General features: G+C 47.0%; 45 protein-coding genes and 1 tRNA gene (1 of these 46 only partly in view). 22 read left to right on the top strand and 24 right to left on the bottom strand.

Going from position 1 to position 57,671, the window contains the following annotated elements; genetic code table 11:
- Positions 1-20: 20 nt before the first annotated feature.
- From C234_RS0104085 to C234_RS0104075, 3 genes are read right to left on the bottom strand one after another with little or no spacing between them, the layout of a single operon-like run.
- Positions 21-1,784: a RagB/SusD family nutrient uptake outer membrane protein gene (locus C234_RS0104085; RefSeq protein WP_027324735.1), complete on the bottom strand. Its 1,764-nt coding sequence runs from the start codon at positions 1,782-1,784 to the stop codon at positions 21-23.
- Between the two features lie 23 nt (positions 1,785-1,807).
- Complete coding sequence (locus C234_RS0104080; protein ID WP_027324734.1) at positions 1,808-4,957, bottom strand: SusC/RagA family TonB-linked outer membrane protein; 3,150 nt, start codon at positions 4,955-4,957, stop codon at positions 1,808-1,810.
- A gap of 15 nt (positions 4,958-4,972) precedes the next feature.
- Positions 4,973-7,537, bottom strand: a complete 2,565-nt coding sequence (locus tag C234_RS0104075; protein ID WP_027324733.1) for a zinc-dependent metalloprotease — start codon at positions 7,535-7,537, stop codon at positions 4,973-4,975.
- A 680-nt stretch (positions 7,538-8,217) separates the two neighbouring features.
- Here C234_RS0104075 and C234_RS0104070 point away from each other — a divergent pair.
- The 3 genes from C234_RS0104070 (at position 8,218) to C234_RS15795 (ending at position 10,549) form a co-directional block, all read left to right on the top strand.
- Positions 8,218-9,297: a helix-turn-helix domain-containing protein gene (locus tag C234_RS0104070; RefSeq protein WP_051290150.1), complete on the top strand. Its 1,080-nt coding sequence runs from the start codon at positions 8,218-8,220 to the stop codon at positions 9,295-9,297.
- Positions 9,298-9,408: 111 nt separating this feature from the next.
- On the top strand, positions 9,409-10,026 hold the full coding sequence (locus C234_RS15800) for a YiiX/YebB-like N1pC/P60 family cysteine hydrolase (protein ID WP_051290149.1): 618 nt from the start codon (positions 9,409-9,411) through the stop codon (positions 10,024-10,026).
- 112 nt (positions 10,027-10,138) lie between these two features.
- Positions 10,139-10,549 carry a DUF4878 domain-containing protein gene (locus C234_RS15795; RefSeq protein WP_051290148.1) on the top strand — a complete coding sequence of 137 codons (411 nt, stop codon included), beginning with the start codon at positions 10,139-10,141 and terminating at the stop codon, positions 10,547-10,549.
- A 150-nt stretch (positions 10,550-10,699) separates the two neighbouring features.
- Here the strand turns inward: C234_RS15795 and C234_RS16700 are convergent, their stop codons facing one another.
- Entirely contained in the window at positions 10,700-10,879 is a 180-nt protein-coding gene (locus C234_RS16700) for a polysaccharide deacetylase family protein (RefSeq protein WP_027324731.1), read from the bottom strand.
- Positions 10,880-11,430: 551 nt separating this feature from the next.
- Entirely contained in the window at positions 11,431-13,230 is a 1,800-nt protein-coding gene (typA, locus tag C234_RS0104050; RefSeq protein ID WP_027324730.1) for a translational GTPase TypA, read from the bottom strand.
- A 155-nt stretch (positions 13,231-13,385) separates the two neighbouring features.
- Here typA and rpsO point away from each other — a divergent pair, with 155 nt between their 5' ends.
- The 4 genes from rpsO to C234_RS0104030 all read left to right on the top strand — a co-directional run bounded on the left by rpsO (position 13,386) and on the right by C234_RS0104030 (position 16,758).
- Positions 13,386-13,655 (top strand): 30S ribosomal protein S15, encoded by a 270-nt coding sequence (gene rpsO / locus C234_RS0104045; RefSeq protein WP_027324729.1) that lies wholly within the window; start codon positions 13,386-13,388, stop codon positions 13,653-13,655.
- 111 nt (positions 13,656-13,766) lie between these two features.
- On the top strand, positions 13,767-14,348 hold the full coding sequence (locus C234_RS0104040) for an epoxyqueuosine reductase QueH (protein ID WP_027324728.1): 582 nt from the start codon (positions 13,767-13,769) through the stop codon (positions 14,346-14,348).
- 103 nt (positions 14,349-14,451) lie between these two features.
- Positions 14,452-15,027 carry a helix-turn-helix domain-containing protein gene (locus tag C234_RS0104035; protein ID WP_021646335.1) on the top strand — a complete coding sequence of 192 codons (576 nt, stop codon included), beginning with the start codon at positions 14,452-14,454 and terminating at the stop codon, positions 15,025-15,027.
- A gap of 81 nt (positions 15,028-15,108) precedes the next feature.
- Complete coding sequence (locus C234_RS0104030) at positions 15,109-16,758, top strand: AMP-binding protein (protein WP_027324727.1); 1,650 nt, start codon at positions 15,109-15,111, stop codon at positions 16,756-16,758.
- A 219-nt stretch (positions 16,759-16,977) separates the two neighbouring features.
- Here the strand turns inward: C234_RS0104030 and C234_RS0104025 are convergent, their stop codons facing one another.
- The 3 genes from C234_RS0104025 to C234_RS0104015 form a co-directional block, all read right to left on the bottom strand.
- Positions 16,978-17,760, bottom strand: coding sequence for a head GIN domain-containing protein (locus tag C234_RS0104025; RefSeq protein ID WP_027324726.1), 783 nt, complete (start codon positions 17,758-17,760; stop codon positions 16,978-16,980).
- A 237-nt stretch (positions 17,761-17,997) separates the two neighbouring features.
- Entirely contained in the window at positions 17,998-18,432 is a 435-nt protein-coding gene (locus tag C234_RS15790) for an META domain-containing protein (RefSeq protein ID WP_051290147.1), read from the bottom strand.
- 49 nt (positions 18,433-18,481) lie between these two features.
- On the bottom strand, positions 18,482-19,780 hold the full coding sequence (locus tag C234_RS0104015; protein ID WP_027324725.1) for a S28 family serine protease: 1,299 nt from the start codon (positions 19,778-19,780) through the stop codon (positions 18,482-18,484).
- A gap of 147 nt (positions 19,781-19,927) precedes the next feature.
- Here C234_RS0104015 and C234_RS0104010 point away from each other — a divergent pair, with 147 nt between their 5' ends.
- Entirely contained in the window at positions 19,928-20,626 is a 699-nt protein-coding gene (locus tag C234_RS0104010; protein WP_027324724.1) for a YgjP family zinc-dependent metalloprotease, read from the top strand.
- 57 nt (positions 20,627-20,683) lie between these two features.
- Here the strand turns inward: C234_RS0104010 and C234_RS0104005 are convergent, their stop codons facing one another.
- Positions 20,684-21,079, bottom strand: a complete 396-nt coding sequence (locus C234_RS0104005) for a hypothetical protein (RefSeq protein ID WP_027324723.1) — start codon at positions 21,077-21,079, stop codon at positions 20,684-20,686.
- Positions 21,080-21,252: 173 nt separating this feature from the next.
- Here C234_RS0104005 and rimP point away from each other — a divergent pair, with 173 nt between their 5' ends.
- The 12 genes from rimP (at position 21,253) to gpmI (ending at position 37,985) form a co-directional block, all read left to right on the top strand.
- Complete coding sequence (rimP, locus tag C234_RS0104000) at positions 21,253-21,720, top strand: ribosome assembly cofactor RimP (RefSeq protein ID WP_027324722.1); 468 nt, start codon at positions 21,253-21,255, stop codon at positions 21,718-21,720.
- Positions 21,721-21,722: 2 nt separating this feature from the next.
- On the top strand, positions 21,723-22,979 hold the full coding sequence (nusA, locus tag C234_RS0103995) for a transcription termination factor NusA (RefSeq protein ID WP_027324721.1): 1,257 nt from the start codon (positions 21,723-21,725) through the stop codon (positions 22,977-22,979).
- A 62-nt stretch (positions 22,980-23,041) separates the two neighbouring features.
- The gene (infB, locus tag C234_RS0103990) at positions 23,042-26,008 is read left to right on the top strand and encodes a translation initiation factor IF-2 (protein ID WP_027324720.1); all 2,967 of its coding nucleotides are present in this window, start codon (positions 23,042-23,044) and stop codon (positions 26,006-26,008) included.
- 168 nt (positions 26,009-26,176) lie between these two features.
- Positions 26,177-26,707, top strand: coding sequence for a CvpA family protein (locus C234_RS0103985; RefSeq protein ID WP_027324719.1), 531 nt, complete (start codon positions 26,177-26,179; stop codon positions 26,705-26,707).
- A complete protein-coding gene (gene sufB, locus C234_RS0103980; protein ID WP_027324718.1) occupies positions 26,685-28,139 on the top strand; it encodes a Fe-S cluster assembly protein SufB in 1,455 nt (484 codons plus the stop codon). Before C234_RS0103985 ends, sufB begins: the two co-directional genes overlap by 23 nt.
- 19 nt (positions 28,140-28,158) lie before the next feature.
- Complete coding sequence (locus C234_RS0103975) at positions 28,159-28,887, top strand: hypothetical protein (protein WP_027324717.1); 729 nt, start codon at positions 28,159-28,161, stop codon at positions 28,885-28,887.
- Positions 28,888-28,925: 38 nt separating this feature from the next.
- A complete protein-coding gene (gene sufC, locus C234_RS0103970; RefSeq protein WP_027324716.1) occupies positions 28,926-29,678 on the top strand; it encodes a Fe-S cluster assembly ATPase SufC in 753 nt (250 codons plus the stop codon).
- 2 nt (positions 29,679-29,680) lie between these two features.
- Positions 29,681-31,024, top strand: coding sequence for a Fe-S cluster assembly protein SufD (gene sufD / locus C234_RS0103965; protein ID WP_027324715.1), 1,344 nt, complete (start codon positions 29,681-29,683; stop codon positions 31,022-31,024).
- A gap of 48 nt (positions 31,025-31,072) precedes the next feature.
- Complete coding sequence (locus C234_RS0103960; protein WP_027324714.1) at positions 31,073-32,290, top strand: aminotransferase class V-fold PLP-dependent enzyme; 1,218 nt, start codon at positions 31,073-31,075, stop codon at positions 32,288-32,290.
- 934 nt (positions 32,291-33,224) lie between these two features.
- A complete protein-coding gene (locus tag C234_RS0103950) occupies positions 33,225-35,429 on the top strand; it encodes a sodium-translocating pyrophosphatase (RefSeq protein WP_027324713.1) in 2,205 nt (734 codons plus the stop codon).
- Positions 35,430-35,482: 53 nt separating this feature from the next.
- Entirely contained in the window at positions 35,483-36,085 is a 603-nt protein-coding gene (locus C234_RS0103945; protein ID WP_027324712.1) for a ribonuclease HII, read from the top strand.
- A gap of 382 nt (positions 36,086-36,467) precedes the next feature.
- Positions 36,468-37,985 (top strand): 2,3-bisphosphoglycerate-independent phosphoglycerate mutase, encoded by a 1,518-nt coding sequence (gene gpmI, locus C234_RS0103940; RefSeq protein ID WP_027324711.1) that lies wholly within the window; start codon positions 36,468-36,470, stop codon positions 37,983-37,985.
- 76 nt (positions 37,986-38,061) lie between these two features.
- Here the strand turns inward: gpmI and C234_RS0103935 are convergent, their stop codons facing one another.
- Complete coding sequence (locus C234_RS0103935) at positions 38,062-38,562, bottom strand: NADase-type glycan-binding domain-containing protein (RefSeq protein ID WP_027324710.1); 501 nt, start codon at positions 38,560-38,562, stop codon at positions 38,062-38,064.
- Positions 38,563-38,932: 370 nt separating this feature from the next.
- On the opposite strand from C234_RS0103935, the gene C234_RS0103925 reads away from it, so the two are divergent.
- The gene (locus C234_RS0103925; protein ID WP_027324709.1) at positions 38,933-39,514 is read left to right on the top strand and encodes a DUF3109 family protein; all 582 of its coding nucleotides are present in this window, start codon (positions 38,933-38,935) and stop codon (positions 39,512-39,514) included.
- A gap of 234 nt (positions 39,515-39,748) precedes the next feature.
- Here the strand turns inward: C234_RS0103925 and gyrB are convergent, their stop codons facing one another.
- From gyrB to C234_RS0103905, 3 genes are all read right to left on the bottom strand, one after another.
- The gene (gene gyrB / locus C234_RS0103920) at positions 39,749-41,707 is read right to left on the bottom strand and encodes a DNA topoisomerase (ATP-hydrolyzing) subunit B (protein ID WP_027324708.1); all 1,959 of its coding nucleotides are present in this window, start codon (positions 41,705-41,707) and stop codon (positions 39,749-39,751) included.
- A gap of 282 nt (positions 41,708-41,989) precedes the next feature.
- Positions 41,990-42,244, bottom strand: a complete 255-nt coding sequence (rpsT, locus tag C234_RS0103910; protein WP_027324707.1) for a 30S ribosomal protein S20 — start codon at positions 42,242-42,244, stop codon at positions 41,990-41,992.
- 43 nt (positions 42,245-42,287) lie between these two features.
- A tRNA-Glu gene (locus tag C234_RS0103905) sits at positions 42,288-42,359 on the bottom strand.
- 622 nt (positions 42,360-42,981) lie between these two features.
- Between C234_RS0103905 and recO the strand changes: the two genes are divergently transcribed.
- A complete protein-coding gene (recO, locus tag C234_RS0103890) occupies positions 42,982-43,710 on the top strand; it encodes a DNA repair protein RecO (protein WP_027324705.1) in 729 nt (242 codons plus the stop codon).
- A gap of 441 nt (positions 43,711-44,151) precedes the next feature.
- Here the strand turns inward: recO and C234_RS0103885 are convergent, their stop codons facing one another.
- The 11 genes from C234_RS0103885 to C234_RS0103835 all read right to left on the bottom strand — a co-directional run.
- Entirely contained in the window at positions 44,152-44,601 is a 450-nt protein-coding gene (locus tag C234_RS0103885; protein WP_027324704.1) for a GatB/YqeY domain-containing protein, read from the bottom strand.
- A gap of 16 nt (positions 44,602-44,617) precedes the next feature.
- Entirely contained in the window at positions 44,618-45,928 is a 1,311-nt protein-coding gene (gene ftsZ, locus C234_RS0103880) for a cell division protein FtsZ (RefSeq protein ID WP_027324703.1), read from the bottom strand.
- Between the two features lie 28 nt (positions 45,929-45,956).
- Positions 45,957-47,429, bottom strand: coding sequence for a cell division protein FtsA (gene ftsA / locus C234_RS0103875; RefSeq protein WP_027324702.1), 1,473 nt, complete (start codon positions 47,427-47,429; stop codon positions 45,957-45,959).
- A gap of 82 nt (positions 47,430-47,511) precedes the next feature.
- Complete coding sequence (locus C234_RS0103870) at positions 47,512-48,249, bottom strand: cell division protein FtsQ/DivIB (protein WP_021647394.1); 738 nt, start codon at positions 48,247-48,249, stop codon at positions 47,512-47,514.
- 105 nt (positions 48,250-48,354) lie between these two features.
- The gene (gene murC, locus C234_RS0103865) at positions 48,355-49,755 is read right to left on the bottom strand and encodes a UDP-N-acetylmuramate--L-alanine ligase (protein WP_027324701.1); all 1,401 of its coding nucleotides are present in this window, start codon (positions 49,753-49,755) and stop codon (positions 48,355-48,357) included.
- Between the two features lie 113 nt (positions 49,756-49,868).
- Entirely contained in the window at positions 49,869-51,038 is a 1,170-nt protein-coding gene (gene murG / locus C234_RS0103860) for an undecaprenyldiphospho-muramoylpentapeptide beta-N-acetylglucosaminyltransferase (protein ID WP_051290146.1), read from the bottom strand.
- Between the two features lie 42 nt (positions 51,039-51,080).
- The gene (locus C234_RS0103855; RefSeq protein ID WP_027324699.1) at positions 51,081-52,376 is read right to left on the bottom strand and encodes an FtsW/RodA/SpoVE family cell cycle protein; all 1,296 of its coding nucleotides are present in this window, start codon (positions 52,374-52,376) and stop codon (positions 51,081-51,083) included.
- Between the two features lie 25 nt (positions 52,377-52,401).
- On the bottom strand, positions 52,402-53,769 hold the full coding sequence (gene murD, locus C234_RS0103850) for a UDP-N-acetylmuramoyl-L-alanine--D-glutamate ligase (RefSeq protein ID WP_051290145.1): 1,368 nt from the start codon (positions 53,767-53,769) through the stop codon (positions 52,402-52,404).
- A 25-nt stretch (positions 53,770-53,794) separates the two neighbouring features.
- Positions 53,795-55,063 carry a phospho-N-acetylmuramoyl-pentapeptide-transferase gene (mraY, locus tag C234_RS0103845; RefSeq protein WP_027324697.1) on the bottom strand — a complete coding sequence of 423 codons (1,269 nt, stop codon included), beginning with the start codon at positions 55,061-55,063 and terminating at the stop codon, positions 53,795-53,797.
- 35 nt (positions 55,064-55,098) lie between these two features.
- Positions 55,099-56,550: a UDP-N-acetylmuramoyl-L-alanyl-D-glutamate--2,6-diaminopimelate ligase gene (locus C234_RS0103840; protein ID WP_027324696.1), complete on the bottom strand. Its 1,452-nt coding sequence runs from the start codon at positions 56,548-56,550 to the stop codon at positions 55,099-55,101.
- Between the two features lie 84 nt (positions 56,551-56,634).
- Positions 56,635-57,671, bottom strand: partial view of a penicillin-binding protein gene (locus C234_RS0103835; RefSeq protein ID WP_027324695.1) — the 3' portion only. The gene runs 1,090 nt beyond the window's last position; 1,037 of the gene's 2,127 nt are visible here — the last part of the coding sequence; its start codon lies beyond the right edge, outside the window; its stop codon occupies positions 56,635-56,637.

Genomic DNA, 57,671 nt, shown 5'->3' with positions numbered 1-57,671 from the left:
GTTTGTTTTGTCCGGCATCATTATTGGTTGCTGCCCCATTCCGGATTTTGAGGAATCTCGTGGTATTTTACCTCTGCCACAGGAATCGGATAATAATACTGGTGACTACTGAACGAACGCGTACTTTCAGGCTTTGCATTCATATTGGAAATGGTGTAAGTCGTTTCTTTACCCTCTTCTTTCACTATTTCCATTTTCTTTAACGGATTGCTTGAGCCATTCAATTTTTCTACTGCATTTCCCAGCCTGAAGAAATCCCAGTAAGTGGTTTCTTCAAAAGCCATCTCCACACGCCGTTCGTTCAAGATGTTTTCCAATGTAATTGCGTCTAATTTGTGCATGTGAGCGCGTGTACGTATCTCGTTAACCTTATCCAACGCAGCTTTTGTGCGACCTTGGTGGAAGTCTATTTCGGCATAGTCGAGCAAAAGTTCGGCATATCGCCAGATGATATAATTCTGCGAGCTTCCGTAAGTAGGGTCGTTGTCTATCACCTGTTTCGGATTCAGGAATTTGCGCATGTAGTAGCCTGTTTGCGTTACTCCGGCATTGCGGTCGGTGCCGTACTTCGTCAAGTCTGCGCCCGCTTCTTTTTTCCCGTTCTCCATCGTATAATGAAGCTCCATGACGTGTCCGTTATAAGTAGCTCCGTCGTACAGCACATTGGCATAGAAACGATAGTCTCTGTTCAGATACGGTTGTTTCGGATCGTATACTGCTCCGTCTCTCATGCCGTATTCGTCCACATGGTTTTGAGTCGGTGTATATGCGGCCGTGGTTCCTCCGAAGAAAGGCGATGCGGCTTCTCTATCCAACTTATGCCCAAAGCCCTTGTCAAAGTTTCCGTCATTGGAATGTTGGACTTCAAGTATCGATTCCTGACTGTTTTTCGTCAGGAAGATTTCATGATAACTTTTGACTATATCCTCTTGAGAAGTGCCGTCGACAGGCTTTAGCGAGTATCCGAGTTTCATCACCTCGTCATACGCATTGACGGCTTGAGTCATCATTTCGTTCGACCGGTCGGTGGTGAATCCGAGGTAATTGAGTTTCTGTTTCTGGAAAGCAACTCCCGAAGCCCAAAAATAAGTTTTTCCTTTTAGCATCAGAGCCGCTCCTTTGGTTACACGTCCCAACTCGCTCGGAGCATGTCTTTCTGCTAACAATTCGGCTGCCCGGTCGGCTTCTTTGGCGATGAACTCCACCATCTCTTCATAAGACGCTCTGGGGAACTTCTTGTTGTCGATCAGCGGGTCGTATGTGCGGTCTATCAGCAATACGCCGCCAAACTGGCGCAGCAGCAGGTAATAGTAATATCCTCGAAAGAAGTGTGCTTCGCCCAAAAGTCGTTGTTTCTGAGTGCCGTTGGCTATTTTGTGCTGATTCTCCAAAAGCCGGTTGATATTTTGTATTTGCATATAGCAATTGCTCCAATAATTGCCGGCACGCAAGGTTATCGTTCTTTCTACACCCTTTAGAATGTCTCCATAAACTGTACGAAACCAGTCCAATCTGCCAACACTCATTTGGTCGCCTAACCATGGATAATATGGGCGTGCTGCACCTGCAAAAAAGGATCCCGTAGGCATAAAGACAGCGAATCCACGGTTCATATTTCTGTACCAAGAAAGCGTGTATTCGTCTAAGAGAAGCGGACTTCTCCAAACCGTCTCTAACGATAGCTTGTCAATGGGTTCGTCGCGGAACAGTCCGTCGCATCCGCCGAATCCAACGGCTAAAATAAAGATTGCGGCGAGATTTAATATGTATTTTTTGATTTTCATAATAATTCTTCTAATTACAAATATTAAAAACCGATGTTAGCACTGATTCCGTAGGTGCGCTGGATGGGATATCCTCGCATAGATTCCGGATCCATGTGTTTCAGATTCGACCATGTAAAGAGGTTTCCCCCTTGCAGGGCGACACTCAAAGACGTAACTTTTAGTTTGCTCAGCACAGCAGCGGGAAAACTATATCCGATATTCAGCGATTTCAAACGGATAAAGTTGCAATTCTTTATCCAGAACGAAGATTTAAGCCGGTTGTTGTCTTTGCTATTGGCAAGTTTGATGCGCGGATAAGCTGCGTTTCGATTTTCTTCTGTCCAAGTCTCTGTGAGGTGATAATCCTGAAAACGTTGCAAGCTGCTATTTTCTAACGTATATGATTCGCTGATATATTTCTTATATCCTCCTACTCCTTGAAAGAGCGTATTGACAAAGAATCCTTTATATCTTACTCCCAGCCTTAAGCTTCCCGATATATCGGGAAAAGAAGCCGTTTTGAAAGCAACTTTGTCATTATCATCAAGCTTACCGTCGTCATTTCGGTCTTTGTATTTGATATCTCCGGGGCGTATGCTTTTGTTGTCATTCCCGTCTTGTTTCAGCTTATAGTTTGCTATTTCCTCTTCCGTCTGAAATAGTCCGATAGCTTCGTACATCCATGTATCGCCTGTACTATGTCCCACTCTGCGCAGATTTTCGAGTTGTGCCGATTCGTCTCCGTAATCCAGATATTTGTCTCTTCCCAATGAAAGAGTGAGTGCAGCATCATACTTCACTTTATCTATTGTGTTGCGATGCGAGAGCGTCATGTCCCATCCCCATGCTTTTACCTTTCCGAAATTCATGTACGGAACATTTCCACCCACTCCGGTAGAGGGAGGATATAGATAGGAGGGGGCGGAAGTCAGCATATTGGTTCTGTAGCGCAGGTAATACTCAAAAGTGAAGCCGAAGCGGTTGTCCCAAAAACCCAGGTCGACAGCCATATTGTAGTCGCGGCTCTTTTCCCATGAAAGTTCCTTATTGGGATAGCTGCCCGTAGCCATGATTATTCCCGGGCGAAGTGTTCCGCCTATGTCGTATCCTTCACGTGGAGAATACATGTAATTCATAAGATACGCATAATCGCTTATATCTCCATCGCGCCCCAAAATTCCGGTAGAAGCCCTGAGTTTGAGATTGGAGAGTACGTTTTGTCTCCAATTCTTAAAGAATGCTTCATTAGACAATACCCATGAAGCCGAAATTGTAGGAAAGAAGCCCCAGCGATGATCCGGGTGGAACCTGGCTGAGCCGTCGACACGGAAACTTGTTTCAACGAAATAACGGTTTCTGTATCCGTAAGTCGCTCTGCCTATCAGAGACGCGCGTTGGGTTTTATATTCATTTCCTGTGAGTTGCCCGTTGGGGGTAGTTCCTAAGACTTCTGGATAGATACCGGGCATGTCGGGGTTGGTACCATTCATGTTTCGGTTTGAATAATCTTGGTAATTGGCGATAAGAGTGCCTGAAACTTCGTGTTTCCCCGAAAAAGTGCGATTGTAATTGATCCCGGCTTCTATTAAAACATTATCTACAAACTGATCTTTTTGTTGAAGAGATATTTTCGCTTTTGGATAGATGGTTTTATCGTCCACGCTTATTTCTTCCGTTTTTTTATCCCATTTGTATAATGCGACGGGTTTATAGAAGTTTTTCTGGATCATGCTATTGTCGTCGACTGTGCCTTTCAGATAGACCGAAAGGCCTTTGACCCATGGAAGTTCATATTGAAGATTGGCAGTAATCGTATTCATCTTTGTTTGGCTTTTGGCATAGCCGCCCAACCCTCTGACAGAAATCAGCGGGTTACTGCTATCGATGCTTGCCAATTCACCGTTGGTCAATATTAAAGGTTGAACCGGAGAGAATCCATAAGCCGACTCCATGGTTGTATAGCTGGTGTTTTTGTTGGAGGAGCGGCTACCTGTCATATCGACCGAGAGAACCAGTCCTTTCAATAAAGTTGCGTCCAGTTTCATGGAGTAGTTGTACCGATCGCGTCCTACTCCGCTGTAAAGGCCCACTGTATTGGTATAAGCGCCGGAGATATAATATTTCAGGAAGTTATTGCCTCCCGATAAGGAGATCGCATGAGTGGTAGAGTGTCCTTGTTTCTTCAAATAGTCGAGCATATTCGAATCGGCGAATTCATTCGGGTGTGACTGTGTCCGGATCATCTCCAACTCTTCATTGGTGAAAGGCTCTGTGTTGGGCACACCTTCTACGGCTCTGTTGTAGAGTTTTGCAAACTCATAACTGTTTAAGAATTTAGGGAATTGCGTTCCTTTTTGAATGTTGAATTGTCCGCGGTAGTTGACCCTGATTTTGGAGTCGCCGGAGCCTCGTTTGGTTTTTACCAGAATGACACCGTTGGCTGCACGTACACCGTACACTGCTGCGGCTGCGGCATCTTTCAGGATAGAGATGCTTTCGATGTCATCAGGGTTTAAATCCGAAAGGCGTGCTTCTCCTCCGGAGGTGTTTTCCGAAAAGCGCGGAACTCCGTCAATGACCAATAACGGAGCATTTTGTGCTCCACTGACGGCACGGATGCGCATGGACGCCTCTTTGGCTGAGCTGGGGTCACCCGTTGAAGACATAACTTGAAGTCCGGCAACCTGTCCGCTCAATGCTTCGTCCAAGTTGGCGGTAGGCATCTGTAGTAAGTATTTCCGTTTGTGTGATTTGAAAGCTTCATTTATGTCCAAGTTGGCGGTAGGCATCTGTAGTAAGTCTTCCTTTTTAATGGTTTCTACCGAACTGGTTAGTGAAGATTTCTTTTGGGTTCCATAACCGATGATTACAATCTCATCCAGACTTTGTGCGTCTTCTTTCAGTTGAATCTGAACCATTCCCATTCCGGGAGCGACTTTGACCGTTTGTGACTTGTATCCGATAAAAGATACGATCAGCTCCTTGTGTTTGGAGGGTACGGATATGATGAAGTTGCCATCCATGTCCGTAATTACACCGGTCTGAGCTTCTTTCACCTTTATGTTGGCGCCGATAACCGGCTGTCCGGTTGCGTCAGTCACTTTTCCTTTCACCGAAAAGTCTTGTGCCGTTGCTGCTACCGAGAGCAGCAACGAAGCAAAGAATAATAATAGAGAGGTCACTCTTTTCATTCTTTCAGCCTGATTTTATAGTTTAAACAATTTGTCTATTTGCAGAATCTGATAATCGTAGAATTCTCTGGTTGCCTTGTGTGCAGTCGTTGCTTTCCGTTGTTTGTACAATTGGCTGATTCTTTTCAGCTGTCCTGTCATAAGCGGGCCTTGTACTTCTGCAGGGAGTGTCGGCAATCCGAAGTTGATACGGGTAAACGAATGGTCTTCATGCGAATGGCTGCAAGGAAGAGCCGGCTCGTCGGCAGCTTCCAACACTTCCTGATAGGCTGCCATAATGCTGATTCCCTTTTTCTCCGAAGCGTTTAGTCCGCTGTTCTTTATCAGTAAAGCAATGGCTGCCGACTGTAAGTTGAGATCTTCTTCCGTCAGCTGTTTCCCTTGAAGAGTCGGTTTGAATACCTCGTTCACCGCATCGTTCAGGTATTGTTCCAATGTATAATTCTTGGTCGGGTCAACCTTTTCGCCTTCAAGAATGCGGAAGAGCGAAGAAGAACTGAACAAGGCACCGATAACGGATTGTTGCAGTTTGTTGTTGATATTGCTGTCCAGCCCCAGTTTGGCAATCAAGGCTTGGGGAGTCAGCCAGCTGTTATAGGTGCGTGCCTGATTGACCAACCATACCAACGCGGCTTTTTGTGCTTGCTTGTCGACATAGTTTTTGGCATAGCCCTCTTCTCCCTGTCTGATTTCCCGGAAGCGTACTCCGCCGATATACGGCATTGCGTGGCGAAGGTGGCGGGCATACTGTTTGACCACTTCCTGATAGATGGTTTCTACATCGTTGTATGTATCCCCTTCGCGGTAAGTCCACTTCTCAAGATTCTTCATGATGATCTTCAGGTTGCTGATGGCATAATTCCCGGCTTTGATATGGTCGTTGCCCAAGTCTTCCGACTGCGCTGTCGGGTCGATGGTACCGAACACTTGTTGAGCGCCGAACTCATACATCCTGTCGTGTTGTTTTTCTTTGATCCATGCATTCAGCGTCGCTTTTTCCTCTTCCGGCGTTGCAGCGCCTTTTATCAAACGATACCCCCAATTGATGGCATAGATATCGTATACTCCCAAGACCGGAGGAGTCAGTCGTACTCCTTTCTCGAAGTCTCCGGGTTGGGCGATGAAGTTGTTTCGCGCATAGTCCATGATACTTGGCGTGGTTCCATACTTCTGAGTGAATGAGGGGTTGCGGAGCGAATCGACAGGAAACGAATAGCTGGCACCCATATTGTGCATCAATCCCAGCGTGTGCCCGATTTCGTGCGCAGCTACATAACGCATCGATTCGCTCATCAGCTCATCGTCGAACACGGCTTTTCGGGCTCTCGGGTCTACGGCTGCGGTTTGTGTGAACCGCCAGTTGTGAAGCAGTGAAACTACATTGTGATACCAGATTACATCTGCGGTTAATATTTCGCCTGTGCGCGGATCAACGTGGCTGGGCCCCATTGCATTGGCAATGCCCGTTACGGCATACTTCACACAGCTGTATCGCATATCGTCGGGGTCGAACGAAGGGTCGTTTTTCGGATAGTCCATTGCTTTGATTGCATTCTTGAACCCCGCCGCTTCAAAAGCGCTGTTCCAGTCTTCGATGCCTTGCTTCACTGTTGCTCTCCATTTCTGCGGAAAAGCCGTGTCTACATAAAACACGATCGGTTTGGCCGGTTCTACCAACTCACCGTTGAAATATTTCTCTTTGTCTTCTTCTCTGGGCTCAAGCCTCCAGCGATGAATGTATGACCGTTCTACGATTTTATCTTTATCCGAAGTAAAGTGCTTTTTCCCCGAGTTGAAAAAGCCGACGCGATTATCCTGCAATCTCACTTTCATCGGATTGTCGGGTAAAACGAACAGCGAACGATGCATCATGACCGTATAAGGCTGATTGAGCGGAGTCAGGTTGAAAGAAAGCATACTCTTGATTTCGATATTCTTGGGGAAAGTTTTCACTCCAGTGATGCCCGACGCGTCGGCAACAAAGCTTCCTTTCAAAGATTTCGGTCCGCCCAGCAGTTTGGCAACGGGACTGTCCGGCTTGATGGGGCTGATTGAGGTTTCGTTTCCGCCAAAGAAAGGAGTAACATCAATCAACACATTGTTCCCGTTCTTGCCTGCTATCTTGAAAGCTTTCAAAACAGGGTCCGCAAAGTTGCGACTGAAAGAAACGGCTATCGGGTCGGAAGGCGATACGGTATTGTCTTTCTGAACCAGATGCATATATACTTTATTGTTGTCCTTGCTAAACCGGATCAGTATCGGACGGGTAGCCATTTGTCCCGATACGAAGTCGTGCGTGTTGCTCGTTTCCGCAATGCGGTTGGCAAGGATATAATAGCGTGAAAAGACAGAGTCGGCCAGCTCGAAGTAGAGCTTGTTGTCTTTATTCAAATGTGTGGTAAACAAACCTTTGGCCGTGGTGGCGTCTTTGATGGCCTTTTTGTAATCCGCCATGCCTTCCGGCTCCTTCTTTTTTACGGCAAGCGTGTCTTGCGTTGTCTTTTTGTTTTTCTTTTTTGCGTACACTGTCTGGGTAGAAAGAGAACCCAGCAAGAATAAAACGATTAATGCTACTCTCATTTTGATATAATTAAGTTGTTAAGATAGTAAGAAATATGTTCAATTGATGTAGTAAGCCTCATTCAAACTGCTTGTTTGGTCAGTTTATATTCGAATCTCGACGAGCAAATATCGATACATATATTATTTGCTGTCGGGCATATTGCCAATGTATAATAAGATTAAAATCCGAAGGAGGCTTTGATTGGCGTGTTTACGGTTGTCTTATTGAGAAACAGCCAATAAATGTAAATTTTGCTACAGAGGTTTGCATTTGATGTGTCGTATAATTGGATTTCTTAAAAATATATTCGCAATAAATAACATTTGCAGTATTTATCCGCTAAGATATGTTTTAAATTGGGAAAAACTGTTTTATTTCAAACCTAAGTGAAGGCTTTTATATTTATTTTGCAAATCATTTGTGGCATGTTGCCCTAATCTTTTGTATTAATAGCCTTTTCTCCCTGTGATGGAGAAACGTTTTCTCTCTCTCTTTGTAAGGGTGAGTTCCACAGACGCCAGCGTTTGCAGAATTTTCATATTTCTTCGATTTACGGGAAAATATGGCAAGAAATTGGAAATAAAAGCGGGAAATCGATAATACCCTTTATCCTTTTTAGTTTAGTGGTGCAGAATCTGAAGGTTTTTATCTATATTTGCTTTTAGTCGGTATATATGAAAAACTCTCTTTATTTATTATGAATGCAATGCTGTTAGCCGAACGGTTGTTTTATTTTACTCATGGAATGAGTTTCTTGTTTTTTTTGTTTGCAAGCATTTACTTGTTGAAAGATAAGGATGCTTCCCGTTTGCGTAAAGTATTGGGTTATGTCGTTTTATTCTGGTTCTTTTTAGAAGTCAAAGATCTTTTCTTGTATTTATCGGAAGCCGTCAGGCATACTTATTTCTCCAATTTATTGGTGATGGTCGATATGTTGGCTGTCCCCGTATGCACATTTTATTTGTTTGAGCTTTTATCTCCCGGGTGGATGAATTGGAAAAGAGCGGTCGTTATTGAATTATTTCTGTTAGTCTGCATCGCAGGCTATGTTTTGACAGCTTCGGAGTTGTGGATGGAAGTGTTGAATTTCTATGTGATATTTTATTCTATCATAGTCATTTGGATACTTCGCGGGGCGGTAAATCGCTACAACAGATATATTCAGACCAATTATTCCAATACTGAGCGTATCAACGTGCGTTGGCTGCGTCAAGTCACCTTTTTTATGTTTCTCTGCTTGTCGGTATGGATGTATTCCTTAATAGCGAATTCGTGGTTCATCGATTCTCTGTATTATCTTTCTTCCATGCTCCTTTGGGGCTGTATCCTTTATTATAATAAACAGCAGGAAGTAATTGTGGCGGATGAATTTTTGCAGGCAGACAGCTTTTTTAATAAAGCCGTTCCGGAATCGTTGCCGGATAATTTTGTTTTGAGTGAAGGAGTAGTACAATCGTTGCAAAAAGCATTGTTACAGGATGAGCTGTTTCTGAATCCGAAACTGACGCTTACGGAACTTGCTACGGAGATAGGAACTAATCGGACTTATCTTTCTTTCTATTTAAATTCCTATCTTCATACCACTTTTTACGATTATATCAATCGTTATCGCATGGATAAGGTGCATCAGTTGTTGGCAACTGCGAATGAATCGTTGTCGATGAATGAAATTGCCGAATCTTCAGGCTTCAACTCTTTGTCGACGTTTCGTCGCGCTTTCGTAAAAGAGTTTGGAATGTCTTTTGCCGATTATCGTAAACAAAAAGCTCGATTTTGACGGATAATCTTCTTTTTTGTCCGAATGGAAACCTTTTTTTGAAAGAATGACAGCTTATTAATCATTTACTCTCTTATCTTTGTTTGCATAGAACCAGTACAACGTATAAACATGGATAGGGGATTTCTCATAAAATATGGTTATTTCTTATTTATTATCGGATGCCTGTTTTCATGCCATGAGTTGCCGTGCGATTGTTCCGTTTCTGAAGAACTGCTACACGAAGGGGATATTGTGTTCAGGAGAGGCACAGGTATGGCAAGCCGAATGGTTTTGGGGCTTGACCGGAAAGGCCGGTATTCTCATGTAGGTATTGTGGTGCGCCATCGGGATCGGTGGAAAGTGGTTCATGCCGTACCGGGCGAACCCGATGAAACAGGTGATGAAGATTTCGTGAAAATGGAAGAGCTCGGAGATTTCTTTGCGCCCGATAAAGCCGTGTCGGGTGCATTGATGCGTTTTCGTGCCGATTCGATTCTGGCCTGCAAGGCGGCTCTGAAAGCAATCGAAATTTATAACCGTCATACTCCTTTCGATCATTCCTATAATTTGAAAGATACTTCAAAAATGTACTGTACCGAATTAATTTGGTTTGTATACCGATGGGCCGGTATGGATGGGATGAAGCAACCTGACGTAGAACTGAATATCCCGGGATTATCGGGAACTTATCTGTTTCCTTCGGACGTGGCCGCTTTGGACGGACTGGTAGTGATTACTAACTATTAGTGTGGAAACAACAGAAAGTTTATCGCACCCTGAATGAAAAAACAATTGGAGAAACAAAACATAAATGTTGTTATTTATAACTTTTTACAAATCAATTTAAAATGTAATACTTATGAAGAAAGTGATTTATTGGGGATTGGCAATGATTTGCATGGCATGGGTCGTTGCTTGTGCTTCCGGTGGAAGTACTCCTTCGGATGCTGCCAGAAAATACGCGGGATACCTGCAATCGGGGAATTTTGAAAAATTCGTAGACGGTATATATTATGGAGATAAAGCATCTTCTGACGAGGTAAAAGAAGCCAAAAAGATGTTTCTGTCAGTATTGAAAGAAAAGGGGGCCAAGCAGATTGAAAAAAACGATGGCATTAAAAATATCGAGGTGCTTTCTGAAGAGATGGCCGAAGACGGACAATCTGCCATCGTGGAGTTGAAAACAACTTACGGTAATGGGAAAGAGAAAAAAGAAGAAATGAGTTTGGTGCGTGTCGGTAAAGATTGGAAGATGAAAATTAAAAAATAATATTCAATCTGCATCCGCACGATAGCTTTCGAGCAACTCATCGTTTCCCATCAAGAAAGGGGATGCGATGGGTTGCTCTCATTCTATTTTCGCCTCATCGGTTCGGAGATGTTTCGGTTGGGGGATAGTCCTTTTTATTCCTTAATAAGGTTATTTGCCGCTGTTGTAAACATGGTTGTTCTTGATTTGTTTGTTGGCAAACAGTTCATCAAGTGTTACAATGCGATACCCCTTTGCCTTGAGGTTGCGGATGACTGCGGGGATGGCTTCCACAGTCGTTTTGTGGATGTCGTGTCCCAAGATGATGGCATTCGGCGAGGCTTTCGACATTTCGCTTGCCGCGACTTCCTTTTCCCCGTCCGCCAGTCTCTGTTTTCTGTCATATACTGTATGCCGGTTTTGAAAACCAGTCGGTTAGACAAGCGTTCGCAACCGGTTCATACGCTTTGTTTTCACGCTGCGCATACGGACGGTTTTAAATCTGTTCCTTAATTCATGAGCATGCTGCTTCTGGGGAGGTTGGATATATGTAAACGGTGATTTCTCCCGCAGGCTGCCTCCGGTATCGGCAGGCTGTAAAGTTAACCCGCTTGCGAACAAGGCGGAAAGAGGTAGCCAAAGATGCTGAGGAGGGTGACGATATATAGTTTCATTAGTTTCCCTTATGGGAAACAAAAGTTTCCCCAGCGGGACACAAAAGTTTCCCCAGTGGGACACAAAAGTTTCCCCGGTGGGAAACTAAAGCTTCAATACGGGGAATCTGTGCTTCCTCGCCATCGGCAGAATGAGGCAAGCCCTGCTTCGGAGACATCGGACTGCGATTTCCGCAGAATGTCCCGTAAGCAGGGCTTGCCGTGGTGTCCGTATATGAGCGCTTCGGCCTACGATTTGTTGGCGCGCTTGCGCTCGATCTCGTCCAGAATTACCTTGCGCATACGCATTGCCTTCGGAGTAACCTCTACGTACTCGTCTTCCTTGATGTACTCCAGCGCCTCCTCGAGCGAGAACTGTACGGGAGGAATCAGGCGTGCCTTTTCGTCGGAGCCGGAGGCGCGCATGTTGGTCAGCTTCTTCGATTTGGTTACGTTGATCACCAGGTCGTTGTCGTGCGAGTGTTCGCCTACCACCTGACCGGCATACACGTCTTCCTGCGGGAAGATGAAGAACTTGCCCCGGTCTTGCAGCTTGTCGATGGCATACGCGAAAGCCGTTCCGCCCTCCATCGCAATCATCGAGCCGTTGGTGCGGCGTTCGATCTCCCCTTTGTACGGCTGATATTCTTTGAAGCGGTGGGCCATGATTGCCTCGCCTGCCGAGGCTGTCAGCACGTTGGTACGCAATCCGATGATGCCGCGCGAAGGCATGTCGAACTCGAGGTTGATTCGTTCGCCCGTATTCTCCATTTTCACCATTTCACCTTTGCGGCGGGTCACCATATCGATGATTTTGCTCGAATACTCTTCGGGCACGTTGATGGTGAGCTCTTCTATCGGCTCGCACTTCACGCCGTTTATTTCTTTGTAGATCACTTGCGGCTGTCCCACTTGCAGCTCGTATCCCTCGCGGCGCATGGTTTCGATGAGTACCGAGAGGTGAAGCACGCCGCGTCCCGATACAATCCATTTTCCGTCCTCTTCGCTCTTTTTCACGCGGAGCGCCAGATTCTTGTCGAGTTCCTTCGTAAGACGGTCGTGTATATGGCGTGAGGTGACGAACTTGCCGTCTTTGCCGAAGAACGGCGAATCGTTGATGGTGAACAGCATGCTCATCGTCGGCTCGTCGATGGCGATGGGCGGCAATGCCTCCGGACGCTCGAAATCGCATACGGTGTCGCCGATTTCGAACCCGTCGATACCTACCAGCGCGCACAAGTCGCCCGACGAAACCTCTGCCGTCTTCACCCGTCCCAAGCCTTCGAATACGTGAAGCTCTTTGATTTTGCTTTTAACGATGCTCCCGTCTCGCTTCACAAGCGATACGTTCATCCCCTCCTTCAGGGTGCCCCGATGCACGCGCCCGATGGCGATGCGTCCGGTGTACGAAGAGTAGTCGAGCGAAGTAATCAGCATTTGCGGAGTTCCTTCGAGCTTTTCGGGAGCAGGTATGTTTTCGATGATGCAGTCGAGCAGCGGAGCGATGCTATCCGTAGGCTTCTGCCAGTCGGTGCTCATCCAGTTGTTTTTTGCCGAACCGTAAATCACCGGGAAATCGAGCTGTTCTTCCGTAGCGTTGAGGCTGAACATCAGATCGAACACCATCTCGTACACCTCTTCCGGGCGACAGTTCGGCTTATCCACCTTATTTACCACCACAATAGGCTTTAATCCTATTTCCAAAGCCTTTTGCAGAACGAAACGCGTCTGCGGCATGGGCCCTTCGAAAGCGTCTACCAATAATATACATCCGTCGGCCATATTCAGCACGCGTTCTACTTCGCCGCCGAAGTCGCTGTGTCCCGGAGTGTCGATGATATTGATTTTAGTACCGTTGTAGCTGATGGATACATTTTTGGAGAGAATCGTTATCCCGCGTTCGCGTTCCAGATCGTTGTTGTCCAAAATAAGCTCGCCGCTGTTCTGATTGCTGCGGAACAGATTTCCGGCCAAAAGCATCTTGTCAACCAACGTTGTTTTCCCATGGTCCACATGGGCAATGATTGCAATGTTCCTAATATTTTGCATATAATACCTATTATTTGTCGGCAAAGGTACGAAAATAGGTGCATAAATAGTGCTATCGCTTTGTTTTTTTTGGATAAAACGTTGTAAGATATAAAGATAATACATATCTTTGCACGCTCAAAAGAATAATTTATCTATCAAACTTCTAAAAAATTATGTATTTAGACGCAGCTAAAAAGCAAGAAATCTTCGGAAAGTACGGAAAGTCTAACACTGATACTGGCTCGGCTGAGGCGCAGATAGCTTTGTTTTCATACCGTATTTCTCACCTGACTGAGCACATGAAGCTCAACAGAAAAGATTATAGTACAGAAAGAGCTTTGACAATGTTGGTAGGTAAGCGTCGTCGCTTACTCGATTACTTGAAGGCTAAAGATATCGAAAGATATCGTGCCATCATCAAAGAGCTTGGTTTGCGTAAGTAATTTTACTTACACTGAAAGGTTAAACGGAGGGTCTGCTGATTGGAAGCACACCCTCTTTTTTTATTTCCCCAAGTATTGGCGTTAATCATAAATATCCGTTAACTTTGCCGTATGAAGAAAAAGTTTCAGTTGGAAGTTCCCGGCGGAGCAACCCGCGTGCTGCTGCATACGTGTTGCGCCCCTTGCTCTTCGGCCATCATCGAATGCCTGATGCAAAACGGAATTACTCCGGTCATCTTCTACTTCAACCCCAACATCTATCCGGAAGAGGAATATATAATAAGGAAAGAAGAGTGCAGCCGCTATGCCCGCTCGCTGGGACTCGAAATAGTGGACGGAGACTACGACCACGAAGCATGGCGTTGCCGGATGAAAGGGATGGAGCAGGAGCCGGAACGGGGAGGACGCTGCCTGAGGTGCTTCAAGATGCGCCTGCTCGAAACCGCCCGCTATGCTCACGAGCATGGCTTCGGGGTCATTGCCACTACGCTTGCTTCGAGCCGTTGGAAAAGCCTCGAACAGATAGAAGAAGCAGGGCGCTATGCCTGCGAAAAGTATCCCGACGTCACTTATTGGAAACAAAACTGGCGAAAGGGCGGATTAAGCGAACGGCGTATCTCCATCATCAAGGAATATCAATTCTACAACCAGCAATATTGCGGTTGCGAATTCAGTATGCGAAAAGAAGAGTAACTGCATTTTTTAAGGACTATCATTGGGTCGGTATAAATATTTTGCTATTTTTGCGGTTAATATAATTATAATTTGTCAATATAGCACTTAAAATACTTTCAATATGGATGCAAGTAAGATTGTAGGAGAGAAGATCAAAGCCCTTCGTGAAGATAAATCGATCACGAGAGAAGAGCTGTCCGAGCGTTCCGGTCTGGCTGTCGAACAAATAAAGCGTATCGAAGAGAATATCGATATCCCGTCTCTGGCGCCGCTTATTAAAATTGCTCGTGTACTGGGTGTGCGGCTGGGTACTTTCCTCGACGATCAGGATGAAGTCGGTCCCGTGGTATGTCGCAAGAAAGAAGCCAAAGACGCAATCAGTTTTTCCAATAACGCCATCCACTCCCGCAAGCACATGGAGTATCATTCGCTCTCGAAATCGAAAGCCGACCGTCACATGGAACCTTTCATCATCGATGTGATGCCTATGAAAGATAGCGACTTCGTGCTTTCTTCGCACGAGGGCGAAGAATTCATCATGGTGATGGAGGGCACGATGGAGATAAGCTACGGGAAGGAAACCTATCTGTTGGAAGAAGGAGACAGCATCTATTACGATTCGATTGTTCCTCACCACGTACATGCTTACGAGGGAAAGGGAGCGAAGATACTGGCGGTTATTTACACGCCGGTGTGATGGCCGGCGGCGCGCTGTCTGTCGATTCAACGCTCGCCGCTCGTCTGTTTTGCTTATTGCTAACCACAAATTTCTTTTTTCATGCAACTATTCGAACGCACTCTCGGCCAGTGGCTTGAACACTGGGCCGAAGAGACTCCCGATCGGGAATACATCGTGTATTCCGATCGTAATCTTCGTTTTACTTGGAGCCGGTTCAACCTCCGCGTAGACGATATGGCGAAAGGACTTGTCGCTATCGGTGTGGAGCGGGGTACTCGCGTGGGTATCTGGGCGGCCAACGTTCCCGATTGGCTGACTTTGCTGTACGCCTGCGCCAAGATAGGGGCGGTTTGCGTCACGGTCAACACCAATTACAAACAATCGGAACTGGAATATCTTTGCCATCATTCCGACATGCACACGCTTTGCATCGTAAACGGCGAAAAGGACAGCGACTTCGTGGAGATGACGTACGCCATGCTCCCCGAACTCAAAACCTGTGAGCGCGGACATCTCAAGAGCGAGCGTTTTCCGCACATGCGCCACGTGGTTTATATCGGTCAGGAAAAGCATCGGGGAATGTTCAACACATCGGAGCTGCTGCTGTTGGGGAACAACGTTGCCGACGACCGCCTGAATGAATTGAAAGCGCGGGTGGACTGCCACGATGTGGTGAACATGCAGTACACATCGGGCACTACAGGTTTCCCGAAAGGGGTGATGCTGACTCATTATAATATAACGAACAACGGATACCTCACCGGCGAACACATGAAGTTTACCGCCGACGACAGGCTATGCTGTTGCGTTCCGCTATTTCATTGCTTCGGAGTGGTGCTCGCCACCATGAACTGCCTCACGCACGGCTGCATGCAAGTAATGGTAGAGCGGTTCGACCCGTTGCTTGTGCTGGCTTCCATCCATAAAGAGCGGTGTACGGCTCTCTACGGAGTGCCCACCATGTTTATCGCCGAGCTTCATCATCCCATGTTCGGCTTGTTCGACATGTCTTCCCTTCGCACCGGAATCATGGCGGGCGCTTTATGTCCGGTGGAGCTGATGAAGCAGGTGGAAGAAAAAATGTATATGAAAGTAACCAGCGTGTACGGACTTACGGAGGCGGCGCCCGGTATGACAGCTACCCGTATCGACGATTCGTTTGATGTGCGTTGCCATACGGTGGGGAGAGATTTTGAGTTTACCGAAGTGAAAGTGATCGATCCCGAAACGGGCAAGGAGTGTCCGCCGGGTATGCCGGGAGAAATGTGCAGCCGGGGATATAATACGATGAAAGGCTATTATAAAAATCCGGAGGCAACGGCGGAGGTGATTGATGAAAACGGCTTCCTCCATTCGGGCGATATCGGAATTAAAGATGCCGACGGCAATTACCGGATCACGGGGCGCATCAAAGACATGATTATCCGTGGCGGCGAGAATATCTATCCCCGCGAAATAGAAGAGTTTCTTTATAGGCTCGAAGGTATAAAAGACGTGCAGGTGGCAGGCATCCCTTCGCGGAAATACGGCGAAGCGGTAGGCGCGTTCATCATTCTGCATGAAGGGGTGGAGATGCATGAGAGCGATGTACGCGATTTTTGTCGGAACAAGATCGCTCGCTACAAGATTCCGAAATATGTGTTCTTCGTCAAAGAGTTTCCGATGACGGGAAGCGGGAAAATCCAGAAGTTCAAGTTGAAAGACTTGGGGCTTCAACTGTGCAAAGAGCAAGGCATAGAGATAGTCTGACCGGAAGACCGGTTGCTTTCTCCATCATTCCAGCGAGGTGATGATGTTGGGCTTGCGATAGTCTGACCGGAAGGCCGGTTGTTTTCTCCATCTTTGTTGCGCTGTTTTCCCAATAGAATCACTTAAATCTTACCCAAGCTTAGGGACGTTGCCCTATTCTTGGGTAAGTTTATGAAGACACACCATAATTATATATAAGAACGATAGGCTCAGGTCTTGTTACAGCTTTCGTATCTTTTTGCGTGGGGCGTCTATCTCTTTGGGATTGCCCTTGTAAGCCACGCTTCCGCTACCGGAAACGCGCGCTGTGAGTTTCTTGTCGGCATGACACTTTATATCGCCCGAACCGGAGACGCTAGCCGATGTGTTGACTGCCCGCAGACCGGAAGCTGAGATGTCTCCGGAACCTGCGATGCGGTATTTCGCTTCGCCCGTTTGTCCACTAAGAACCACATCGCCCGATCCGGCTATGCTCACAACGCATGTCTTGCTTTGTATCTTTTGCAGTTTGATATCGCCCGACCCTCTGACGGAGACGGTTATCGCTTCGCATTGAAAGCCTTCTCCTGCTATATCGCCCGATCCGTTGACGGTAACATCTATGTTTTTGTTTGTCTGTATGCCGTTGGCCAATTTGATGTCTCCCGAACCGTTGACGGTGATCTTGTTCAGTTCGGGTGAAGAAACCTTGACGATGAGCTTGCCCCTATTGATGATACGGGTATTTTTCTTGAATTTTACGGTCAGTGTGCCTTTGCTGGTATATGTTTCTAGCAACGGAACAATGTTGTCGGAGCCGTAAATTTCCACAGTGGTGGAAGCGGATTGTCTGTACACGATGTCGGCGCTTCCCAATAATTGAATGGCGTTGAAACGGTCTGCTTCCACTTTTTGGGTAACATAGTTTTTGCTGGCTACTACGCGCTTGGTTTGTGCATGAGCGATTGTGAACGATGTCAGCAGCAACACAGACATCATCAGGCTTAAGGAAAATGTTTTCATTTCGTTGGTTTTTATGAGTTTATAAGTATAAGGTTTACTAATTGCCTATCCATGCTATATTTATTAGACGTAGCTGATAGAGAAAAAGTTGCACTGCCTATATAACAAAAAATGCATTTGCCTAAAAAGATTGTTTTATTTAGGCAAACGCTGTTTCCTATTTAAGCAAGACTCTTTCCTTCGAGACAGAACAGAGCTTCTTTTTATGCGGTATGAACTTTTTTTATACAACCGTATTTATTCATGTGTTTTCTTCTTCAGCAGAATCACCGGATTGCCGCTTTTATCGGATAGAATAATTTCATCCTCTTCGTCTCCATGTCTGATTCGGCTTGCTTCCGAAAGCGCCTTCAGTACGTTTGTCTCCAATTCCATGTCAGGACATGCCATCATAGTGCCCGCTATTTCTTCCAATTCTATCTTGTCATTCTTATTCGATAGTCTGAAACCTCCCATAATACGGTTGCACCCGCTGTTTCCGTAAATCCTTTTTTCTTCTGTATCAAAACCGATAAAAGGTAACGGATTGGCCGACACTTCCTGTCTGTTTACCTCCACAATATTCCATTCGCCTTTTAATTCGGACATAGTTACTGTGTTTTTTGTATTCTTGCACGACGAGAGTAGCAAAAGGCTGAATACCAACCCGAACATCATTTTCTTATTTTTCATTGCTCTTTGTATTAATGTTTAATTTTTTTAAGATCATTGTTTCGTCTCTTTACAAGTATAGCCACTTGTTAATAAGGTTTATCGCTTTTTCTTTTTCTGCTTCGGGCAGTGTGCTGATACGCGCTTTGTGACTTCCACCGGGCTCTATAAACACGTGTATGTTGTTTTTCTTTTTCAACCAGGTTACTCCGGCTGCCGTCCACGGGTCGTTTTCGCCGTAAATAAATATCATTTTCGGATCATTCTTTTTCAAGAACCGGGTGATTTTCTTGCTTAGCGTCTTGTCGAAAGGTATCCCCTTCAACTCTTCAGGAAGCATCAGCCGATGCAGGTATCCTTTGCTCGACTTGATGGAAAGGTGCTTTTTGAATGGGCGGATATCGTAGCCGTAATACCCTAATTCGCGTGCAGCCTGTACAAAAAAAGGGGCGGCAGGGTTGTTTTTCATGAAATAATTGGGATTACTGATATCCAGCAGGTGGGTCAATATCTCGTCATCGGTAGCGTCCGGGGCAGGAATGTTTTCCACGGGAGTACCCCACTGCCAAAGCGCAAAGGCGTATTCCAACACCGAATAGTCGTATATCTCTTCGATGGAGGCGCGGAACTGATAACCTTTTTCCGTACAATATTGTTTGAAGAGAGGAAGTAGCGCGGGTTTTCGTTTCAGCGCTTCCATTTGGAAGTTCTCAACCAATTTGCGATTCTCGGGAGTGGATATCTTTCTGAGAAAAGGCTCGTGTCTTCCGTCTTCCGCCGCATAGCAAAGAGGAGCTACGTAAGGAACGGAGATGTCCACATCGTCGGGATAGAATGTACGGTATAGCAGAGTGGTTTGCCCTCCTTTGCTGATACCCGTCGCAATCCATTTACCCGGATAGATATTTTTGAAAGCGGAAGTAACGGCATGCAGATCGTCAGCAGAGTTTTCCGCTGTCAGGTATTGCCAGTCTTTGGGGTCGGGAGTGGATTTTGAAAAATAGCGATACTCCACGAATATCATATTGGCATTTAGCAACTTCGAGAGTTCTTCGCGGTATTTGGGGTGGAAAGCGTATTCCGCCGCATATCCTTCGGTCACAATTACCGTAGGACGGTCGAACCCGACATGAGCCACAATAACCCTTTGTCGGAAATTCCCTTTTTCCGGAGACTTGTGGTTCAAGGGTTGAGTGAAATAAGCTACATACTTTTCGGTAAATTTTTCAGATTCAAGAGGTTTGATTTCCGTTATGGCGGAAATCTCATTCAGCTTATCCAGCAGGGTTGTCTGCGCAGATAATGTTGCCGGTATGCCGATTAGCATGAGTATCAGACATACGGCATGGCAAGTACGTGGGATTTTCATGTTGCGATATCATTTGGTTTGTGGGCAAAGGTAGGTAAATCCTTTGAAAAAAATAGCTTTCTGATTTGTTTATCTCAGGCGGGTATATATCTTTGCATGGAATATTCTTTTTTACAGAATCGGTTCGTGATTCGCGGATAAATATACATGAATGCAGTTGTAGACGACAAAGAAATAGGACGCTTGATTATACGCACTCATCCGAGGGCGCGGAAAATTGTGTTCCGGACAAAGAGCGATGCTGTTTATGTTTCTGTTCCTCCGGGTATTTCTTTGAAAGAAATAAACCGGGCGGTGGAAGAGTTGCGCGGACGTTTGGTTATTGCCCGCAGGCAAATTTCCCGTCCTTCCATTGATCTGGATTATAAGATTGATACGTATTTCTTTCAGCTTTCTTTGGTTTCGGGCGATACGGATTGTTTTTTTGCCAATTTGAAGCCGGGGTATATGGAGATTGTCTGTCCCCGTGAAACCGACTTTGCGAACGAGAAACTGCAACATTGGCTGCGTAAGGTAATTGAAGAATCGTTGAAGAAGAATGCACGCAACATCCTTCCCCTGCGCTTAGACCGGCTCGCCCGACAAAACGGGCTGTCATACAGCAATGTGCGAATCGGTTCCAGTCGTGGGCGTTGGGGCAGTTGTTCGGCAAATAAGGGCATCAATCTTTCTTGCTTCCTGCTTCTTTTGCCCGTGCATCTTGTAGACTATGTGCTGCTTCATGAGCTTTGCCATACGCGTGAGATGAATCATGGCGATCGTTTTTGGCGGTTGCTCGATGAGTTGACGGAAGGCAAAGCTTTTTCTTTGCGTGAAGAATTGAAGCAATATCGAGCGGAGGTGTGACGATTGGCTATGGAGGTATGGTTGCGTGTCTCTTTACCCTGATAGCCATCAAGAAATTTACCGGGGCAATTGCTTGATACCGTCTTCATCTCTTTCAAAACGGTAAACGCCTCCTTTTTCGCTCAGGTCGAACGTGGAAACTTCGTCTGTCCGGTTGTCTACGATGAGCAGTGCGCTTTGTTCGGCAAACCGTCCGAACTTAATGGTGCATGGCTCATCGGTCATCTTGCGGCTGTCGATAAGGCTGTCGTTTACAAACAACGAAATCGAGTCTCCGGCAAATCCTTTGGTCAGGCTGATGGTATACGTTTCGGTAAAATGCAGTTCTGCTTGTTTGTCTCTTTGCAATCGAAGGCTCATATACACAAAGATTACCACGACAAAAATGACTGCGAAAGCCAGAATGCCGTTGCCTATCATAAACTGTTTATTCGTGTTGAGTCTGTGCGCCATAACCGCTATTTTTTAAGATTAGGGTGTAAAGATACGAATATCGGGGCGTTAAATCATACTTTTTTTATTTAATGTTTTGTAGTCGAATAGATTATTTATATCTTTGCAACCGAAAACGGATGAAAGGTGGAGGGGCAATTAAGCTCCTTTTTTTGTTCTTATATAGCAAATAAATGATAGAAAAGAAAACTGTATCTCAAATTGTTGAAGAATGGCTGGAGGGAAAAGATTACTTTCTGGTGGAAGTGACCGTAAGCCCTGATGATAAAATTGTGGTTGAGATTGACCATGCCGAAGGCGTTTGGATTGAAGACTGCGTAGAGCTTAGCCGTTACATCGAGTCGAAGTTGAACCGTGAAGAGGAGGATTATGAATTGGAAGTGGGTTCGGCCGGAATCGGACAGCCTTTCAAAGTGTTGCAGCAGTATTACATCCATGTCGGGCAGGAAGTGGAAGTCTTAACTAAGGACGGACGCAAACTGGCCGGAGTGCTGAAAGACGCCGATGAGGAAAAATTCACGCTGGGGGTTCAGAAGAAAGTGAAGCCTGAAGGAGCGAAGCGTCCAAAAATGGTGGAAGAAGATGAGACCTTTACTTACGAGCAAATAAAATACACTAAATACTTAATTAGTTTTAAATAGTTATGGCCAAAAAAGAAGAGACAATCAGCTTGATTGACACATTTTCGGAATTTAAAGAACTGAAGAATATCGATAGAACTACAATGGTGAGCGTGCTCGAAGAGTCGTTCCGTAGCGTAATCGCGAAAATGTTTGGCACCGATGAAAATTACGACGTAATCGTGAACCCGGATAAGGGGGATTTTGAAATATGGCGTAACCGTGAAGTTGTGGCGGATGAGGAATTGACGAATCCCAATATGCAAATTTCGCTTACCGAAGCGCGCGAAATCGATGCTTCGTACGAAGTGGGCGAGGAGGTGACTGACGAGGTTATCTTTGCCAAGTTCGGGCGTCGCGCCATCCTTAACCTTCGTCAGACGTTGGCTTCCAAAATTCTGGAATTGGAAAAGGACAGTCTGTATAATAAGTATATAGATAAGGTGGGAACCATCATCAATGCGGAAGTATACCAGATTTGGAAAAAGGAGATTTTGCTTTTGGATGATGAAGGCAATGAACTGTTACTCCCTAAAACCGAACAGATTCCAAGCGATTTTTACCGGAAAGGGGAAATGGCGCGTGCCGTAGTAGCGAGGGTGGATAATAAAAACAACAATCCGAAGATTATTCTGTCTCGTACTTCTCCGGTCTTTCTTCAACGGTTGTTCGAATTGGAAGTGCCCGAGATTAACGACGGGTTGATTACCATCAAGAAGATAGCCCGCATGCCCGGTGAACGTGCCAAAATAGCGGTGGAATCTTACGATGACAGAATAGATCCGGTAGGAGCCTGTGTCGGTGTAAAGGGCAGTCGTATTCACGGAATCGTTCGTGAGTTGCGTAATGAAAATATCGATGTGATTAACTATACCTCGAATATATCGTTGTTTATTCAACGCGCTTTGAGTCCGGCTAAAATATCTTCTATCCGTTTGAACGAAGAAGAAAGAAAGGCAGAAGTGTTTCTGAAGCCGGAAGAGGTGTCGCTTGCCATCGGTAAGGGCGGTTTGAACATTAAGTTGGCAAGTATGCTGACCGAGTATACTATCGACGTGTTCCGCGAACTGGATGAGAGCGTGCAGGATGAAGATATCTATCTCGATGAATTCAGAGATGAGATTGACGGATGGGTGATCGATGCTATCAAAGCAATCGGAATAGATACTGCGAAAGCGGTGTTGAACGCGCCTCGTGAGATGTTGATTGAAAAAACAGACCTGGAGGAAGAAACGGTAGACGAGGTTATTCGCATTTTGAAATCGGAGTTTGAGGAATAGTAATATTTACCGTTCAGTAAATAAATAACAATCCGGCTCCATTTAATTATTAAATTTAAGATATGACGATAAGGTTAAACAAAGTAACAAGGGATTTAAATGTGGGAATTTCAACGGTAGTTGAGTTCCTGCAGAAGAAAGGGTATTCCGTAGAGGCTAATCCTAATACCAAAATTAGTGAGGAGCAATACGCTATACTCGTCAAAGAGTTTAGCACAGATAAGAATCTTAGACTTGAATCGGAGCGTTTCATTCAGGAACGTCAGAATAAAGATCGCAATAAAGCCTCGGTATCGATTGAAGGTTTTGCAAAAGAACCGGAGAAACCGAAAGCAGACGATGTGATCAAGACTGTGGTTCCCGAAGATGTTCGTCCGAAGTTTAAACCTGTCGGAAAGATTGATTTAGACAATTTAGGAGGTCGGAAGATAGAAAAAGAGCCGGAAAAGAAAGAACAGCCGGAAGTTGGGCAACAGAGTGCAAAGGCTGAGGTGAAGAAAGAAGAAGTTGCAGAATCCGCGGTAAAAGATGAAAGGGTACTGCAAGAGGCGGTGGAAACCAAACCGGCGGAAGTAGAGAATGTGGTGAAAGAAATGAGTAAAGAGGAACCAAAAGTAGAAACCTTGCCTGTAAAGGAAAAAGAGGCTAAGGAAGATAAGAAGGCTGCCGGTTCGGGTGAAGCTGTTTCCGACGAAGAATCGGATTCAAAGGATGACGAAATCTTCAAGATCCGTCAGCCGGAACTGGGGGCAAAGATCAATGTCATCGGTCAAATAGACTTGGCGGCGTTGAACCAGTCCACACGACCGAAGAAAAAATCGAAAGAAGAAAAGCGTAAGGAACGCGAAGAGAAAGAGAAAATCCGTCAGGATCAGAAAAAACAGATGAAAGAAGCCATCATCAAGGAGATTCGCCGGGAGGACACAAAATTGTCGAAAGGCGGAAAGGATGCTGAGGCTGGGGGAAGTAAGAAGAAACGGAATCGCATCAATAAAGAAAAAGTGGATGTGGACAACGTGGCTACTTCTCATTTCGGAGGTTCGAGACAAGGAAAAACTAACGGACAAGGCGGTGGCAAGAAGAGTCATGGTAAAGAACGCTTTAAGAAACCGATTATCAAGCAGGAGGTCAGTGAAGAGGATGTAGCAAAACAAGTGAAAGAAACATTGGCGCGCCTTACGACTAAAGGAAAGAGCAAGGCTTCCAAATATCGTAAAGAGAAACGTGAAATGGCTTCCAGCCGTATGCAGGAATTGGAAGATCAGGAAATGGCGGAAAGCAAGGTGCTGAAGCTGACGGAGTTTGTAACGGCCAACGAATTGGCAACTATGATGGATATCTCTGTCAATCAGGTTATCGCTACTTGCATGAGTATCGGAATCATGGTTTCCATCAACCAGCGTCTGGATGCCGAAACAATCAATATCGTGGCCGAAGAGTTCGGTTTCAAGACGGAATATATCAGTGCCGAAGTGGCACAGGCCATTGTTGAAGAAGAAGACGCACCGGAAGACTTGCAACCGCGCGCGCCTATCGTTACGGTTATGGGACACGTCGACCACGGTAAAACTTCATTGCTCGACTACATTCGCAAGGCAAATGTAATTGCGGGTGAAGCGGGAGGTATCACGCAGCACATCGGAGCTTACAATGTGAAGTTGGAAGACGGGCGCCGTATAACCTTCCTCGATACTCCGGGGCACGAAGCGTTTACTGCCATGCGTGCCCGTGGAGCTAAGGTGACGGATATCGCTATTATCATTGTGGCTGCAGACGACAGCGTGATGCCGCAAACCAAAGAAGCGATCAATCATGCAATGGCTGCCGGTGTACCTATTGTGTTTGCTATCAATAAGGTGGATAAGCCGACCGCCAATCCCGATAAGATTAAAGAAGAGCTTGCGAACATGAACTTCCTTGTGGAGGAATGGGGAGGTAAATATCAGTCGCAGGACATTTCAGCCAAACAAGGTCTGGGTGTGGCCGAACTGATGGAAAAGGTATTGCTGGAAGCTGAAATGCTTGAGTTGAAAGCGAACCCTGACCGTAACGCCACGGGGTCTATCATCGAGTCTTCGTTGGATAAGGGACGCGGATATGTAGCGACAGTTCTGGTGTCGAACGGTACGCTGAAAGTAGGCGATATCGTTCTGGCGGGAACAAGCTACGGACGTGTGAAGGCTATGTTCAACGAACGCAACCAACGTGTGAAAGAAGCGGGACCGTCTGCTCCGGCACTGATTCTCGGATTGAACGGAGCGCCGGCAGCCGGTGATACGTTCCATGTAGTAGAGACCGACCAGGAAGCCCGTGAAATTACGAATAAGCGTGAGCAGCTGGCTCGTGAGCAAGGATTGCGTACACAGAAGATTCTGACTCTCGATGAGCTTGGCCGTCGTATCGCTTTGGGTAACTTCCAGGAATTGAACATCATCGTGAAGGGTGACGTGGATGGATCGGTCGAGGCGTTGAGCGACTCGTTGATCAAATTGTCCACAGAGCAGATTCAGGTGAATGTGATTCACAAGGGAGTGGGTCAGATTTCCGAATCGGATGTTTCTCTGGCTGCCGCTTCCGATGCGATTATCGTAGGATTCCAAGTGCGTCCTTCCACCGCAGCCGCCAAGATGGCAGAGCAGGATGGAGTAGACATCCGTAAGTACTCGGTAATCTACGATGCCATCGAGGAAGTGAAGTCGGCTATGGAAGGTATGTTGGCGCCTGAGTTGAAAGAACAGGTGACTGCTACGATAGAGGTTCGCGAGGTATTCAATATCACCAAGGTGGGTATTGTAGCCGGAGCGATGGTGAAGACCGGAAAGGTAAAGCGCAGCGACAAGGCTCGTTTGATTCGCGACGGTATCGTTATCTTCACAGGGAACATCAATGCGTTGAAACGTTTTAAAGACGATGTGAAAGAAGTCGGCACGAACTTCGAATGCGGTATCAGTCTGGTAAACTGCAACGATATGAAAGTAGGCGACGTTATCGAGACCTTCGAGGAAATTGAAGTGAAGCAGACTTTGTAACGGGAAAAGAGATAAGTTGCTGCTATATGGCTTGATGCTGTTGTGGCAACATACTTATCTGTAAGGATAAAGGGTGGTAATGTGGTACTGTTTGCAGAACACCACCTTACCACTTTTTTTATCCGTTGTTTCCCGATATCCTTTATAGGGCTATATAATAGAATAGTTATGACTTTGATCGACATAATCATCCTTTTCTTTATAGGTATAGGAGTAGTGACCGGACTGATGAAAGGATTCATCCGGCAATTGGCTTCCATTCTCGGGCTGATAGTAGGATTATTGGCTGCAAGGGCGCTGTATCAGGCTTTGGCGGAACGCTTATGTCCTGCACTGACAGATTCTATGACGGTGGCTCAGGTTTTGGCTTTCGCCATTATCTGGATAGCTGTACCGCTGCTCTTCTCGTTGGTGGCTTCGTTGCTGACAAGAGCGTTGGAGGCTGTTTCCTTAGGATGGCTGAACCGTTGGCTGGGAAGCGGGTTGGGAGCAATAAAATATATGCTTCTGGTCAGCCTTATGATCTTTGTAATCGAGTATATCGATGGTGATAATAAGTTAATCGGTGCAACAAAAAAGAAAGAGTCTGCGTTATACTATCCGATGGAAAGATTCGGAAAAATATTTTTCCCTGCCGCCAAAAATATGACAGAACAATATATATTAGAACATAAAGATGCAACAAGAAGAACCCAATAAATATGTAAAAGAACTTACGAATGAGAAGTATAAGTACGGCTTTACAACCGATGTGCATACCGAAATCATCGAGCGAGGGCTGAATGAGGACGTGATCAGGCTCATTTCGTCGAAGAAGAACGAACCCGAGTGGTTGCTCGAGTTTCGTTTGAAAGCGTACCGGCATTGGCTGACGCTGGAAATTCCCACATGGGCGCATCTCCATATTCCTGAGATAGACTATCAGGCTATTTCGTACTATGCCGATCCCACGAAGAAGAAAGAGGGTCCGAAGAGCATGGATGAAGTAGATCCTGAGTTAATCAAGACATTCAATAAGTTAGGTATTCCTCTGGAAGAGCAGATGGCGTTGAGCGGGATGGCTGTGGATGCAGTTATGGACTCTGTATCTGTAAAGACCACTTTCAAAGAGACGTTGATGGAGAAGGGAATCATATTCTGCTCATTCAGCGAAGCGGTACGCGAACATCCCGACCTTGTCAGAAAATATATGGGATCGGTAGTCGGCTACCGCGACAATTTCTTTGCCGCATTGAATTCCGCCGTGTTTTCCGATGGGTCCTTCGTCTATATTCCTAAAGGTGTTCGCTGTCCGATGGAACTTTCCACTTACTTCCGCATCAATGCCCGTAACACCGGGCAGTTCGAACGCACGCTCATTGTGGCGGACGATGATTCTTATGTTTCTTATCTGGAGGGATGCACGGCTCCCATGCGCGATGAGAACCAGTTGCATGCCGCCATTGTGGAGATTGTGGTGCACGACCGTGCGGAAGTGAAATACAGTACGGTTCAGAACTGGTATCCGGGGGATGCCGAAGGCAAAGGCGGCGTATACAACTTCGTGACGAAGCGCGGCAACTGCAAAGGTGTGGATAGTAAACTCTCTTGGACACAGGTAGAAACGGGATCCGCCATTACTTGGAAGTATCCTTCCTGCATTCTGACCGGAGATAATTCGACAGCGGAATTTTACTCGGTAGCGGTGACGAACAACTATCAGCAGGCGGATACCGGTACCAAAATGATTCACTTGGGGAAGAATACCCGCAGCACAATCGTGAGTAAAGGTATCTCTGCCGGATACAGCGAGAATTCGTATCGAGGCTTGGTGCGTGTGTCGGAGAAAGCCGACAATGCCCGTAACTACAGTCAGTGCGACTCGTTGCTGCTGGGCGATAAGTGTGGAGCGCATACTTTCCCTTATATGGACATCCATAATGAAACGGCTGTGGTGGAACACGAGGCTACTACCAGCAAAATTAGCGAAGATCAGGTATTTTACTGCAACCAGCGCGGCATTTCGACCGAAGATGCCATCGGCCTGATTGTAAACGGATATGCGAAAGAGGTATTGAACAAACTGCCTATGGAGTTTGCGGTGGAAGCGCAAAAATTGCTCAGCATCTCGCTGGAGGGTAGTGTAGGATAAACAAAATCGAAGAAGAGAAATGAACGGACAACGGATAGGTTGGTTGTTGGTGTTGCTGCTTTCTTTCGGATTGATTCGCGCGCAACGCTATACGGAGAGTGAACGCAGATGGAGTTTTCAGGGAACGATTGGCCCGGCAATATCTGTGCTTTCACAGCATCCGTCGCATCACAAGTCGTCAACCGGATTTACCGCAGCGTTGGGGGTCGAGTACTATCTGCCCGAAAGCCGGTTTTCGCTCAAGGCGGGTTATCTGAGTGAGGAGATTAATCTGACTTCCTCTGTGCAGAAGAATCTTACACAACTGGAGCTTGGCGGACGCTACTATATATTTCCCGAACACTTCTGGGTGCAGGCATACGGTGGACTTTCCGCAGCATGGAATTTCGCCTCCCGGACAGAAAGCGGAGTGATCGAACATTTCCATTATAATATGATTACCGAGAAGAGCGAGCTGACACGTCGGGAGCATTATGATCTGAAGTCGCCTCGTCTTTCTCTGATGCCGGGCATAGGGTTGGAGATACCTTTGCTATCGTGTCTCATGCTTACTGTCGAATATCAGTTCCGTATGGGATTAGGTGCAAACCATACTGTGGAAGATCGGTCTTTCGCCCCTGTTCGTACCGACTATATACGTGCCAAGGGATTTCGGCACGGTTTGAACTTCGGGCTGAAGATAGACTTTCCTTTTACTTTGACACAAGGGGATGGAGATACGATTTTCGACTGGATTTTCGGCAGATAGTTTTGAATAAGAAACAGATAAAATTAGATAAATAGACTATGTTAGAAATAAAAGATTTGCATGCCGGCATTAACGGCAAAGAAATATTAAAGGGAATTACCCTTACGGTGAAACCGGGCGAAGTGCATGCCATCATGGGACCGAACGGATCGGGAAAAAGTACGCTTTCTTCGGTGCTGGTAGGCAACCCCACTTTCGAAGTGACGAAGGGATCGGTAAGCTTTTACGGTAAGGATTTACTGGAACTGTCGCCCGAAGACCGTAGCCACGAAGGTATCTTTCTTAGCTTTCAGTATCCGGTGGAGATACCGGGGGTGAGCATGGTGAACTTTATGCGTACCGCTGTGAACGAACAGCGAAAGTATAAAGGTCTGCCGGCACTCTCCGCCAGCGAGTTCCTGAAACTGATGCGTGAGAAGCGCGCCGTGGTGGAGTTGGACAACAAACTGGCCAACCGTTCGGTGAACGAGGGTTTTTCGGGCGGGGAAAAGAAACGGAACGAGATATTCCAGATGGCGATGCTCGAGCCGCGCCTGAGCATTCTCGACGAGACCGATTCCGGTTTGGATATCGACGCGCTCCGTATTGTAGCCGAAGGCGTGAACAAACTGAAGACTCCCGAAACAAGCACCATTGTGATAACTCACTACCAACGCTTGCTCGACTATATCAAGCCCGATATCGTTCATGTGCTTTATAAAGGGCGCATCGTGAAGACCGCCGGTCCGGAGCTGGCTTTGGAACTTGAAGAAAAGGGGTACGACTGGATTAAGAAAGAGTTAGGAGAATGATGATGAACGCAGAACAACAATATATCGATCTCTTCACACATACCGAAGCCATGATATGCAAGCATAGCGCCGATGTGCTGAATGCGCCGAGGGCTGCCGCTTTCGCCGATTTCGAACGGATCGGATTCCCTGCTCGTAAAGTGGAGAAATATAAATATACGGATGTAAGCAAATGCTTTGAGCCCGACTTCGGCTTGAATCTCAACCGGTTGGATATCCCGGTAAACCCCTACGAAGTGTTTAAGTGCGATGTGCCCAATATGAGTACGGCTTTGTATTTCGTGGTGAACGACGCGTTTTACGGTAAATCGTTGCCCAAGCATCATTTGCCTGAGGGAGTGATTTTCGGCAGCCTGAGAGAAGCGGCGCAGCAGTATCCCGAACTGGTGAAGAAATACTACGGGCAGCTGGCTGATACTGCGAAAGACGGAATAACCGCTTTCAACACCGCCTTTGCACAAGACGGAGTCTTCTTTTACGTTCCCAAGAACGTGGTGGTGGAGAAGCCCATCCAGTTGGTGAACATTCTTCGCGGCGATGTCGATTTTATGGTCAACCGCCGGGTGCTGGTTGTCCTTGAGGAAGGGGCGCAGGCACGTCTCCTGATCTGCGACCATGCCATGGACAATGTAAATTTTCTGGCTACTCAAGTGATTGAAGTGTTTGCCGGTGAGAATACGGTATTCGACATGTATGAACTTGAGGAAACGCATACAAGCACGGTGCGTATTAGCAACCTGTATGTCAGGCAAGAAGCAAACAGCAGTGTGTTGTTGAATGGTATGACGTTGCATAACGGAACTACCCGAAATACGACCGAAGTGGTATTGGCGGGCGAAGGAGCCGAAATCAACCTTTGCGGCATGGCGATTACGGATAAGAACCAGTATGTGGATAATCATACGACCATCGACCATGCAGTGCCCAACTGCACCAGTAATGAACTTTTCAAATATGTGCTCGACGAACAGTCGGTCGGGGCTTTTGCCGGATTGGTGCTGGTACGTCCCGGAGCACAGCATACCGCTTCGCAACAGACGAACCGCAATCTTTGCGTCACGCGCGAAGCCCGTATGTACACGCAGCCTCAGTTGGAGATTTACGCCGACGATGTGAAGTGTTCGCATGGAGCTACCGTGGGGCAACTCGACGAGAATGCCCTGTTTTATATGCGTGCCCGTGGCATTGCCGAGAAAGAAGCGCGTCTGTTGCTGATGTTCGCATTTGTCAATGAGGTAATTGATAAGATTCGTCTCGATCCTCTCAAAGAACGCTTGCACCTGCTGGTGGAGAAACGTTTCCGCGGCGAATTGAACAAATGTCAGGGATGCGCTATCTGTAAGTAATATCTGTCTAATTCGAATCTTAAGGTTCCCTTCCAAAGCATAATCAGGATGTACGATATACAAAAAATACGTGAAGACTTTCCGATACTGAGCCGGGAAATATACGGCAAGCCGCTGGTCTATCTGGATAACGGCGCTACCACACAGAAACCTCGTGTGGTGGTGGATTCGATAGTGGACGAATACTACTCCGTCAATGCGAACGTGCATCGTGGAGTGCACTACCTCTCGCAGCAGGCCACCGAGCTTCACGAAGCCTCGCGCGAGACGGTGCGGAGGTTTATCAACGCGCGCAGCACCAACGAGGTGATTTTCACGCGCGGAACCACCGAGAGCATCAACCTGCTTGCTTCGAGCTTTGGCGATGAGTGTATGCGCGAGGGCGACGAAGTGATTGTTTCGGTGATGGAGCATCACAGCAACATCGTTCCCTGGCAATTGCTCGCTGCCCGCAGGGGGATTGCCCTCAAGGTGATTCCGATGAACGATCGGGGCGAGCTGCTGCTCGACGAGTATGAAAAGCTTTTCACCGAGCGGACGAAGCTTGTCAGCGTTGTTCATGTATCGAATGTGCTGGGAACGGTGAATCCCATCAAAGAGATGATTGCCACCGCCCATGCGCACGGAGTGCCTTTCCTCGTAGATGCCGCGCAGTCCATCCCTCACACGGCGGTGGATGTGCAGGAGCTGGATGCCGATTTTCTGGTGTTCTCCGGTCATAAGGTTTATGCGCCGACGGGTGTCGGAGTGCTTTACGGCAAAGAAGAGTGGCTCGACCGCCTGCCGCCCTATCAGGGAGGAGGAGAGATGATTCAGCATGTCTCTTTCGAGAAAACCACGTTCAACGAGCTGCCTTTCAAGTTCGAAGCAGGTACGCCCGACTATATCGGTACGACAGGTCTTGCCAAAGCGCTCGATTACGTCTCCGCCATCGGCATGCAACAGGTGGCGGTTTATGAGCACGAACTCACCCGGTATGCCTTGCGCCGGCTGAAAGAGATTCCCGGCATGCGTATTTTCGGCGAAGCAGCCGATCGCGGTGCGGTGATTTCTTTTCTGGTGGGGGATATTCATCACTTCGACTTGGGGACATTGCTCGACCGCCTCGGGATTGCCGTCCGCACCGGGCATCACTGTGCACAGCCACTGATGCAGCGGTTGGGCATAGAAGGAACAGTCAGGGCTTCGTTCGGACTGTATAACACCAAAGAAGAAGTAGATGCGCTTGTAGCCGGAATCGAACGGGTAAGCCGCATGTTTGGATAATGTTAGTCTTGGCTTTGCTCTGCGCTTATGCCAATGAGAGATTTCATTCTGAAAGAAATACGTGAATGTCAGTCCGGCTGTGCAAGGATGTGCGGCCGGACTTGTTTTTTGCTTCTTCTCTAAAGAAAATTTCGTGTTTGCCTCAGAAAGGCGTTTAACAGGATCGGACTTTGGACACAGGAGAGCCTTTCGCTCCATTGCAATCATTTCGGCAGCCGGACTGTGAATACCCCTTTCTGAACCGGATAGAGCAAAGTTCTTTTGTGGAAAATCTGTGAACTGAAGATGTCCGCTCGGGCGGGTATATTTTCTGCTTACGGTGGGTATGTATGCCCGATTCGGTGAACATATATACTCACCTCGGTGGCTATATATGCCTACCGCGGTAGATATATATGGTCATGTAGGATGACTATATATGGCTACCACGGTGACTATATATGTATTGTTGCGGGGATATTCTTCATGACGTTCAGGGCGAAAAAGCGATAAGAATTCAGGCTTTCCGGAAGGGTTTCATTCGGGATGACGGAAAGCGAACTTTCATGCGTACTCACTGTTTCAATCTCTGTTTCTTTTCCTCATTCGGGATGATGGGAAACGAACCTTGTATATCGACCGTGAGACGAAGAAACTGGCTAAGCCTCGTTCGAAATGATTGGAAATAAACTTTCGCAACATAAGCAATGGTCTGCATTCTACCGAATTCTCACCCGAAAGGATTGGAAACAAATCGGGAGTCTTTTTGTATTCTTCGATTGTGATTAAATCTGTCTCATCCGAAATGATTGGAAATAAACCCCGTTTTTTGTTCTTTTTGCTCCCGTTTTTGCTTTTTTTGTGTGTAATATTCATTTTATCCCTCTTTTTCCTTGCTTTTTTCATCCCGCTTGTTTACTTTTATGCTTCGTTAAACCTAATTAATTTTAATTTTATGGACAGTTTTCTTTTTTGGATTGTTCCGGTTGCATCCGTACTGGCGCTTTGCTTTGCGTATTATTTCCATAAGCAGATGATGAAAGAGAGCGAGGGTACTCCTCAAATGGTGAAGATTGCAGTGGCGGTGCGCAAAGGGGCGATGTCTTATCTGAAGCAGCAATATAAGATTGTGGCTTATGTTTTCTTGGGATTGGTCATACTGTTTTCGATTATGGCTTACGGCTTCCATGTGCAGAACGCATGGGTTCCCGTGGCATTCCTCACGGGCGGATTCTTCTCCGGGCTTTCGGGCTTTCTGGGAATGAAGACGGCAACGTACGCTTCGGGGCGCACTGCCAACGCAGCCCGCAACTCGCTGAATGCCGGACTGAGAATCGCTTTTCGCAGCGGGGCGGTGATGGGATTGGTCGTAGTCGGTCTGGGACTACTCGATATTTCTTTTTGGTATCTGCTGCTCAACGCGGTGATTCCCTCCGATGCGCTCTCGCCCACCCATAAGCTGTGTGTGATTACCACCACGATGTTGACGTTCGGCATGGGAGCTTCCACGCAAGCGCTCTTTGCCCGTGTGGGCGGAGGTATCTATACGAAGGCCGCCGATGTGGGCGCCGACTTGGTGGGAAAGGTGGAGGCCGGCATTCCGGAAGACGATCCGCGCAATCCGGCAACGATTGCCGATAATGTGGGCGACAATGTGGGCGATGTGGCAGGCATGGGCGCCGATCTGTACGAGTCGTATTGCGGTTCTATATTGGCAACCGCCGCGTTGGGGGCTGCCGCCTTCATCCACTCCGAAGACACGGTGATGCAATTTAAGGCGGTGATTGCCCCGATGCTGATTGCTGCGGTGGGAATCTTGCTTTCCATCATCGGAATCTTCTCCGTGCGCACCAAAGAGAACGCCACGATGAAAGACTTGTTGGGTTCGTTGGCGTGGGGTACGAATTTGAGTTCGGCGCTGATTGTAGTCGCCACTTTCCTGATTCTTTGGTTGCTCCGGCTCGACAATTGGGTATGGATCTCCTGCTCGGTAGTGGTCGGCCTTTTGGTGGGCATCATCATCGGACGGTCTACGGAATACTATACCTCCCAGTCGTATACTCCCACGAAGAAACTGAGTGAAAGCGGCAAGACCGGTCCGGCTACCGTAATCATCTCCGGTGTCGGTCTGGGGATGCTCTCTACGGCCATTCCTGTGATAGCTGTCGTGGCCGGTATCATCGCTTCTTATCTGCTGGCTTCGGGAGGCGACTTTGCCAATGTGGGAATGGGACTTTACGGAATCGGCATTGCCGCTGTGGGCATGCTTTCTACGTTGGGCATTACGCTGGCTACCGACGCTTACGGCCCGATAGCCGACAATGCGGGTGGAAATGCCGAAATGTCCGGGTTGGGCGAGGAGGTGCGCAAACGTACCGATGCGCTCGATTCGCTTGGAAACACGACGGCAGCCACAGGCAAAGGCTTTGCCATCGGCTCGGCTGCGCTTACGGGACTGGCATTGTTGGCTTCTTACGTCGAAGAGATACGTATCGGACTCAACCGCCTCGGTAGCGTCGACCTTACGTTCCCCGGCGGAGAAACCATTCCCGTAGCGAAAGCTACGTTCATCGACTTTATGAATTACTATGAAGTGAACCTGATGAATCCGAAAGTGTTGGCAGGAATGTTCCTCGGTTCGATGATGGCGTTCCTCTTCTGCGGGCTGACCATGAATGCCGTAGGACGTGCGGCAGGACACATGGTGGATGAAGTGCGGCGGCAGTTCCGCGAGATAAAAGGAATCCTGACCGGCGAAACGGAGCCCGACTACGAGCGTTGCGTGGCAATTTCCACCAAGGGAGCGCAGCGTGAAATGATAGTTCCTTCGCTTATCGCGATTATCGCTCCCATTCTGACAGGACTGATCTTCGGTGTTCCCGGTGTGTTGGGATTGCTTATCGGCGGACTGAGCAGCGGTTTCGTGCTGGCTATCTTCATGGCCAACGCAGGCGGTGCGTGGGACAATGCGAAGAAATACGTGGAAGAAGGGAACTTCGGAGGTAAGGGGAGCGAGGTGCACAAAGCCAATGTAGTGGGCGATACCGTAGGCGACCCGTTTAAAGATACTTCCGGCCCCAGTCTGAACATCCTTATCAAGCTGATGAGCATGGTAGCTATCGTAATGGCAGGACTAACCGTTGCTTGGAGTTTGTTCTAAGCATTCGTGATTTTATTTTCATATCTTTGCACCCGGTTGAAAACGAATGAGGCATGTTATTATCCTATTTAAATGAGAACTTGATAGAGGCCGGTTGCGATGAAGCGGGAAGGGGATGTCTGGCAGGAGCGGTGTATGCCGCCGCAGTCATACTTCCGAAGGATTTCCGGAACGAATTGTTAAACGATTCGAAGCAGTTGACCGAAAAGCAGCGGTATGCGTTGCGTGAGGTGATACAGCGCGAGGCAGTCGCTTGGGCAGTGGGAGTAGTGACTCCCGAAGAGATTGATAAAATCAATATTCTGCACGCCTCTTTTCTGGCTATGCACCGTGCTGTCGACGCGCTTTCGGTTCGTCCGGAACATCTGCTCGTCGACGGAAATCGGTTCGATAAATATCCTGATATTCCGCATACCACGGTGGTGAAAGGCGATGGGAAGTTTCTTTCCATCGCCGCCGCTTCCGTGCTGGCGAAAACGTATCGTGACGATTACATGAACCGCCTTCACGAAGAATATCCGTTTTACGACTGGAATCACAACAAAGGCTATCCTACTTCCAAGCATCGTGCCGCCATTGCCGAGCGAGGAGCGACTCCCTATCACAGAATGACTTTCAATCTGTTGGGCGACGGACAGTTGAGGCTTGATTTCTAATCCGCAAATACTCCGCTTATCTTGGGTTCTGCATTGAAAGCACGTGCAGTTGAGGCTTGATTTCCGATTCCCAAATGCTCCGCTTATCTTTGGTTCTGCATTGAAAGAGCGTGCAGTTGAAGCTTGATTTCCGATTCCCCAATGTTCCGCCTATCTTGGGTTTTGTATTGAAAGAACGTGCTGTTGAAGTTTGATTTCCGATTAGTGCGAATTATCCACTATTCAAAGCCTGCTCTTTTTAAGAACCTACAGCCATTCGTCAACCGAAAGACTTATATCGGTAATGCTCTGTTTCTTAACATGGGTTAACCTATTACGTTCTCAACTTTTTGTACCTTTGCAGTCGGAAAATCAAGAGTATAAATCAAACATTTAAATAGCTATGAGTAAAAAAGCTCTATTAATGATCCTCGACGGATGGGGATTAGGCGACGGGAAGAAGGATGATGTAATCTCCAACACTCCCACCCCTTATTGGGACTATCTGATGAAGACTTATCCTAACTCGCAACTTCAGGCAAGCGGCGAGAACGTTGGTTTGCCCGACGGACAGATGGGAAACTCGGAGGTAGGACACTTGAATATCGGTGCCGGACGCGTGGTTTATCAGGATTTGGTGAAAATCAATCGTGCTTGTGCGGATAACAGCATTTTGAAGAATCCGGGTATCGTATCCGCTTTCTCTTATGCGAAAGAAAAAGGAAAGAGTGTTCACTTCATGGGGTTGACTTCCGACGGCGGGGTGCACAGTTCGCTGGATCATCTGTTCAAGCTTTGCGATATTGCGAAGGAATATGGCATTGACAATACATTTATTCACTGCTTTATGGACGGTCGCGATACAGACCCGAAGAGCGGAAAGGGATTTATCGAGGAGCTGTCGGCGCACTGCGACAAGTCGGCAGGCAAGATTGCTTCTATCATCGGCCGCTACTACGCGATGGACCGCGACAAGCGTTGGGAGCGAGTGAAAGAGGCTTACGACTTGCTGGTGAACGGCATAGGAAAGAAAGCGATGGATATGGCACAGGCTATGCAAGAGTCTTACGACGAAGGCGTGACTGACGAGTTCATCAAACCGATAGTGAATGCAGGCTTCGACGGAACCATTAAGGAAGGCGACGTTGTGATTTTCTTCAACTATCGTAACGACCGTGCGAAAGAGCTGACCGTGGTGCTTACGCAACAGGACATGCCCGAAGCAGGCATGCGCGTTGTTCCGGGCTTGCAGTATTACTGCATGACTCCGTACGACGCTTCTTTCAAGGGCGTGCATGTGCTGTTCGACAAAGAAAATGTGGACAACACGTTGGGAGAATATCTCTCTTCCAAAGGATTGAAACAGCTTCACATTGCCGAAACGGAGAAATACGCTCACGTGACGTTCTTCTTCAACGGCGGCCGGGAAACTCCGTACGAAGGAGAAGACCGTATTCTCGTTCCTTCTCCGAAAGTGGCTACTTATGACTTGAAGCCTGAGATGAGCGCCTACGAGGTGAAAGATAAATTGGTGGCTGCCATCAAGGAAAATAAATACGACTTCATTGTGGTGAACTTTGCCAATGGCGATATGGTGGGGCATACGGGTGTGTACGAAGCCATCGAGAAAGCTGTGATTGCTGTGGATGCCTGCGTGAAAGATGTGATCGAAGCGGCGAAGGCTCAGGACTATGAGGCTATCATCATTGCCGACCATGGTAATGCCGACCATGCGCTGAATGAAGACGGAACTCCGAACACAGCTCACTCTCTGAATCCGGTTCCGTGTATTTATGTGACTGAAGCGAACAAGGGAGCTAAGGTGGCCAATGGTCGTCTGGCTGATGTGGCTCCTACTATCCTGAAGATTATGGGGCTGCCCGTTCCTGCTGAAATGAGCGGTAAGGTACTCATCGGCTAATCGTCCGCAGTGGTATGTCGTCGGTCCGATAACGCGCGACCGATAAGCAGATAAATACATGTGCGACACTTTACGTCTAGGAAAGAACCGTAAAGTGTCGCATTGTTTTATGTATTATCTTCGTCAGGTTCAATCCTGTTGCTTTTCTGGCCGCCAAGTGAAGCAAGGCATACGGTTTGTAGTCGACATACATTTTCAGCAGTTTCACCCGCGAGTTCTTTTGCCATACCAGTGGTTGCTTTCGCTGATGATAATGGCGTGTTCGTTGTTTTACTCGCGAGTTGTTTCGCCATGTCTCGTCGGATTTGCTGTATCCTTTTATCACGATAACTTTGATGATACGCGGATTGGTGGGAGGAAAGCAGTCAATCAGGTTTTCGCCGATGCCATCTCCCTGAACGCCTTCCACCCAAGCGGTTTTGTAGCTCAAATCGTGTGCATTCTTGGCAGCATACGGAATGCCGTGATGAGGCTTCAACTCTAATGAGGCGGCTATTTTACCTCGTTCGCAGGCGCAATAAAAAACGCAACCGACTCCAAGATGTTTCCCATTGCCGGATTTTGCCCGCTTGCTCATCCTATAAAACTGCAATGGATTCCGGATATGTTTCCCTTTGCCGGATTTTTGCCCGCTTACTCATCCTATAAAAACTGCAATGGCTCTCGATATCTCCAAATAATTCTTTTTTCCCCTTTACTTGCTCGTTCGTTTTTAGCTTCTCGTTAAACAAGGCTTCTTCCTTGCTGTTTAATTCGATGCTTTTTTCCTAATACCGATTTCAATGTTTTCCAGGCTTGCGCTTGGCAGACAATGTTCCCGATAATAACAGCAATATGAAGGTTTTCTTTTTCATGATCAGTTTCGCCTGCATGGAAATATCCCTTTAAAGACAAGTATTTGCTGAAATCTTTGTAAATTTGCGCCTCTAAAAAAGATTGAGGAGTTTATGATTCAGATAGATGATGTAGTGGTCAGCTTGGATGTGTTGCGCGAGAAGTTTCTTTGCAACTTAGAAGTCTGCAAGGGGCAGTGTTGCATTGAAGGCGACGCCGGCGCACCCGTAGAACTCGATGAAGTGCAGAAGTTGGAGGAAGTGCTGCCCATCGTGTGGGATGAGCTTGCGCCGGAATCCCGTGCCGTGATTGAGAAACAAGGTGTGGTGTATACCGATGAAGAAGGCGATTTGGTGACTTCTATCGTAAATCGTAAAGATTGCGTATTTACTGCCTACGATGAGAAAGGGTGCTGCTATTGCACCATTGAGAAGGCTTTCAGAGAAGGTAAGACCGACTTTTATAAACCTGTGTCATGCCATCTTTACCCTATCCGCATCGGAGATTACGGTCCGTATAAGGCAGTGAACTATCATCGTTGGGATGTGTGCAAGGCAGCTGTGCTGCTGGGAAAGAAAGAGAATCTGCCTGTCTATAAGTTTTTAAAAGAACCGTTGATCCGTAAGTTTGGCGAGGCATGGTACAAGGAACTCGAACAGGCTGTTGAGGAATTAAAAAGGCAAAACTATCTTTAATCTCAAATTTTGTTTTATTCGGGAATCAAAATGTAGCGGTCTATTAAACTCTGCTTCTGGGAAAAATTTAAAGCCACTGTCTATTTCTGAGTTCAGCGGAATATTAGTGGGGATTACGCATAAATCACCTCTGTGGAATGAAAAAGAGAGCGCCGGCTGCGAAAGAGAAACTTTCGAGTCGGCGCTTCTTCGCTGTAAGATGCGAGGTTGGTTTATAAAAACGTGTGATTAAAATTATGCGTCGATATTTGCATACGTTGCATTTTCTTCGATAAACTCACGGCGTGGCCCAACATCTTCGCCCATCAACATGGAGAATACATAATCGGCTTCCGCCGCATTGTCGATGCTTACTTGTTTCAACATACGGTTTTCCGGGTCCATGGTCGTTTCCCATAACTGTTGGGCGTTCATCTCACCCAAACCTTTGTAACGCTGCGTATGGATAGCGTTTTCAGAGCCGCCTCCGTAAGTGTCGATGAATTTCTGACGTTGCGCATCCGTCCAGCAATACTCTTCCGTCTTGCCTTTTTTACAAAGATAGAGCGGGGGAGTGGCGATATATAAATATCCGTTTTGGATAATCTGCGGCATATATCGGAAGAAGAATGTCATGATCAGCGTGTCGATGTGCGAACCATCGACATCGGCATCGGTCATGATGATAATTTTGTGATAACGAAGTTTTTCGATATTCGCCTCTTTGCTGTCTTCCTCCGTTCCGATGGTGACACCCAACGCGGTGTATATATTACGTATCTCTTCGCTCTCCAAAGCTTTGTGATACATTGCTTTTTCCACATTCAGAATCTTACCGCGCAGCGGAAGGATGGCTTGAAACATTCGGTTGCGCCCTTGTTTGGCAGTACCTCCGGCGGAGTCTCCCTCAACGAGGAACAGCTCACATTTTTGCGGATCTTTGTCCGAACAGTCGGCGAGCTTACCGGGGAGTCCGCCTCCCGACATCGGCGATTTGCGCTGTACCATTTCACGTGCCTTACGTGCCGCATGACGTGCCGTAGCAGCCAGAATCACTTTGTCTACAATCGTTTTTGCTTCTTTCGGGTGTTCTTCCAGATAATAGGAAAGAACTTCGCCTACCGCCTGATCTACAGCTCCCATCACTTCGCTGTTTCCCAGCTTTGTTTTGGTTTGTCCTTCGAACTGAGGTTCCGCCACCTTTACCGAAATAACGGCTGTCAGTCCTTCACGGAAGTCGTCTCCGGCAATCTCCACTTTCACTTTTTCAAGCATCTTACTGTCTTCCGCATATTTCTTCAGTGTACGGGTCAGCGCGCGGCGGAATCCGGATAAGTGTGTTCCACCTTCAATGGTGTTGATGTTGTTGACATACGAGTGTACGTTTTCGGAGAATCCCGTGTTGTACATGATTGCTATTTCGATGGGAACGCCTTGTTTCTCGGTGTTCAGATAAATCACGTCATTAATTAAATGTTCGCGCGAAGACTCGATAAAACGAACGAACTCTCTCAGTCCCTCTTCTGAATAGAAGTTCTCGCTTTTGAAACTTCCGTCTTCGTTTACCACGCGACGGTCGGTTAAAGAGATGCGGATGCCGGCATTCAGATAAGCCAGTTCGCGCAGGCGGGAAGCAAGTATTTTGTAGTCGTACACCGTCTCGGTGAAGATTGTCGTGTCGGGCCAGAATTGTTGGCGCGTACCTGTTTCGGTGGTTGTGCCGACTTCCTTTACGGCATAAAGCGGCTTGCCTATTTCATATTCCTGCTGATAGATCTTTCCGTCGCGGAATACCTGAGTGATCATGTGTGTGGAAAGGGCGTTTACGCAAGACATACCTACGCCGTGAAGACCTCCGGATACCTTGTATGATCCTTTGTCGAACTTTCCTCCGGCGTGCAGCACGGTCATTGCTACTTCCAATGCCGACTTTTTCTCTTTTTCGTGATAGTCTACCGGGATTCCGCGCCCGTTGTCCTGTACGGTGATTGAATTATCTTCGTTGATGGTTACTTCGATGTGGTCGCAATATCCGGCCAGCGCTTCGTCGATGGAGTTGTCTACGATTTCGTATACCAAGTGGTGAAGTCCCTTTACGCTGATATCTCCGATGTACATCGCCGGACGTTTTCTTACTGCTTCAAGACCTTCCAATACTTGGATACTATCCGCCGAATAAGCTCCGTTATTGGGAGTGATTTGTTCTTCGCTCATAATTGTCTTTCTAACTTTAATAACAGAGCAAATATAGTGAAAAATATTCAGTCGGTAAAGAATAAAAAGTGAAAAATAAAGAATGGGGAATGCCGGCGGTCGATATGTTTTCGAGACGAATCCGGTTTTGTTCCGGTCGGTTGCTTTCTTGGCGGTTCATGTTCGTGAAAATCTTAATCCGCCGGAAGATTACTTCCTGTATATGGTATATGCAAGAAAGGTCGAACTGAAAGTCCGACCTGATAGTATGTAGAATTATTTTAATTCTTGTTTCTTGGATTCTTAAGCAAGCTTGTTGATATGGACAGCCAGCTTAGACTTCAAGTTGTTGGCTTTGTTCTTATGAATGATATTTCTCTTAGCCAACTTGTCCAGCATCTTAGTAACGCCCGGAAACATTGCAACTGCTTCATCCTTATCTGTAGTTGCGCGAAGTTTTCTAACAGCATTTCTCATGGTCTTGCCATAATATCTGTTGTGAAGTCTTCTTGTCTTCTCCTGTCTGATTCTTTTCAGTGATGATTTGTGATTTGCCATCTCGACTAATCTATTTTTTTAGTTTTTTTATTCTTTTAAATTGTAGCCCGTGGGGGAATCGAACCCCCCTTTCAAGAATGAAAATCTTGCGTCCTAACCGATAGACGAACGGGCCATCCTGTTTTGCATTTCTGCAGTTTTGCGCTCTTGAATCTGTGTTTGTTTCTCGATTGCGGATGCAAAGGTAGGAACTTTTTTGAAACTGACAAATGTTTCTCGAATATTTTTTGTGCATTTCTTTTGTTTTTCTTTTTCGTGTTTTATTTTATATCTGATATTCAGATAGATATATCCCCCCCCCCTTGCCATTTTATTCCGTTGCTTGCCATAAAGCGACATGTTTTTCTTTCGCAATACTTCGCTGCGCTTTCTTCATTTTGCATGCCATCGGCAGTCTTACAACAACATTGGTGTTTCTGTGATTCTTGGCAGAAATCTTCATTTCAAACGCCATAAGCAGTCTTAAAAGAACATGGTTTTGGTGAATCCGCACCCTTTCAAGGGGGTTGACAGAAACTGTAAGGGGATAAATAGGGCGTTCGCAACATTAAGATAACCGGCAGCTATATTTGACAGGGACTGTCTGGGATTTTGAACCTTTAAAATGTGTGGATTCGAAAGTGCGTCTGCTGTGTTCGACAAGGACTGTCGGGTTTTTAAACAAGCATGTTTCTTTTAATTCTCTTTCGGATCGAGATTTTTATGTACATTTGTTGTTGAAACCTGAAACGAACGATATGCTCCAAAAGTCAAAAGGTATAGTGCTCCATACGTTGAAGTACAACGATAATTCCGTTATTGTAGACATGTACACGGAGTTGTCGGGCAGGACCTCCTTCCTTGTGCCTGTTCCGCGTTCGCGGAAATCTGCGGTGAAGGCGGTGTTGTTCCAGCCTTTGTCTCTTATCGAATTCGAGGCCGACTATCGTCCCAACACTACCTTGTATCGGATGAAAGAAGCCAAGTCTTTCTATCCTTTTTCGTCGCTTCCTTACGATCCGTATAAATCCTCCATCGCGCTCTTTCTTGCCGAATTCCTTTATAGAGCGGTGCGTGAGGAGGCGGAGAATAAACCGTTGTTCGCCTACTTGCAGCATTCGGTGGTTTGGCTGGATGAGTGCAGGCAAGGCTTTGCCAACTTCCATCTGGTGTTCCTTATGCGCCTTTCGCGCTTTTTGGGGCTTTATCCGAATCTGGAAAACTATCATCCGGGCGATTATTTCGACCTGCTGAATGCTTGTTTCACATCCTCCCGCCCCCGTTTGCATGCGTCGTACATATCTCCCGAAGAGTCGGCACGCCTGTTGCGGCTGATGCGTATGAATTATGACACGATGCACCTTTTTGCCATGAACCGCGTTGAAAGAACCCGCTGTCTGACTATCATCAATGACTATTATAGGTTGCATCTGCCTGATTTTCCCGTATTGAAATCGCTGGAGGTGCTTAAAGAGCTGTTCGATTGAACCGCCCGGCGGATATTTGACGGGCGGTGCTTTCCCGCTTGGTCGCAGCTCTCTCCTTACACGCAAATTATGGTTTGGCTGCATGAAGTAAAAAGTACCATGCGCTTTCTTCTGACAAGGTGATGAGCTCGCTTCATCTTTTATAATATTGCTGCAAGAGCCTTGTTTAGTTCTACAACTTAGTTGCAAGCTATATCAAGCTATATATGGTTACCCATGATGACTATATATGCCTACCATGCTGAGTATATATGTATACCACGATGAGAAAAAACATATGTGGAATCAGATAAGAAACCTGCGGGATTGCAATATGATAAGAAATTGAGACTTTAGCTGAAAGCCATAAGAATAAACAGGCTTGTGAGATGAAAGAAACATAAAAGCCGCTTCAGCGTCAGGTGCATTCGCTGAAGCGGCTTTATAGATAAGGGGTCTCGATTACCCCAACAGTTCTTTTACTTTGGCGGATATGGCACGGCCTTCGGCTATGCCTGCAAGCTTCTTCGAAGCCACTCCCATCACTTTACCCATATCTTTGCCGCCGGTGGCGCCGGTTTCGGCAATGATTTCTTTCAGTGCTGCTTCCAGCTCTTCTGCCGAAAGCTGTTTGGGCAGATAGGCTTCCATAACAGCCACTTGCGCCAATTCGGCGTCTGCCAGATCCTGGCGAGCCTGCCCTCTGTAGATTTCGGCGGCATCTTTTCCTTGCTTAACCAGTTTCTGGATAATCTTCAAGGCAGCATCGTCTGTCAACGAGTCGTTTGCTCCCGGAGCGGTTTTCGCTTCGATGAAGAACTTCTTTACATTTCTCAAAGTTTCCAAAGCTACTTTGTCCTTAGCTTTCATTGCGTTTTTAATGTCTTCGCTGACCCGGTCGAATAAGTCCATATTTGTATCGGTTTTGTTAGAAAGTTATGATTCCATCGCTATCCATGGTATCTTCGGCAGCCGCTTCTTCTTCGATGGCCGCTTTCGTCTTTATTTTGGTGAGCGTCGTTTTGTCGCGCAGATAAGCGGGTGAATCTTCCACCATGGCGATGATGTCTTCATTGTCCATATCCTCGCTGTTGAACAGATAAACGTGGCGGCGCTTGCGGATGTTTCTGCTTCCGATACCGCCGGCGCTTTCACCGTAGGCTCTGCGGATGCGCTCTTTATTCTTCTCCTTCTCCTCTTCGAGTTGCATTTGCCGTTCCTCTTCTTCCTGACTGCGCGCTTCGTGCAGGCTGTCCATACCGGGCACGTCTTCTACGCCGAAGCCGGTAGCCAATACGGTAATCTTTACTTTCGTCTCCAGCGCATTGTCCATGGCCACACCCCATATCACTTCCACGCCCTCTCGGAATTTGCTCATGAATTCGTGTATCTCGTTCATTTCCTCCATCATCAATTCCGACGACGGACAGAACGATACGTTGAGCATCACTTTCTTCGCGTTGAAGATGTCGTTATTGTTCAGCAGCGGCGAATGCAAGGCATCGTCGATGGCTTTCGTCACCCGGTTTTCGCCTTCTCCGAATCCGGTGCTCATGATGGCTACGCCACCGTCTTTGAGAATCGTTTTCACATCGGCGAAGTCGAGATTCACCGTACCCCGCATGGTAATGATTTCGGCAATGCTTTTGGCGGCGATAGAAAGTGTGTCATCCGCCTTGCCGAACGCGTTCATAAAGGTAAGGTCGGCATAGATTTCGCGTAGACGCTCGTTGTTGATTACCAACAAGGCGTCGACGTGCTGGGCGATGCGTTCCACTCCGTCCAAAGCCTGAATGATTTTCTTTTCGCCCTCGAAGATAAAGGGTATGGTTACGATGCCTACGGTGAGAATATCCATTTCTTTGGCTACACGCGCGATGACAGGAGCCGCTCCCGTACCGGTCCCGCCTCCCATACCGGCAGTGATGAATACCATTTTAGTACCGTCGTTCAGTAGTGTCCTGATATCTTCGATGCTTTCTTCGGCAGCCTCTCGTGCACGTTCGGGGCGGTTGCCCGCTCCTAATCCTTGCGTTATGTTGCGTCCCAGTTGTAGTTTCACCGGAACGGGCGATTCCGCCAATGCCTGATTGTCGGTATTGCAGAGAACGAACGTTACGTCGTGTATGCCTTCCCGGTACATGTGGTTTACGGCATTACCTCCACCTCCACCTACACCGATTACTTTGATGATTTTAGGTGAATCGGTCGGGAAATCGAATTGTACTATCTCGTCCATATCTTAATTTGTTATTGTTTTATCACATTTAGTTCATTTTATCATCTTCAAAGAAGTCTTTGGTGATGGCGTCTATTTTGCGCTGAATCCAGCTTGGCCCTGCCGCTTTTTTTCTGGCTTCTTTCTCCGCTCTCTCTCTCTCTTTGCGCTTTCTCTCCTCTTCTTTAGCAGCAGCTTTAGCAGCTTTCTCTTCTTGTTCGCGCTTCAATTTGGCTTGTCTGGCTTGCTCTTGCAGTTCCAGATCGTCTTCAAACATGTCGCCGGTTTGTTCTTTGCCGGCTTGTCCATCGGTTCTCAGGCCGGGGTGAGTGTTTGCGCTGACCGCTTCGGGCTGTACGGTTTCCATAAGGCAGCAGTTTTGGTTTCCTTCGAACAGAAGACCGAACAAGGTGTTTTGCGAACCGTCCTTTTTCAAGATTTCGCCATACGCATGAACCGTGTTGCGTGGAAGTTTGGCTACGCGTATCTTATCTATCTTGCTACGCTTGCGCAGCATTTCGTCAAGATTCTTCAGATTTGTGGCGCCTCCTGTGATAACAAGTCCTGCCAACAGCTTGTCTTCGTAGCCGGAAAGCTGGATTTGATTCCAGACATTCGAGATGATTTCTTCAGCCCGCGCCCCGATGATTTCGTTCAGTTGGCTCACCGTGATTGTCCGGCTTTCGTCTTCCAGCTTGCAAACAGCCGGCTGCTCTTCATTCTCTTCCTCTTCTTCGTATAGGGCGTCCCCGTAAGTTTTTTTCAACCGTTCGGCTTCCTCTTCCTCTATCTGTAAGGTTGTGATGTCCCTCGTAATACTGTTTCCTCCCAAAGGCAATACGGTGAGAAAACGGAGAATGTTGTTCTTGTACACGGAGATCGTAGTGGTATCCGCTCCGAAATCGACAAGGGCGCAGCCCGAACGGCGTTCGCTTTCGGTCAACACCGCGTTGGCGGTAACCAGAGGTGATACGAGCTGTTCGGCGATTTCTATCTTCGCCTGCCGGAAGCAATGTTCTAAATTCTTTCGCAAAGAAGCGCGGGCAACAATATTGAGGAAACGCCCTTCGATATGGCTTCCCACTACGCCGACAGGATTGGCTTGAAGATTATTCCCTATTTTATATTCTTGCGGAGCCACTTCCAGCACCTCCATATCTACCAAGGGAACCGAAATATTCTCATCACCTATATTGCTTACAATCTTTTCTGAAATGACCGTTTCTTCTTCCAAATCGCGGCTTACCACATTGCGAACGGTGCGGATAGACTGTCCTCCAATGCCTACATACACTTTGGCAATCGAGTTCTTTAATTCGCTTTCCAGCCTGTTGATGATGGAAGTAAGACTCTGAGCCGTCTTATCTAAGTTGAATATGATGCCTTTGCGGATAAAAGTTGAAGAATCTTCCTGAGCATAAGCCAGCACTTGCATGCTTCCGTCGCTGTTCTTTTTTCCGGCCACACCGGCTATTTTCGATGAACCCAGCTCAATGGCGGCGATAAATTCTGTTGTTGCCATGTCTATATTTATTTTTTATAATATTCAAATAAGCTCATTGCGGCGATACATCCTGTCGCTGATGCTTCTCACCGGTTGTTAATCATTCTCTTTTGGTGCAAATGATTTGATTGCCAAACTCCAGATTGATGCGTGAATACTTGTTCCACCCTACTTGGTTGAGACCTTTTTCATAGAATATCTTCAGCCTGTCCAGCTTGTTCTCAAAGTTCTCCATTTTTCCGAGATAAATTAGATGGTCGCCTACACGGGGCACCAATTCGATTCCGTGGTTGGGCAGAACATTTATTTGTTCTATCTGTGCATCCCAGAACTTATTGTTTTGCAAAAATACACCAAACTTATATAAATCCCTCATTGCAAACGACTTTTCTACATTTCCGGTCACAATTGCCAAATGGGCGACGCATTTCGCTTCCAACGGCATGATTTTTCCTTTGTTGTCTATGTAGTAATTTTCGCCGTTCGCGCTCATTACACGAAGGATGGGGATTCGTTGCGTTACTTCCACACATACCTTTCCGCTGGGGGTTTTATAGCATTCCGCTTCGTCAATTAACGGGTGTTTGCCCAATTCGCGCTCCAGCGATTTGGTGGAAATGCTTTTCATCTGTTTCCCGATGGGATAAATGCCTTTGCGTTCAAGGATTCCTTGTAACTCTCCTTTTGTTATAAAACCAGCATAGGCCGTATCCTTGATGACCAACTCCATATCGCGGCAGGTCTGATGGACAGGTTTGCGGTTGAAAGCAGTCACGGCTATACCTAAATAAGCCATAAGCGCTAATATGACAATGAATAGAAGGATTCTCTTGACCATTATTTTTCTCGTTTTTGTTTTTTCAATAAGCTAATGCGTTCTGAAGAGTTGGCTGCGAGCACAGGTTGCGCCATCTGTTTCCGGACTCTTCATTCTTCCTTCCTCTTATGAACTCACTTCTTTATTTTCTTGTCTCTTTGTCAGTTCATTTACTATTTCGGGTACATAATTGTCTATGTCTCCGGCTCCCAAAGTAATCAAAACTTCAATCTGTTTTGTTCTTAGCAGACCCGGTATCTCTTCTTTCTTACACAAGCTCTTTTCAATTCCCGGGCGAAGGTTGTCGTAGATAAGGCGGCTGCTTACACCCGGTATGGGAGTTTCGCGTGCCGGATAAATATCTGTGAGGATGACCTCGTCAAGCAGAGATAAACTATCTGCGAAATCCTTGTAGAAATCGCGTGTGCGTGTGTACAAATGAGGTTGAAAGATGGCTGTGATCTTTTTATCCTTATACAGCTCGCGGATCGAGAGCACACTTTGTTTTATTTCCGAAGGATGATGAGCGTAATCGCTGAGGAATACAAGCCGGTCGTTCTTTATCTTGAAATCGAACCTGCGGTCTACCCCTCGGAAATTGCCCATTCCCTGTTTGATCTCTTCGTCGGTGGCTCCGTTCAGGTGAGCCAATGCCATAGCAGCTACCCCGTTCTCTATATTGATGCTTACGGGCACTCCCAATTGAATGTCGTTGATACGGGTATCCGGCGCTACGAAATCTATAAAGATTTCACCGTTCCCTATGCGGATGTTTTCGGCATGAAAGTCTCCTTCGTCGCGCGAGTACGTGTACACACGTACGCCCTCGTTTACTTTAGGTTGCAGTGATATCCCTTTGCGGACGATTAAGGCGCCTCCCGGTTGGATGAGACTTGTGTAATGCTCGAAACTCTTCAGATAGGCTTCCGCTGTTCCGTAAATATCGAGATGGTCGGGGTCGGTGGAAGTAACGACCGACATGTAAGGAGAAAGCCAATGGAAAGAGCGGTCGAACTCATCTGCCTCGATCACAGTGTAGGGGCTTTCTTGTGAAAGCAACAGGTTGGTTCCGTAATTCTTCGATATTCCTCCGAGGAAAGCCGTGCATCTCACATGCGACTGATGCAATAAATGCGCAGCCATGCTCGAAGTGGTGGTCTTTCCGTGTGTACCTGCCACACATAAGGCCTTGCTCGAGTGAGTAATCGTTCCCAATACCTGGGCACGCTTCTGTATCTCGAATCCGTTGCTGCGGAAATACGTCAGCTCTGCATGGTCTTCCGGAACGGCAGGTGTCAATACGACCAATGTACTTTTTTTATTCCTGCATGCCTGAGGAATCAAATCGACATTCTCTTCATAATGTATTTGCGCGCCCTCCGCGATAAGCTCTTCTGTCAGAGGGGTAGCGGTCCGGTCGTATCCTGCCACCGTTTTTCCTTTGGAAAGGAAATAACGTACAAGCGCACTCATGCCGATCCCTCCCGCACCTACAAAATAAACTGATTCTATGGTTTCAATATTCATCAATGAATTTATTCTTTTTATAATTAAACTTTTTATTTGCTGAAGCTCGCAAGGCTTATTTCATCACGTTTTCAGATTCCATTGCTGTCGAACCGGAAGTTGTGCCTTTTGTATTATCTGTCGCGCCGTTCTGCCAGTTTCAGTACTTCCTGTGCAATGATTCGTGCAGAATCGGGTAGCGCCAACCGGGAAATGTTTTCGCTCAGCTCTCTCAGTTTCCGCTCGTTGTTCACTGCGATCACTGCCGTTTCTATCAGCTTCTGTTCGGCATCGCTGTCTTTTACGTAGATGGCAGCTTCTTTATTCACCAGTGCCAATGCGTTTTGTGTCTGGTGATCTTCGGCTACATTGGGTGAAGGAACCAGAATTACGGGTTTGTGCAGCAGGCAGAACTCAGAAATAGATCCGGCGCCTGCGCGGGAGATAACCAAGTCGGCCGCAGCGTATGCCGCTGCCATGTCCTTGATAAAGTCCGTTACATGAAGGTTAGCTATTTCTCCGGCTTCTTGTACCGTTTTCATCACTTGCGGATAATAATATTTTCCGGTTTGCCATATAAACTGAACCCCTTTGTTTGCCCGAATCTTCTCCAATCCGGCGGTTAAAGTCCGGTTGAACGTTCCCGCTCCCAGACTGCCTCCTACAATCAATATGGTCTTTTTCCCCGGTGTCAATCCGAAAGAGCGCAACGCGTCCTCTTTCAGCGGCATGTCTTTTGTCAGGTTTTGCCGCACAGGATTCCCGGTCATGATGATTTTATCCGCAGGGAAAAACTTTTCCATCCCCTCATAGGCTACACATATCTTTTTAGCTTTCTGTGCCAGCAACTTATTGGTCACTCCGGCGTAAGAGTTTTGCTCCTGAATGAGTGTGGGCACTCCCATCATTCCGGCCGTTTTCAATGTCGGACCGCTGGCGTATCCTCCTACTCCTACCGCTACTTGCGGGCGAAAGTTTTTAATAATCTTTCGTGCCCTCCACTGGCTGCGTACCAATTTGAACAGTACGCCCACATTTTTCCATAGATGTTTCCGGTCGAAGCCGGCAACCGGCAGCCCGATGATTTCGTATCCTGCATCCGGAACCCGCTGCATTTCCATGCGTCCTTCGGCTCCTACAAAAAGGATTTTGGCATTCGGACGCAACTCCATGATGGCGTTCGCGATGGATATCGCCGGAAAGATATGTCCTCCTGTGCCGCCACCACTGATAATGATCCGGAGATCGGCTCCGCCATTACTCAATGGCGAAGTCGGGTTATGATTGTTTTCGCACTTGTTCATACACACTATATATTATATAGGTTTATTTTTAATTTGGGCACTTTATTCAAACTTCGAATCGTTATTCAACATTTCCGAAGTAGGTTCCACAGCGGTTTGCGCTTGCGATTCTGCCGTACCGGCTTCTATCTGCATCTGTATCCGGGCGTCGTGCGCCTTCTGTTCTTCCAATCGGGCTGTATACCGGCTTATACTCAGAATCATTCCGATATATGCGCAATTGATTAATGTACTTGTTCCACCTTTACTTATTAAAGGCAGGGGTTGTCCGGTTACCGGGAACAAGCCGACGGCAACCATCATGTTCAATATGGCTTGCGATACCAGTAATAAGGCAATTCCCATGACCAGAAAAGCGGGGAACGTACGGTCGCACTTTTGGGCGATTCGCCCGGCGCGTATCAATAGCCACAGATAGAGGAAAACGACAAATATCCCTCCGATCAACCCCATCTCTTCAATTACAATGGCGAATATGAAGTCGGAGAAAGCCTGGCTCAGGAAATCGCGTTGTATAGAGTTGCCCGGCCCTTTGCCTACTACATTGCTGGTGGCAATGGCAATGCGGGCATGCGCAATTTGCGCGTCCTTGTCGATATCGAATCTGGCTGCGGGAACTTCTTCTTTGTCGAAGAAGCCTTTGATACGGTTCTGCCATGTTTCCAACCGGTGAAGACCGGGAGTGTTGTGCAATGTTTTCGCGGGAATGGCTACTACGGTCCCTACGCCGATGGCTCCTATCAATACGATTCCCCCTACCAGTAATAAGAGTTTTTTGGCAGCCACTCTTCCGATAAACATCATGATGAACACTACGCCGAACAGTAACATTGCGGTGGAGAGATTTTCAGGCGCAATCAGCAGAAGAGCGATTCCGGTGATAATCATAATGTACTTGAATGCTTTGGGGTTGGCCCCTTCGTCATCCTGCCGTTTTGAAAGGATGAAGGAAACGGCTATGATAATAGCCATCTTTGCCAGCTCCGACGGTTGAAACTGCACTCCCATAAATGTCATCCAGCGGGCGGCTCCGTTTACACGGTCACCTGTAACAATACCCATTATGGTAACGAAAGCCAATAGAAGTAATGAGATCGGATATAAGAACACAGGAAATACCTGAAACCATTTGTATGGAATATTGTGCATCAGCACCACCAACACGGCGCCTACCATCAGAATTACGGAATGCTGTGTGATTGGTCCCCAATGGTCGCCGCTTTTGTAAGTCAGTGTAGACGCGGCAGAAAACACCTCGATAATGGAAATCAGACAGAGGCAGAGGAAAATGATCCAAATCACTTTGTCTCCTTTGAATATGTTTTTTAATAGATCCACGTTTTTACTGATTTAATGGTTGTTATTAAAGTTCTCTTACGTATTTCTTGAACTGGTCTCCACGATCTTCGTAGCTATCGAACAGATCGAATGAAGCGCAGCAAGGGCTCAATAGAACGGTCTCTCCTTTTTTAGCGAGCTTGTAGGCCGCCTCTACCGCATCCTTCATTCCGGTTTGTATGTCGGCTACCGGAAGTCCGAGGCGGTCGAAGAATTCGTGCAGTTTTTCGTTATGTAGTCCCAGATATACCAGTGCGGAGCATTTTTCCCGCACCATATCTTCGATCTCGGAATAATCGTTCCCTTTATCCTTTCCACCGATGATCAGGACTACCTTGGTCGTCATGCTTTGAAGAGCGTACCAACAGGAATTTACGTTAGTTGCTTTCGAGTCGTTTATAAAATCGATACCGCGTACGCGGGCGACTTTCTCCAACCGGTGTTCTACACCTTTAAAATCGGAAAGCGCCTTACGTATATTCTCTTTGGTAATACCTGCCAGATTAGCCGAAATACCGGCCGCCAAAGAATTGTATAGATTGTGTTGCCCCGTAAGTGCCAGCTCTTCCTGCTCCATGTTGAATGCAATAGGCTCGGTTATTTTCACTTCATTGTCTTCCACATAGGCGATGGCTCCTTCCTTTTTGACTGCCGCAAATGGATAAAGATGGGCTTGCAATCCGTGTTTTGCCAACTCTTGCTTGATGATCGGGTCGTCGTTCCAGAATATAAAGGCATCATCGGAGGTCTGGTTTTGGGTGATGCGGAATTTGGCGTTGATGTAGTTTTGCATGCAATGATCATACCGGTCCAGATGATCGGGGGTGATATTCATCAGTACGGCTATGTTGGCGCGGAAATTATACATATTGTCCAACTGAAACGAACTCAATTCGATAATGTAGTAGTCATGTTCTTCTTCGGCTACTTGCAGGGCCAGGCTCTTGCCGATGTTTCCTGCGAGACCGACATTCAGTCCTGCGCTTTTGAAAATATGGTAGATCAATGAAGTTGTTGTTGTTTTGCCGTTAGACCCGGTAATGCAAATCATTTTCGCATCCGTATAGCGCCCGGCGAACTCAATTTCGGAAATAACGGGGATGCCTTGAGACTTCAGTTTAAGAATTAAAGGAGCGTCGTTTGGAATTCCGGGACTCTTAATCACCTCATCAGCATTTAAAATCAATTCCTCGGAATGATGCCCCTCTTCCCAAGCAATCCCGTGATTGTCCAGCAGCTCTTTGTATTTGGCTTTGATGGACGATGTGTCCGAAACAAAAGTATCGAACCCTTTCGTTTGGGCAAGTACGGCTGCACCGGCGCCGCTTTCACCCGCTCCTAAGACGACTATCCTCAGTTTCTTTACTTCCTTCTCTGTATTTTCTGTATTCATCTGAAAACTATCTTATATGACTTTTTTATCTAATCTTTAATGTAATAATCGTTATGGCTGCCAGCACGATGGTTGCAATCCAGAAACGTACGGTAATTTTCGATTCGTGGAATAGCTTGTTCGGCTTGGTGAATTTGACGGAGCAACCTGATTCCACCAGATCCATCGATGTCCGGAAGTGGTCGTGGATGGGCGTCCGTTTAAACAATCGTTGTTTCACTCCTTTTCGTTTACCGGATTTGTAATAGTATCGTTGGAGGATGACTGAAAGATTCTCCGCCAGAAACACTCCGCATAAAATGGGGATGAGCAGTTCCTTGTGGATGATGATGGCGAATACGGCGATGATCCCGCCGATGGTCAGACTACCGGTATCTCCCATGAAAACCTGGGCCGGATAAGCATTGTACCACAAGAAACCTATCAAAGCTCCGATAAAAGCACAGATGTAGATAACCAGCTCTTCCGTGCCGGGAATATACATGATATTCAAATAGCCGGCGAACTCGATGTGTGAAGACACGTAGGCCAGTATTCCCAACGTGGCTCCTATGATTGCGGAGTTTCCGGCAGCCATTCCGTCCATACCGTCGTTCAGATTGGTGCCGTTCGAAACTGCGGTTACGACAAATATGGTGATGATGACAAACAATACCCATCCTGCAGTTTGCGCGTGATCGCCCATGAAAGCAACCAGGTCTGCATAGTCGAGGTTGTTGTTTTTGAAGAAAGGAATGGTGGTTTTTGTCGATTTTAAATCATTGGTTCCATGTATCACCTCCATTTCTTGCCCGGGATGATGGACTTCTATATTTTCACGGATAACCACATCGGGACTTAGGTACAAAGTAAGCCCTACGATGAGTCCCAACCCTACTTGACCGATGACCTTGAACTTACCATGCAGCCCCTCTTTGTCTTTTTTGAATATCTTGATATAATCGTCGGCAAATCCGAGTGAACCCAGCCATACGGTCGTAATGAGCATCAGCAGCATATACACATTGTGCAACTTCCCCAACAAGAGGCAGGGGATAAGAATAGCTACAATGATGATGACACCCCCCATGCTCGGTACCCCCACCTTGTTGATTCCGAACGGGTCGATGGCAGCATCTCTTTGTGTTTCCGTAATCTGCTTCTTTTTTAGCAGATCGATAAACTTATCGCCCCAGATACTTGAAATAAGCAAAGCGAGGATGACCGCCATCAGCGCGCGGAACGAGGTGTAACCGAACATTCCTGCGCCGGGGAAATTGAGCTTGTGTAGCCAGTCGAATAGGTAATATAACATTTTGTTGCGTAATTATTAGTAGTTAATGCTGTTCATTAACCGTTGAAACAGCTGATTAATATCTCTTTATCGTCGAAGTGATGTTTCACCCCTTTTATTTCCTGATAGTTCTCATGCCCTTTTCCGGCTACGAGCACCACATCTCCTTTCTCTACTAGCATGCAGGCGGTACGGATAGCTTCTTTCCGGTCAACGATGCTGATTGTCTTTTTCCTGTCTTCGGTATCCAGTCCGGCAAGCATGTCGTTTATAATCTCTTGCGGATCTTCGAAACGCGGATTGTCGGATGTTATGATTACGCGATCGCTGTTTCTCGCCGCCTCTTTTGCCATGATAGGGCGTTTCCCCTTATCGCGGTTGCCTCCCGCTCCGATTACTGTGATAACTTTTCCTTTCCCTTCGAGCACTCCGTGAATGGCGTTGAGCACATTGACAAGGGCGTCCGGCGTATGCGCATAGTCCACGATGGCAGTGAACCCCTGCGGAGAGCGTATGGACTCGAAACGTCCGGAAACGGGATGCAATGTGCTGAGAGCGACGAGCACTTCTTCTTCTTTTTTACCCAAGAGAACTGCAGCGCCGAATACGGCCAGCAGGTTGGATGCATTGAATTTACCGATAAACCGGACTGCTATCTCCTTGTTGTTGAAGTCGAGTAGCATTCCTTCGAAATGCGATTCCAATACTCTTCCTTTGAAGTCACTGAGGCTTCTCAGCGAATAGGTATATACTTTTGAACGCGTGTTTTGCGTCATCACCAATCCGTTCCTGTCGTCGAGATTGACGAGGCTAAACGCATCTTTCGGCATGTCGTCGAAGAACTTCTTCTTGGCTTTCAGATAGTTCTCCACTGTTTTGTGATAGTCGAGGTGGTCGCGGGTCAGGTTGGTGAAGATTCCTCCAGCAAATTTAAGTCCGCTGATGCGCTTTTGCGCGATGGCGTGCGAGCTCACTTCCATAAACACGTACTTGCACCCCTCGTCTGCCATTCGTCCCAGCAGGCGGTTCAAGGTAATGGGATCGGGGGTGGTATGCTCGGTTGGAATTGCCTCGTCGTCGATATAATTGCAAACCGTAGAAAGCAAGCCGACCTTATATCCGAAGTAACGAAACGTATTATATAATAAGGTGGCGATTGTTGTCTTTCCGTTGGTTCCGGTCACGCCTACCAGTTCTACTTTCGAGGTAGGGTCGCCATAGAAGCATGTAGCCAGCTTGCCTGTAGCGTCTTCACTGTCTTTCACCTGAACATAGGTAACCCCTTCTTTACGGCTTTCCGGAATCTCTTCGCAGAGAATGGCAATTGCTCCCTTTGCAATGGCTGCCGCAATATAGGCATGCCCGTCGGTTTGTGTTCCGCGCATCGCCATGAACAGATGCCCGTCTTCTACCCGGCGGGAGTCGATATTGATTCCGGTGATTTCTATATTCGGATCTCCGGCTATTTGTACCGGCTGTATTGCTTTCAGTAATTCTTTTAATATCATCTTTCCGATTTTATTTATATTTGGCGATATCCGGTTGACCTGCCGCATTGCTTATTGTTCGGATGTATCAACCGGACTCTTTTTTTAATTCAATGTAAGCGTGATGGTTTGTCCCTTCACTGCTGTCGTTCCGTTGGCTATCGACTGGTTTTTTACTTTACCTACTCCCACAAGGCGGACTTTCAACCCTTTGCTTTCCAAAAGGTAAACCGCATCTTTGGCTCCCATGCCGATGACACTCGGCACAAACTTTTGCATCATGCTACGGCTTTCGAGCACTACTGCCTGCGGAGCGGCATGCGCGCTTCCCCATGTCTTCTTGCCCGATTCGTCGATTTTCCCCTGCGTTTTTATTTTCAATTCTTCGAGCACCCTGCGGGTTTCTTTCATTTCGCCGACTTTCACATCGGGGATAACCACAGCGTTTGTATCGATGGCATACGCGAGCGGGAGCCTTAAATCTTTGGCATACACTCTTTCTGCTATTTTGCTGAACACGCTTCCTGCCATCAGCCCGCCCGAAGCCGGCAATCCGGGTTTCTGTATCGAGACAATCATACTGTATTTGGGAGCTTCCGAAGGGAAATATCCGCAGAAGCTGACCAGATAGTTGGTCCTTCCTGTTTTATATCCGGCCGCTCCTTGTGATATTTGCGCTGTTCCGGTTTTGCCGGAGACGTGGAACTGTTTGCTGCCCGCAGGCTTGGCGAGACCTTCGCTCACCACTTTCTGAAGAATCTCCCGGATTTGCGTCAATGTCTTGTCCGAGCATATCTTGGGATTAATCACTTCGGTATTAAATTCTTTTATTATTTCTCCGTCTTTCATGGCGGCTTTCACAAACTTGGGCCGAACAGCCACGCCGTTGTTGGCTATTGCATTATAGAAAGTCAGAATGTTTATCGGCGGGACTTGTGTTTCATAACCGATACTCATCCACGGGAGCGTAGTTTTTGCAAAGTAACGTTCTTTGGGACCCCGGATGTTCGGCTTACCTTCCCCGGCAATTTGCAAGCGGAGAGGCTGGTCGATGCTCATGCGCTTCAGTCCGTCTACAAACTTCTGCGGATTGCCGCTGTAAAAATTGTCGATAATGGTGGAAGTGCCTACATTGGATGAAA

This window comes from Bacteroides pyogenes DSM 20611 = JCM 6294 (assembly GCF_000428105.1).
GTDB classification, from domain to species: Bacteria; Bacteroidota; Bacteroidia; order Bacteroidales; family Bacteroidaceae; genus Bacteroides; species Bacteroides pyogenes.
Note: the sequence above shows the minus strand (reverse complement) of the source record. Positions and strands in the feature narration are given on the sequence as shown.

Bases quoted from the DNA above. Each gene is read 5' to 3' on its own strand.
- C234_RS0104085 (WP_027324735.1), bottom strand. From the start codon at position 1,784: ATGAAAATCAAAAAATACATATTAAATCTCGCCGCAATCTTTATTTTA.
- C234_RS0104080 (WP_027324734.1), bottom strand. From the start codon at position 4,957: ATGAAAAGAGTGACCTCTCTATTATTATTCTTTGCTTCGTTGCTGCTC.
- C234_RS0104075 (WP_027324733.1), bottom strand. From the start codon at position 7,537: ATGAGAGTAGCATTAATCGTTTTATTCTTGCTGGGTTCTCTTTCTACC.
- C234_RS0104070 (WP_051290150.1), top strand. From the start codon at position 8,218: ATGAATGCAATGCTGTTAGCCGAACGGTTGTTTTATTTTACTCATGGA.
- C234_RS15800 (WP_051290149.1), top strand. From the start codon at position 9,409: ATGGATAGGGGATTTCTCATAAAATATGGTTATTTCTTATTTATTATC.
- C234_RS15795 (WP_051290148.1), top strand. From the start codon at position 10,139: ATGAAGAAAGTGATTTATTGGGGATTGGCAATGATTTGCATGGCATGG.
- C234_RS16700 (WP_027324731.1), bottom strand. From the start codon at position 10,879: ATGTCGAAAGCCTCGCCGAATGCCATCATCTTGGGACACGACATCCAC.
- typA (WP_027324730.1), bottom strand. From the start codon at position 13,230: ATGCAAAATATTAGGAACATTGCAATCATTGCCCATGTGGACCATGGG.
- rpsO (WP_027324729.1), top strand. From the start codon at position 13,386: ATGTATTTAGACGCAGCTAAAAAGCAAGAAATCTTCGGAAAGTACGGA.
- C234_RS0104040 (WP_027324728.1), top strand. From the start codon at position 13,767: ATGAAGAAAAAGTTTCAGTTGGAAGTTCCCGGCGGAGCAACCCGCGTG.
- C234_RS0104035 (WP_021646335.1), top strand. From the start codon at position 14,452: ATGGATGCAAGTAAGATTGTAGGAGAGAAGATCAAAGCCCTTCGTGAA.
- C234_RS0104030 (WP_027324727.1), top strand. From the start codon at position 15,109: ATGCAACTATTCGAACGCACTCTCGGCCAGTGGCTTGAACACTGGGCC.
- C234_RS0104025 (WP_027324726.1), bottom strand. From the start codon at position 17,760: ATGAAAACATTTTCCTTAAGCCTGATGATGTCTGTGTTGCTGCTGACA.
- C234_RS15790 (WP_051290147.1), bottom strand. From the start codon at position 18,432: ATGAAAAATAAGAAAATGATGTTCGGGTTGGTATTCAGCCTTTTGCTA.
- C234_RS0104015 (WP_027324725.1), bottom strand. From the start codon at position 19,780: ATGAAAATCCCACGTACTTGCCATGCCGTATGTCTGATACTCATGCTA.
- C234_RS0104010 (WP_027324724.1), top strand. From the start codon at position 19,928: ATGAATGCAGTTGTAGACGACAAAGAAATAGGACGCTTGATTATACGC.
- C234_RS0104005 (WP_027324723.1), bottom strand. From the start codon at position 21,079: ATGGCGCACAGACTCAACACGAATAAACAGTTTATGATAGGCAACGGC.
- rimP (WP_027324722.1), top strand. From the start codon at position 21,253: ATGATAGAAAAGAAAACTGTATCTCAAATTGTTGAAGAATGGCTGGAG.
- nusA (WP_027324721.1), top strand. From the start codon at position 21,723: ATGGCCAAAAAAGAAGAGACAATCAGCTTGATTGACACATTTTCGGAA.
- infB (WP_027324720.1), top strand. From the start codon at position 23,042: ATGACGATAAGGTTAAACAAAGTAACAAGGGATTTAAATGTGGGAATT.
- C234_RS0103985 (WP_027324719.1), top strand. From the start codon at position 26,177: ATGACTTTGATCGACATAATCATCCTTTTCTTTATAGGTATAGGAGTA.
- sufB (WP_027324718.1), top strand. From the start codon at position 26,685: ATGCAACAAGAAGAACCCAATAAATATGTAAAAGAACTTACGAATGAG.
- C234_RS0103975 (WP_027324717.1), top strand. From the start codon at position 28,159: ATGAACGGACAACGGATAGGTTGGTTGTTGGTGTTGCTGCTTTCTTTC.
- sufC (WP_027324716.1), top strand. From the start codon at position 28,926: ATGTTAGAAATAAAAGATTTGCATGCCGGCATTAACGGCAAAGAAATA.
- sufD (WP_027324715.1), top strand. From the start codon at position 29,681: ATGAACGCAGAACAACAATATATCGATCTCTTCACACATACCGAAGCC.
- C234_RS0103960 (WP_027324714.1), top strand. From the start codon at position 31,073: ATGTACGATATACAAAAAATACGTGAAGACTTTCCGATACTGAGCCGG.
- C234_RS0103950 (WP_027324713.1), top strand. From the start codon at position 33,225: ATGGACAGTTTTCTTTTTTGGATTGTTCCGGTTGCATCCGTACTGGCG.
- C234_RS0103945 (WP_027324712.1), top strand. From the start codon at position 35,483: ATGTTATTATCCTATTTAAATGAGAACTTGATAGAGGCCGGTTGCGAT.
- gpmI (WP_027324711.1), top strand. From the start codon at position 36,468: ATGAGTAAAAAAGCTCTATTAATGATCCTCGACGGATGGGGATTAGGC.
- C234_RS0103935 (WP_027324710.1), bottom strand. From the start codon at position 38,562: ATGAGCAAGCGGGCAAAATCCGGCAATGGGAAACATCTTGGAGTCGGT.
- C234_RS0103925 (WP_027324709.1), top strand. From the start codon at position 38,933: ATGATTCAGATAGATGATGTAGTGGTCAGCTTGGATGTGTTGCGCGAG.
- gyrB (WP_027324708.1), bottom strand. From the start codon at position 41,707: ATGAGCGAAGAACAAATCACTCCCAATAACGGAGCTTATTCGGCGGAT.
- rpsT (WP_027324707.1), bottom strand. From the start codon at position 42,244: ATGGCAAATCACAAATCATCACTGAAAAGAATCAGACAGGAGAAGACA.
- recO (WP_027324705.1), top strand. From the start codon at position 42,982: ATGCTCCAAAAGTCAAAAGGTATAGTGCTCCATACGTTGAAGTACAAC.
- C234_RS0103885 (WP_027324704.1), bottom strand. From the start codon at position 44,601: ATGGACTTATTCGACCGGGTCAGCGAAGACATTAAAAACGCAATGAAA.
- ftsZ (WP_027324703.1), bottom strand. From the start codon at position 45,928: ATGGACGAGATAGTACAATTCGATTTCCCGACCGATTCACCTAAAATC.
- ftsA (WP_027324702.1), bottom strand. From the start codon at position 47,429: ATGGCAACAACAGAATTTATCGCCGCCATTGAGCTGGGTTCATCGAAA.
- C234_RS0103870 (WP_021647394.1), bottom strand. From the start codon at position 48,249: ATGGTCAAGAGAATCCTTCTATTCATTGTCATATTAGCGCTTATGGCT.
- murC (WP_027324701.1), bottom strand. From the start codon at position 49,755: ATGAATATTGAAACCATAGAATCAGTTTATTTTGTAGGTGCGGGAGGG.
- murG (WP_051290146.1), bottom strand. From the start codon at position 51,038: ATGAACAAGTGCGAAAACAATCATAACCCGACTTCGCCATTGAGTAAT.
- murD (WP_051290145.1), bottom strand. From the start codon at position 53,769: ATGAATACAGAAAATACAGAGAAGGAAGTAAAGAAACTGAGGATAGTC.
- mraY (WP_027324697.1), bottom strand. From the start codon at position 55,063: ATGTTATATTACCTATTCGACTGGCTACACAAGCTCAATTTCCCCGGC.
- C234_RS0103840 (WP_027324696.1), bottom strand. From the start codon at position 56,550: ATGATATTAAAAGAATTACTGAAAGCAATACAGCCGGTACAAATAGCC.